The sequence below is a fragment of the Exiguobacterium sp. SH5S4 genome (assembly GCF_004337045.1).
GTDB classification, from domain to species: domain Bacteria; phylum Bacillota; class Bacilli; order Exiguobacteriales; family Exiguobacteriaceae; genus Exiguobacterium; species Exiguobacterium aurantiacum_A.
The window spans coordinates 115344-172733 of record NZ_SJUQ01000001.1 but is presented as its reverse complement, the minus strand read 5'-3'; the positions used below and the strand labels follow the sequence as shown (position 1 = coordinate 172733).

Sequence of the window (57390 nt, the reverse complement as noted above, 5' to 3'; positions counted from 1 at the left end):
GTATGATTCAAGAAGTGTCGACCGATGTGCAAAACGTCTATGAAAAAGTTGTCGGTGAAGTCGACACGGTCAAAGAAGACGTGAACAAAGTCGTCGAGACGGCCCAGGAAACAAAATCAGATTTGCAAGATATTGGTGAGAAAGTCGTCGAGGCGAAAGATACAGCACTCGGCAACGAGAACGCAACAAACGAAAATAAACCACAAGCATAATAAAAAAACGACCTTTCTCGCGAAAGGTCGTTTTTTTATGCTTATGCGAAACGTTTTGCGCCTTCTTCAAGCAATGCCGCTTTGTCCGTCTGCTCCCATGGGAGTTCAACGTCTGTGCGACCAAAGTGTCCGTAAGCTGCTGTCTGTCTGTAGATCGGGCGACGAAGGTCGAGCATCTTGATGATGCCGGCCGGACGAAGGTCGAAGTTCTCACGAATGAGTTCAACGAGTTCAGTCTCGCTCAATTTACCAGTGCCGAACGTGTCCACCGCGATTGAAACCGGGTGTGCGACACCGATCGCGTATGCAAGTTGAACTTCCGCTTTGTCAGCAAGTCCAGCTGCCACGAGGTTTTTCGCCACGTAGCGGGCCGCGTATGCTGCCGAACGGTCAACTTTGGTAGGATCTTTACCTGAGAACGCACCACCGCCGTGGCGAGCGTATCCACCGTATGTGTCGACGATGATTTTACGTCCTGTAAGACCTGCATCACCTTGTGGTCCACCGATGACAAAACGGCCAGTCGGGTTGATGAAGTACTTTGTCTCGGCATCGATGAGTTCAGCCGGGATGACTGCTGCGATCACGTGTTCTTTAAGGTCCGCTTGGATTTGCTCGAGCGTGATGTCTTCTGCGTGTTGCGTCGAGATGACGATCGTATCGATACGGACCGGGTTGTTGTCTTGGTCGTATTCAACAGTTACTTGCGTCTTACCGTCTGGACGAAGGTAAGTGAGCGTTCCGTTTTTGCGGACTTCTGCCAAGCGACGTGACAATTTGTGAGCGAGTGAGATTGGGAGCGGCATGAGTTCAGGTGTCTCGTTCGTTGCATAACCGAACATGAGGCCTTGGTCACCGGCACCAATCGCATCGATTTCTTCGTCAGTCATTTGACCTTCACGAGCTTCGAGCGCTTGGTCGACACCGAGTGCGATGTCTGCTGACTGCTCGTCGATTGCTGTGAGTACAGCACAAGTCTCAGCGTCAAAACCATATTTGGCGCGCGTGTAGCCGATCTCACGAACAGTTTCACGTACAACTTTCGGGATATCCACGTAAGTCGATGTCGTGATTTCACCAGCTACGAGCACGAGACCTGTCGTTACAGACGTCTCAGCCGCAACGCGGGCGTTTGGATCTTCAGCCAAAATTGCATCCAAAATCGCATCTGAGATTTGGTCACAAATTTTATCCGGATGTCCTTCAGTGACGGACTCCGAAGTGAAAAGTCGACGGTTCAAGTTTGACATTTCGAAAAACCTCCTATTAATAAGGGTGATGTGTGGACGGTACTCGTTCCCCTTACGCGTTGCTTTGGGACGGTAATGAAAAAAACCTTTCGCCACGTTCAATGGGAAAGGTTGAATCGTTCTTCCTTACCCTCTTATCGTTCGAAGCTGTCGCTTCGCTTCAGGATAGCACCTTTTCCGAAAAAGACTACAGGATCGGACGGTTGCTGGGCTTCGTAGGGCCTTGTTCCCTCCACCGCTCAGAATAAGAGTATCCGTTACGAACACCATCATATAAATGCCATACCGTTCTGTCAAGCGTATCTGCTTAATTTGTAAATTTCTTCGTAATCACGGAAATCATTTATGTTTGTGAAATATCAAACATTTTTTTGACGGTTTCCGTTTTTTCACTCCCCGCTTATACAGAATATGTTAGAATGTCTTTGTAAGAAAGCGCTTACTTTAAAGGGTAAAGAAATGCTTGTTTTCGATTAGTGTGTCACATATAATGAAAATGTCATACTAATTAAACGCGGAAGTATGCGGATTTCATCCACATCTATTTAGGGGAAAGGTGGGATTCAGGATGGCGACTACGCTCCTGAAAATCGAAGAATTAATTAAGGGTGCCGATGTATTACGGAACTTAACGGTTCCAGAACTGGTGGAAGAAGCCATTCGTAACGGTGAAGGCGTACTGACGAAAGACGGGGCTTTATCGGTCAGTACAGGGAAATTCACAGGACGGTCACCGAAAGACAAATTCGTCGTCCAAGATGAAGTCAGCAACTCGTTAGTGGACTGGGGGCCGATCAATCAGCCGATCGCAGAAGAAAAGTTCACCGCTCTTCTCGACAAAGTCCTCACCCATCTCGAGACGAAACAGAAGCTGTATTATCTCGAAGCTTCGGCTGGAGCTGACGAGCACTACACGCTACCTGTACGCGCCATCACCGAGTACGCGTGGCACAGCTTGTTCGCGAAGCAGTTGTTCTTGCGAGAGTGGCCGACGAGAGCTGCGTTTGACCCGTTCACGGTCATTTATGCACCGAGCTACAAGGCCGACCCAACAGTTGACGGGACGAACTCAGAAACATTTATCCTCGTCTCGTTCGCCAAACGTACCATTCTGATCGGGGGAACAGAATACGGCGGCGAAATTAAAAAATCGATTTTCTCGGTCATGAACTTCCTATTACCTGAACAGCACGTCTTGTCGATGCATTGCTCGGCCAACGTCTCGGACGCCGGGGAGACGGCGCTCTTCTTCGGACTATCGGGCACGGGAAAGACGACGCTATCGGCCGATATGGAACGGCATCTCATCGGTGACGATGAGCACGGTTGGTCACCAGACGGCATCTTCAACATCGAAGGCGGTTGCTACGCCAAGACGATCAACTTGTCGCGTGAGAACGAACCTCAAATTTATGACGCCATCCGTTTCGGATCGTTGATCGAAAACGTCATCTTGAACGAAGACCGCTCACCCGACTACAAAAACATCTCGCTCACCGAAAATACGCGAGCAGCTTATCCGATTCAATACATCGATAACGCGATGCTCCCTTCACGGGCCGGTCACCCGAACACGATCGTCTTCTTGACGGCCGATGCTTACGGGGTGCTCCCGCCGATCAGCAAGTTGACGAAAGAGCAGGCGATGTATCACTTCCTATCTGGCTACACATCAAAACTAGCCGGGACGGAGCGCGGCGTGACCGAGCCACAAGCAACGTTCTCGACTTGCTTCGGCTCACCGTTCTTGCCGCTCGCCCCGGAACGATACGCCGACATGCTCGGCAAGTTGATCGAACAGCATAACGTCGACGTCTACCTCGTCAACACGGGTTGGACCGGCGGGGCTTACGGTGAAGGGTCGCGTATGAAGCTCAGCTACACACGGACCATGGTGAACGCCGCGATCAACGGTCAATTGCGTGACGTCGACACTGTGAAGCACGACATCTTCAACGTCGACATCCCAGTCCATATCGACGGCGTCCCACAAGACGTGCTCAACCCACGTGACACTTGGAAAGATACGGCTCATTACGATGTCGAAGCGCGAGCGCTCGCCTTGAAGTTCCAACAAAACTTTAAACGATTCACGAAAGCGAGTGAGAAGGTCATCGCGGCCGGCCCAATCGTCTTCTAACTCAAAATGACTAGTACCCCGCTCGGGTACTAGTCATTTTTTCTTGCAATCGCCAACATCCAATCCATCGCTCGGTCCGTCGTCTTCCATTTTTCCCAGAACGGGAGCTGATGGGCGAACGGCAAGATCCAAAGCTCTGCTTGCGAACCAATCTTGTCGGCGAGGGCGGTCGCATGACGAAGCCGGACTTGCTCGTCGTCCGTCCCATGAATGAGTAGCGTCGGCGCCTGCCAGTCTTTGAAGAGCGGAGACCGTTCGACATACGCCTCATGGACCGCCGCCGGGTCTCCCCCGGTCATCCGGCGCAACATCTTCCGCATCGAACGCTGTTCTTCATACGTCCATTCCAAATTCGTCACACCCGCCCACGACGTGACCGACGTGACGGGACGTTTTGATGCGAGCGACAACGCCATCATGCCGCCCCGGGAAAAGCCGAGGGCGTGGATCGTCTCGTGCGTCCGGCTAACGCGGTCATACAGAGACACGACGTCCTCTAAGTCGGCGCCTCCGAAATCCTCTTTTCCGGTTCCCCCGTGGTTCCCGCGATAGACCGGCGCCACGACATGGAACCCTTTCGCCGCGAATTGCATTAGCCGAGGCAACCGGACGTCGCCGATCCTCCCGGTGCCGCCTCGTAAATAAAACAGCACCTGGCCGTTCGGGCGTTTTGGCGTGATCGTGTAGGCGACGATTTCTTCCCCGTCACTCGTCTCGTACCAACCTCGATGAACGGGGTATCCCGCATAAGGAGGCAGGACGTCGACTCGATCAAACCAACTTTTTGTCATGGAGTACTTTCATCGTTTCGGGCAACACTTTATCTTTCATCATGAAACTGTAGCGGCCGTTACGGAGCAGGTTCGTCGGTAACGTGTCCAACAAGACGGCCCCGTCGGTCTCATCGACGGCCGGATGATCCTCGAACCGTTCGATTTCCGCAAAATAAATATTTTTGATGACGGTGTCACCACGCCCGAGCACCCGGTACTGCCCTAAATAATGGAGCGTCTTGACGACACCTCCCGTCTCCTCGTACACTTCCCGAATCGCCGCGTCGTCCTCGTGTTCTCCGGGTTCGACTTTCCCTCCCGGAAATTCGAGTCCGCGCTGCTTATGCTTCGTGAGCACCCATTTGTCCGCATAGCGGGCGACGACCCAGACGTGAAGCGGCGTATCCGAAAATGGATAGTGCTCGAAGCTCAACTCGACTTTATTGTGATAGTAGTCCGTGAATGTCAACATAGTCCATCCCTTTCTTTCCCGTGTCTACTCTCACTTTACCTTGTCTCACCCTAGTTTCAAACAAAAAAATAGGCCCGCCGAGGCGGACCTACAATAAATCATTGGTTTAAGCGCTTTTCAAGCTCAGCTTTTTGTTCCTCGTAACCTGGTTTTCCAAGCAACGCGAACATGTTCGCTTTATATGCTTCAACACCTGGCTGGTTGAACGGGTTGACTCCGAGAATGTAGCCGCTCATCGCGCACGCCTTCTCGAAGAAGTAGAACAAGTAGCCGAGATGATATGGCGTCATCTCTGGCAATTCGACGACGAGGTTCGGCACGTTTCCGTCCGTGTGGGCGAGGAGCGTTCCTTCTGCCGCCTTGTCGTTGACGAATTGGATCGTCTCACCGGCAAGGAAGTTCAAGCCGTCGAGGTCTTGTGCGTCTTCAGGGACGTTCAACGCGTGACGGACGTTCGTGACACGGATGACCGTCTCGAACAAGTCGCGGCGACCTTCTTGGATGTATTGTCCCATCGAGTGGAGGTCAGTCGAGAAGTCAACTGCCGCCGGGAAGATCCCTTTGTTGTCTTTGCCTTCCGACTCGCCGTAAAGCTGTTTCCACCACTCTGATACATAGTGGAGTGCCGGTTCGTAGTTGACGAGAAGTTCGATTGATTTACCTTTCGCATACATGGCGTTACGGACGACCGCGTACTGGTACGCCTCGTTCTCTGAAAGTTCAGGTGAACTGTAGGCATTTTCCGCGTCACGCGCACCTTCCATGAGGGCATCGATATCGATGCCTGCCGCCGCGATTGGAAGCAAACCGACTGGTGTGAGGACAGAGAACCGTCCACCGACATCGTCCGGAATGACGAACGTCTCGTAACCTTCTGCATCAGCGAGCGTCTTCAAAGCGCCACGGGCACGGTCTGTCGTCGCATAAATGCGCTCGCGTGCGCCGTCTTGGCCGTACTTCTCTTCCATGAACTGCTTGAGGACACGGAAAGCAATTGCCGGCTCTGTCGTCGTTCCCGATTTTGAGATGACGTTGACTGAGACTTCTTTGCCTTCGAGTACTTGAAGCAACTCCGTCATGTACGTTGACGAGATGTTGTGGCCCGCGAAGAAGACTTGCGGGGCGTTACGCTCCTCTTTTGACAACACGTTGAAGAATGAATGTTGCAGCATCTCGATGGCTGCACGAGCGCCGAGATACGACCCACCGATTCCGACGACGACGAGGACGTCTGAGTTGTCGCGGATTCGTTCAGCGGCCGCTTTGATACGTGCGAACTCATCCGTATCAAAATTCGTTGGAAGGTCGACCCAGCCTAGAAAATCGCTGCCGGCACCGCTCCGGTCGTGGATGACCGAATGGAGTGCTTTCACCGTTTCTTGCATTTGATCGACTTCGTGTTCCCCGACGAAAGACAGGGCGTTAGAATAATCGAAACGTACTGTTGACATGGCATTTCCTCCTTTAAATCGCTCATCTAAGAGCCATACATGACCCATCATAAACGGAAACGACGGATTCGTTCAATCATTATTGCAAAATAGGCATCAAATCGCCTTATTTGCTCAGCTCGAGAATCGTAGCCACGTCTTCGCGTTCGAGTGTACGGAAACGTCCGAACGCTCCACGTTTCATCGCTGAATCAAGGATCGCCTCGAACGTCGATTCGTCGATCTCATAGTCGCGGAGCGAACTTGGCGCACCAAGTTGGTCGAAGAAGGCACGGACCGCTGTGATCGTGCGTTTCGCCGTCTCGACGTCGGTCGCACCCGGTTCGACGTCGAATACTTCTGTCCCGAGTCGTGCGAACCGTGCCGCGTTGTCTTCTTCAAGGACGTGCTCCATCCAGCGTGGGAAGAGGATGGCGAGGCCGCCGGCGTGCGGGATGTCATGGACAGCCGAAACGGCGTGCTCGATGTTGTGCGACGCCCAGTCGCCAGAAGCGCCCATCTGCAAGACCCCGTTCAAGGCGATCGTGCCTGCGAACAAGATGATGGCACGTAAGTCGACGTTCTCTAAGTCATCGACGAGCTTCGGTGCCGACTCGATGACCGCTTTCAAGACGCCTTCGGTCATCCGCTCTTGGACCGGAGCGTGGTTCGGGTGGAAGTACTGCTCGAAACAATGGCTCATCATGTCGACGATGCCATAGATCGTTTGGTCTTTCGGCACCGACACAGTATAGCGCGGGTCGAGGATCGAGAACGTCGGATAGACGAGCGGGTGGCCCCAACCATATTTCTCTTGCGTCTCCCAGTTCGTGATGACCGAACCGGAGTTCATCTCAGAACCTGTCGCCGCGAGCGTGAGCACCGTCCCGAACGGTACCGCTTCAGTCGGGATATGGTCACGGAGGACGATGTCCCATGCGTCGCCGTCATACGGGATCGCTGCCGAGATCAATTTCGTGCAATCGATGACTGAACCGCCGCCGACCGCGAGCAAGGCGTCGATGCCTTCTTCGCGCGCTTTCGTGACCGCGCGTCTCACCGTTTCAATCCGCGGGTTCGGTTCGACACCTGAGAAGTCGACGAACTCGATGTCCGCTTTGTTTAATTCAGCAACGACTTCCTCATACGTCCCGTTCTTCTTGATGCTCCCGCCTCCATAGACGAGCATCACTTTCTTCGCGTCAAGCGCTTTGAGCTCCCCTGTGAGCTTCTCGATCTGATGCGTCCCGAAGATCAATTTCGTTGGGTTTTTGTATTCAAAGTTGTGCATAAGTCATCCTCCTTCAAAAATATGTAACACCTACACTATATACCCTGTTTTTCTGGATTGAAAAGTGATTAGCCCTGACTGTATATGCGGTCGATGATTTGATGAAGCAGGACCGCCTGTTCGGCCTGCTCGTATGACGGCTCATGCCGACACGCCTCAAGGAAGGAGCGAATCTGTGTCGCGTACGGGTCTTGTAACGTCAAATGAGCCGGCGTCTTGTCAAACAGAGCGCCATGTTCTTCCGTGTGGATCGTGAGCGGGAACAACGATGCCCCGCCGATTGTCCCTCTCAGTTCCACGTTCATCGTATCCTTCGGCCCGATGTTCGCCATGAAGCTCGCATCTAAAAAGAGAGAGGCCCCGTTCTCGAACGTGATCATCGCCCGGGCCGTGTCTTCAACCGAGAAGTTGTCGGCGTCCCAGTCCCCCATCAGCCCGACACCCGGACGCGTCCCAAGATACTGTCCGACATGACCGATCACGTCGACCGGTTTCGGATAATCCATCAAATAGAGGGCGAGGTCGAGCATATGGACGCCGATATCAAGCAGCGCCCCGCCTCCTTGGAGCTCCTTGTCCGTGAACACGCCCCAACCTGGGATGCCACGGCGCCTTAGGGCGAGCGCGGTCGCCGCATAGATGTGACCGAGTTCATTTGAGTCAATCAAGCGTTTCAGCAGTTGCGTGTCCGTCCGATGCCGGAAATGGAAGCCGTAGTGGAGCGTCCGGCCGGCCCGTTTGGCCGCTTGTAACATCTCGTCCGCCTCACGCTCCGAAATGGCCGGCGGTTTCTCGCAAAGGACGTGACAACCGGCATCGAGCGCCTGGATGACATGGTCTTTATGCAGGGCGTTCGGTGTGCAGACGCTGACCGCATCAAGTTGCTCGCTATCGAGCATGTCTGCTACCGTGTCATAAACCCGTTCAACCCCGAACTGACGGGCAACCGCCTCCCCGCGCTCCCGTGTCCGGTTCATGACCGCGACGACGTCCGCCCCGGCCGCGATGTAATGCGGGATGTGTGCGTTTGTGGCGATGCCCCCTGTCCCGATGATTCCAATCTTCATGTAGACCACTCCTTTCTCTAATCTCTTTCGGGAACGTCTATTCAATTTCCTGTACAAAAAAAAGGCGACCTATTTGGAATAGGCCGCCTTTCATCACTTACTTTTTGAAGTTCGTGTTTTTGATCCAGTCTTCGAGCTTGTCCTTGAGGACTGTGAAGCCTGGCGCTTCTTCTTGCTTGAAGTTTGAAGCTTCGTTGCGGCGTGGTGCGCCACGACGAGCTGGCTTAGCCGACTTCTCGCGTTTTGGTGCTTCTTGTGTCGCTTTCATTGAAAGCTTGATTTTCTTAGATGCTTCATCAACATCAAGAATTTTCACTTCAACTTCTTGGCCGACTTGAACGTACTCGTTCACGTCTTTCACGTAGTCATGTGAGATTTCAGAGATGTGGACAAGACCTTGTGTCTCGTCGTCGAGTGCGACGAACGCACCGAAAGGTTGAATTCCTGTTACTTTACCTTTTAAAACTTGATCTTTTTCGTATTTTGCCATTACAAACACTCCTATGCTAAATTCATCAACTTACTATAACATACTTTTTTCGATAAAGTGTAGAAAATAGTAAAAAAGATTATTTAGGATTATTTTGACGTTTCAAAGTCGCACCTCAGGGTAAATACAAATCAAGCAAGACTTCAAGTATTCCCCCCTGATTCCGCTAGGCTAACGCCTAGCCCTTTTTTTGTTTTAAGATGTCGCAAACGTCCGCTGCTAGCCGATGTCATAGACATCCCCACTAGCCATCTCGTCCAAACTCATCGCGAATCGACCGACCGATATCCCCAAGTCCGTCGCGGTCGGTTCGTACGAATGTTCAAGGTTCGGGTGCCTCACTCATTTACCTTCTAATCCGCCCTCAATCTCGACCCCATAATCTATATTCACACGCCACTTTCGTTTATCTTCCCATTTTATGTTACATCGTTCAACCCATTTTAGAATAATCGGTCGATATTCGGTCGTGGCGAGGCGCGATCACCGTTAACCTTATCGTCAAAACGTCAACAGACCCTCATCGCTGAGAGTCTGTCGTTGATGTTGCCAGTTCAAACTGTTTCATGAACCGATCGATACGGCGGATCGCTTCTTGAAGCTGCTCGATCGACGTCGCATAACTCGCACGGACAAAGCCTTCCCCGCTCGCTCCGAACGCATTGCCCGGAACGACCGCCACTCGCTCTTCAAGCAGCAACCGTTCGGCGAACTCTTCGCTCGAAAGCCCGGTATGGCGGATGGACGGGAATGCATAGAACGCACCACCCGGGACGTGGGTCGGGAGACCTGCGTCGTTTAACGCCTGGATAAAATAGTTACGACGCTGGCGATAACTCTTCACCATCTTCGGGACGTGTTGGTCACGGCTGCGCAGCGCCTCTAGCCCTCCAAATTGGACGAGCGTCGGCGCACACATCATGCCGTACTGATGCACTTTAAGCATTTCCCGGGTCACGACTTCCGGTGCACACGTGAAGCCGAGGCGCCATCCGGTCATCGCGAACGCTTTTGAGAAACCGTTGATGACGATCGTCCGCTCGCGCATGTCGTGGAGCGTCGCAAAGCTCGTGAACGGGGCATCGTAAGACAGCTCTGCGTAGATCTCATCGCTCACAACCCACAAATCATGTTTCGTAGCGAGTTCCGCGATTTCGGCGAGTTCGTCGCCCGTCATCGTCGCACCGGTCGGGTTCGACGGGAAGCAGAGCAAAATCGCTTTTGTCCGTTCCGTGATCGCTGCTGCGACGTCGTCCCGATTCAAGCGGAACCCGGATTCCGGACGACAAGCGACCGGGACGACGGTCCCACCGGCTAATTCAATGAGCGGCCCGTAGGAGACGAAAGCTGGCTCGACGACGAGAACCTCGTCACCTGGGTTCAATAAAGCACGGAAGGCGATATCGAGCGCCTGAGACGCCCCTGTCGTGACGATCAGTTCGGTCGCCGGGTCATACGTGACGTCAAAACGGTCGGTCATGTAACGAGCAATCGCTTCACGCAGCTCGAGTAGGCCCGCGTTGGCACTATAAGCCGTATAGCCTTGCTCGAGTGCCGCGTAGCTCGCTTCGCGGACGTTCCATGGCGTGATGAAGTCCGGCTCTCCCACCCCAAGAGAGACGACATTTTCCATCGTCTGTGCCAAATCGAAGAAACGGCGAATGCCAGACGGCTTCATCGAGACGACTTGATTCGATAGCGACTTCATGGCGTGATGTTCAACCGTTTGTCTTCGACTTGCGGGGTGAACAAAATACCGTCATGCTTGTACGTCTTCAACTTGAAGTGGGTCGTCGTCGACACGACCGAGTCAAGCGGTGACAGTTTATCCGAGACGAACGACGCCACGTCTTGGAGCGAACTCGCCCGGATGACGACTTGCAGGTCGTACGCGCCCGACATCAAATAGAGAGCCGTCACTTCCGGGAAGCGGTAAATCCGCTCGGCTACCTCGTCAAACCCGCGACCTCGCTTCGGTGTGACTTTGACGTCGATGAACGCCGTGACATCGTGACGGTTGATCTTCTGCCAGTTGATCATCGCCCGGAAACCGAGCAAGATGCCGTCCGCTTTAAACTTCTCGAGCATCGTTTCGACGGTCGCCTCATCGGTCGCGAGCAAGTCCGCGAGCAACTTCGTCTCGAGGTATCCTTTTTCTTCAAGCAATTCCAAAAGTTCTAACTCTTTTGTTGTGTACATATTAGTTGTCTCCTTCCGTTCTACCGGGAAACGTCCCTGCGAACGACCTTTCTGTCTGTCTCACGTAGTCCCGCCGTTCGGACTGGACGATGTGAAAATTCTTCATCTCCATATTCACCAAGCCGTGTTTTTGACAAAACCGCTCAAAGTACCGTCGACGCGTCTCATCTTGTTTCGCCGATAAGTTGTCGGTTCCGTTAAAAGCGTAGAGCACCGTCGCCCGGGCTGGATGAACGACCGTCCCGTGCTCGATCACACGTAAAATAAAGTCCCAGTCCCAATAGTTATAAACCGTCTCATCGAACATGCCGATGACGTCGTGAAGCCGCTTGCGGTAGAGCGTGCCGGACGGGATGAACGTCGAGTCTTGCCGAATCCGGTCCAAGTCGAGCTCGTAGGCGAACGCCTCCCACTCCGTGACGACCCGCCGCCCGTCTTGCCATGTGAACCGAAACAGTTCCGCATCGGTGAAAACGAGGTCTGCCGTCGTCAAATCATCGAGTGCTCGTTCGATATGGGTCGGCATGAGTAAATCATCGTCATCTAATAAAAGAATGTATTCGCCTCTCGCCTCCATCACGCCTCGGTTTCGCGCTTTGACGTGATGATTTTCTTCAAGTTCGATCAACCGAACCGACAATCGATTCAAAAAAGGCGCCAAAAGATGTTGCTTTGGCGGCCCATCATTATTTACTACAAGCACTTCGAACTGTTGAAACGTCTGTACCGTCAAACTCTCGAGTAGTTCCGTCAGTTCCGCCTCGCGTGCGTAGGCCGGAATGACGATCGAAACGAGCGGGTTCATCCGCGGTAAGCAGTTTCGACGTGCGGTAAGATCGCTTCCCAGCTGACGCCGTTCTCTTTTGATACTGTGACAAAATCGCCGTAAGCGAAGACGCTCTCGACACCTTCGATCGTGACGAGTTTCGCGAGAAGCGGTTGCTCTGTTGATTCGCCGGCTTTCACGCTTTGGCTCTTAGCTCCGAAGACGTTTTCAGGAAGCGTGATTTTCATTGCATTTGGATTAGGTGTTGGATCGATTCGTAACATGTTGGTTCCCCCTTATAATTGACAAGCTTCTGAAGATGTAAGTAATTGTCTGGCCATGGCGCGCGTGTCGTCCTCAGACGGGCACTCTCCAAACGAATCCGTTAGAATGCGACGGATCGTTTCATTCAACTCCGCTTCCGAGTCGATCTGCACGAGCGCCACTGTGATGTCATCGAACTCTGGCCCGTAAGACCCAAGCCCGTAACCGAGCGGGTCCCATGCTAATAATAAATCTTCTGAACGCATTTTTAAAACCCTTCTTTTTAGCCTTGATAGTATATCGTACTTCCTCAATCTACCGCACTTTTGACGATGGCGCTAGCCTTACCTCGGATTTCCCGCTTTTTCAAATCGAGACAACACTATATCTAGTATTGGTTCCTGGTCATAACTTTTTTACTGATTCATGAAATCAAAGGCGTTCTCCTCTCTTTTCGTATTGACAAACCAGATTGAACGCTTACAAAAAAAGTGGACAGCTTTGACCTCGGGAGTTGGTAAATCTTTTTTTCGTCTCATATCACGTCTCAAAACGGTTGAGAGAGCCGTTTTAGAGTAAAAGTAATTCGCATCGTCACAGTTTTATAAATTTCAATGATTGCAAAACTAAATATGGGTGATTTATGATTAAAAAGAGAATAAAACGTCAATATATAGTTAACGGATATTTATCACGTTCTATCCCCATTGACGTTGAATCGGACAAGTTCCGCTATACCTTTATAATTTCTACACCCGAAGAAGGAGTGATCGTTTTGACATCCCCTATCCACCACGAGACGATGTTGCCGGCAACACCAACCCTTGCCGACGTAGCGACATTGATCCAATCCTTAACACAACGTTACCCGCAGCTCAGCGTCGCACGCTACGAGGAACGTTTGATTCGAGCACTCGATTCAAAATCACTGACACAAGATGTAGTATATGACTTGATGACGATGCACGCCCTCGATATGTTGAAGGCTGAAGAGCCGGACTGGACGTTCGTCGCGACCGAGATGTACTTAAACCGTCTCTACCTTGAAGCAGCACGCAACCGCGGGTATGACGCTTCGATGCGTTACGGCTCACTCTATTCGATGATCGAGACGCTGACGAACAAAGGCATCTTCACGTCGGCGTTAATTGACACATACTCTAAAGAAGATATCGCTTATTTAGAGACGTTGATCGACCCGTCACGCGATCGTCTCTTCACTTACATCGGCCTACGGACGTTGGCGGACCGTTACCTCGGACGCGATCACGTCAAAAACTTATATGAGCTCCCACAAGAGCGGTTTATGGTCATCGCCATGACGCTCATGCAAAACGAGGCCGCGTCTAAGCGGGTCCAACTTGCCGAAGAAGCCTACTGGGCGCTATCGAACCTGTACATGACCGTCGCCACGCCGACGCTCTCGAACGCTGGTAAATCGTACGGGCAGCTTAGCTCTTGCTTCATCGATACGGTCGACGATTCACTCCGCGGTATTTACGACTCGAACACGGACGTGGCCACACTTTCAAAAGGCGGCGGTGGCATCGGGGTGTACCTCGGCAAAATCCGTTCACGCGGAAGTGACATTAAAGGATTCAAAGGTGTCTCGAGCGGCGCGTTGCCTTGGATGAAGCAGTTGAACAACACGGCCGTCTCGGTCGACCAGCTCGGCATGCGTCAAGGCTCGATCGCCGTCTACTTGGACATCTGGCACAAGGATATCTTTGAATTCCTCGATGCCAAGTTGAACAACGGCGATGAGCGCCTCCGCACTCATGACTTGTTCACCGGCGTCTGTTTACCGGACTTGTTCATGCGTACCGTCGAAGCGCGTGGCGATTGGCATTTGTTCGACCCGCATGAGATTCGCACGGTCATGGGCTTCAGCCTTGAAGACTTCTACGACGAGACGGACAACGGCGGTTCGTTCACCGAGAAATATACAGCTTGTGTCAATAATCCGGAGCTCACGCGTGTAACTGTGCCGGCCATCGACCTCGTCAAACGCTACATGCGCTCACAGCTCGAGACGGGCACACCGTACATGTTCTTCCGGGATGCGGTCAACCGCGCCAACCCGAACAAACATGCAGGTATGATTTACAGCTCCAACCTCTGTTCAGAAATCGCTCAGAACATGTCGGCGACGACAATCGACGAAGAGTATACGCAAGACGGGAAAATCGTCATCACGAAGACGCCGGGCGACTTTGTCGTCTGTAACTTGAGCTCGATCGCACTCGCGCGCGCCGTCAAATCCGACGTGCTCGAGCGCCTCATCCCGATTCAAATGCGAATGCTCGATAACGTCATCGACCTGAACACGATCGAAGTGCCACAAGCGATGATCACGAACCAAAAATATCGTTCTGTCGGTCTCGGCACGTTCGGGTGGCACCATTTGCTCGCCCTCGAAGGCATCCGCTGGGAATCGGTCGACGCCGTCCAGTACGCTGAGAAACTTTACGAAAAAATCGCCTATCTCACGATTCACGCTTCGATGGAACTCGCGAAAGAAAAAGGCGCGTTCGGCGTGTTCGAAGGTTCGGAATGGCACACGGGCGAATACTTCAGTCGCCGCAACTACCGGTCGCACGACGAGCTCGACTGGGACGGCCTCGCGGCCGAGGTTCACCAAAACGGTGTCCGCAACGCCTACATGATGGCCGTCGCACCGAACTCGTCGACAGCGATCATCGCCGGTAGCACCGCTTCGATCGACCCGATTTATAAGAAAGTATATTCGGAAGAAAAGAAAAATTATAAGATCCCAGTGACCGTCCCTGACCTCAACTCGGAGACGAACTGGTTCTACAAATCAGCGTTTGAAGTCGACCAACTTTGGAGCATCCGTCAAAACGCGGCCCGCCAACGCCACATCGACCAAGCGATCAGTTTCAACTTATACGTCAAGAACGACGTGAAGGCGACTGAAATGCTGGGGATGCACCTCGAGGCATGGTCGCTCGGTATGAAATCGATCTATTACACGCGTTCAACGACCGTCGAAGTCGATGAATGCGAATCGTGTTCGTCGTAACATCTGTTTAACGAAAGGTGGGACCTAACCATGAACGTCGCAATCGTCTATAGTTCAATGAGCGGGAATACAGAAGAGGTCGCCGAGTTGATTCAGGCGACCCACGTCAATCGGGGTGACCGTGCCGTCTTGTACGAAGCGGACCGCATCGGCCATCGCGAGGCCGGGTCGCTCGCCACGTACGACCTCGTCTATTTCGGGTCGTACACGTGGGCCGATGGCGTCTTGCCAGACGAGATGAAAGATACGTTCCGGCTTCTCTTGAAAGAGCAGTCGGTACCGATTCGTCAAGCCGCCGTCTTCGGGACGGGTGACAAGATGTTCGTTCATTTCTGCCGCGCTGTCGACGAGATGGCGTACCACCTTTCGAAATTTGGAATCCCCCTTGCCGGTGAACTGTTGAAAATCGAACAGTCGCCGCGCAACCAACCGTACAACGTCCGTGCTTGGACCGAGCGGTTGGCACGAAACGCCGAAGAAGGAGTTCACGTCTATGACCATTCAAAAGATCAAACTACTGTCGCCCAAACATCCTAACCGGGCGACAGCCATTATCGGTGGCGAGACGAGTTCGATCGTCAACTGGAACGATATCGCCTATCCGCAATTTTATACGATTTATAAACAGTTACTGTCTAACTTTTGGATCCCAGATGAGATCTCGATGTCAAAAGACATGCAACAATGGCCGCAACTGACCGAGCGTGAACAAGACGCGTTCAAGCGCATCATCGGCTTGTTGTCGATTCTCGACTCGGTGCAGACGCGCTACATTCTCGAGTCGGCGATGTTCTCTTCCGACTCGTCGGTCCACTCGGTGCTCGCCATCATCGCCCAGCAAGAAGTCGTCCATAATCAATCGTACAGCTACGTGTTATCGAGTCTCGTTCCGCTCAGCGAGCAGAACCGCATCTTCGATATCGCCAAAGATGACGAGATGGTCATGAAACGCAATCAGTTCATCTTAGACTTGTATGAAGACTTCCGGGCCGTGCCGAACGCGGAGAACTTCGCGAAGTCTCTCGTCGCCTCGGTCATCCTTGAAGGCATCAACTTCTATTCCGGATTCGCCTACTTCTATAACCTCGCCCGTCATCAGAAGATGGTCGGGACGTCGACGATGATCAGCTATATCCAACGGGACGAGATGCAACATTCGCATTTCGTCAGCCAGCTGCTTCGCGCCGTCTTGACCGAGAACCCGGAAATCGACGCCGACGGAAGCTTCAGCCAGTTCGTCTACGACACGATGGGACAAGCGGTCGACCTCGAGATCGAGTGGTGCGAATACGTACTCCGTGACCTCGATGGCCTCGACGTCAGCGAGATGCGTGATTACATCAAATATCTTGCCAACAAACGCCTGCGCGTCATCGGATTGAACGATTTGTATGAAGGCTTCAACGAGGACGTCATGCCGTGGATCCGTGCCTATTCGGACGACTCGCTCAACGCGACGAAATCCGATTTCTTCGAACAAAAATCACGCTCATACGCGAAAGTGACCGACGCCAACGGTTTCGACGACTTATAAGCCAAGCCCTCGCCCATTCGGACGAGGGCTTGATTACTACATAAAAGGAAGGCCCCGGCTCAAAATGAGCCGGGGCCTTCTGTATACTCCTGCGCGAGCAGGTTGGAATTAATGGTATGCTCTCACGTATTGGGCAATACCTTCAGCAACACCGATTGCCATGCGCTGGCGTGATGCTTCACTACGAAGGTGGACAATATCTTGCGGAGACGAGATGAACCCGAGTTCAACGAGTGCTGACGGCATCGTGTTATACGTGATGACGTAGTAGTTCGCCGTCTTGACACCGCGGTTTCTCATCCCTGACATTTCACTCATCAAATTCGATTGGATGTTCGTTGCGAGCACCCGACTCTTGGCACTATGGGCCGATGAGGTCGAGTAGAACGTTTCGACTCCGTTTGCCGCGGATGACGTCGCCGCGTTCGTATGCAGGCTGACGAAGAGATCGCCACGTAAGTTTCTAGCCGCTTGGACACGTTGATTGAGCGTCAAGTAAACGTCTGTCGAACGTGTCAACCGGACTTCGTAACCATACTTCGAACGAAGATACGCTTCCGTACGTTTCGTCACGTCGAGTACGACCGTTTTCTCATAAAGCGAACTTCTTACTGCACCCGGATCGGTTCCACCGTGTCCGGCATCGAGAATGATGACAGCACCGCTCAATACATTCGGTTTCGTCGCCATCGTGAAGGCCGCTGAGATGAACCCATCGCGTCCGTTGTACTTGATCTTATAGAAGCCGTTCGCTGAACCGTAGTGATCGACTTGCGTGCCGTGCGTAAGTTTCCCGAGTACCGTCGAGCTGGTCGAAGCCGTCGCTCGGACGTTCAAGGCGTCACCCGGCGTGTTCGTGAACACTTTACCTTGTGGCGCTGCGGCAGGTGCTGATGGTGCCGCACCGGCAGTCAACCATGAAGTCGCTGTGTAATATGTCTTCGCCCCGACAAATACGGTCGACCAGCTTGAGTTATATGGGCTGTATGTCACTGCCGAATACTGCGGCAAGACGAGCAACACCGATGAACCCTGGTGCGTTTTACCGAACAAGTTAATGTTGCGGTTGGCATACCCTTGAATCTTCGTCTCTACTGGCTTTGTCGTCGTCGGTGGTTGGACCGGGGCAACGCCTGGCGTGATCCATGCCGTCGGCGTGTAGTACGTGTCGTTGCCGATATAGACGGTCGACCAGCTCGAGTTGTACTTGCTCGATGCGACTACCGTGTTCAACGGAAGTACTTTAACGACTTTCGATGCTTGGTTGCGCGTATCGAACAATTTTAATTCCCGGTTCGCGTAGCCAGTCTCTGTCGTCGTCGCCGGCTTCAGTGTCCCGGCTGTAATTCCTCGAGTCGGTGTGTAGTAGGTCTTTGTGCCTTCATAAATAACCGACCAGCTCGAGTTGTGGATGCTGAACGTGACAGCGCGCTTGGCCGAGATTGTTTTCGCGACCGGTGATGTTTGTAGCGTGCGATTGAACAGCTGAATGTCGCGATTCGTGTAGCCCGATTGCTTTTTAGGCGCTGAAACGACTAACTTTGGCGCAAGGTAAGCTTTCGCCGCGTAGTACGTCTTTCCATTCAAGAACACTTTGGCCCATGATGAGTTATGGACGGCATAGTTCACTTCAGTGCCTTTTTTAAGCGTCGTAACGATTTTTGCATCACGGTGTGACGTCACTCGAATGTTCAAGTTTTCTGTCGTGACGCCTGTCGATGATGCTGCTTGCGTCTTGATCGTCGTCGTTGACGAGACGATCCGTTTAATATACGGGGCCGAAGCATAGTAAGTGCGACTATTTAAATACACTTTATGCCATGATTGGTTATAAGTCCCATACTTTACTTTCGTGCCTTTCGGTAACGTCGTGATGACGGCTCCCGTCGTGCTTGGTTTCGATCGAACGTTTAAATTGACAGTCGTTTCGCCATCTAATGTCGATGCCTCAACCGCAGGGATTTGAGCACCGAACAACAACAGCGATAAGATGAGAGCAACTTTCAATAGCTTCATTTTCATCCAAAATATTCCTTTCTTCTCGCGCTAATTTCTACTAACAACACCTTCATAGTAGCATAACGCTTTTTAAAAAAAAGTAAGTATTTGAAAAAAAGATGAATATTTTTGATAAAAAGGGGAATACTTTTCTACCAGTTTTTACGAATAATAATAAATTTGTCTATTCCATGCCATTCTTCGTCGATTATGAACGATTCCGGCACCTTCCAGTCTTGCTCGAGAGAGGACGTCATGATGAACGGCTCGTCCGGTTGACGAACGACGAACCCATCCAGCCCTTCGACATGGGCAATCTTTAAAAATCGTTCCATGTTATATTCTCGTTCTCTATATCGGCTCGCTTCCTCCGAAGGTTTAGCCTCAATTCCTCCCCAATATCGACCAGGTTTAAAACGCGTGTACAATCGCACCGACGATTCGGTGATCGGATCAGGCGTATGATCGAACCGCCCGAAATCGCGCGCGGATTTCTCATCGATCAGCGAACCGATTTCCGCATACAAATCAAGCTCAATCTCGCGTGCGATATCGAACACCGCTGCTTGGACGCTCTCGATTCGATACTGTAACGAACCCGGTGTCGATGATGCTTTCAATTTTTTATCCCCTTCGTAGGCGTTCAAGGTCCGGGCAACCTCCCCCGCTTCCCGAACGAGCGAATAGTAAGCGCGATGAACGAGGCGCTCGCCTCGTCCGTTCGATTGATCGTCAAGTTCGATCGCATACTGATTGGCGAGACAAGTTGAAATGACGAATACGTCTAACAGCTCTTCCATGAGCGCTGCTTCGTCCTGGTCATGCAAGGCACCACCCACTTCCCCCACTTCTTCTAATAACCTTGCCAAGCCTGATAACGGCCGCCAATATCCTCCTAAGTGGATAATCATCCGATCGATTTTCTGTTGAATCTCCTTCATATTTACTCACCTATCCATCCTCTTCATTTACCAGTTGCGTGGTATACTATGCTCAATCCAATTGTTAGGAAAGGGGCAACGCCTCATGTCTCCTGTAAGACTTTGGCAATTACTTCGGTTTCTCCTTGTCGGCATCGGACTCGTGCTCGTTATTTGGGGACTGAGCGTCCTCTTTACGTACACGTATCCTTTCGTGTTCGCTTTCTTGTTATCCTTGTTGACAGTCCCCCTCGTCAACTTGTTCGAGCGTGAAACGAAGATGCCGCGTGCCCTTGGCACCCTCGTTTCACTGCTAATCGTCATGAGTCTTGTCAGCGGCGTCATCGCCATCGTCGTCACCCAATTGATCCGTTACTTGACGATTGCGGCCGAAAAACTTCCAGACCAGATCGAGACGTTCACTGCCTACGTGCAGCGTATGTTCAATCAAAAAATCGCCCCGTTCGTCAACGACGCCTACGACAGCATCCAGCGGTTAAACCCTGGTCAAACGACATCGCTCGAAGGTGGCATCACTGAAATCGGCGTCCAACTCGGTGCCGCGATCGGCGTCCTGTCACGAGGTGTCGCCGGGCTCCTGCAAGACATCCTGAGCGCACTCCCGCTCGTCCTGCTCTTGTTCGTCGTCATCGTCCTAGCCTGGTTCTTCATCACGAAAGACTGGCCGTCTTACATGCGTTCGATCGAACGGTTGAATAAACGAAAAGGCTTTAAAGAGTTCGAACTCGTCATGCTCAATTTACGTTCGGCTTTGTTCGGCTATGTCCGGGCCCAATTGACCCTCATTTCCATCACGTTCGGAATCGTCTTGGTCGGGATGTTCATTCTACGTGTCGACAACCCGTTCTCATTCGCCTTGTTAGCCGCCTTCTTTGATCTGTTGCCTTACCTCGGTGTCGGGACACTCTTAGTGCCATGGGCAGCCTACGCGGCCATCTCAGGCGACTGGTTCAGCGCGATCGGGCTTCTCGTGCTCTATATCCTCGTCATCGTCCAACGTAACTTGGCCGAGCCGAAGATCGTCGGCTCTCATATCGGCCTCGATCCGCTCGCGGCTTTGATCTCGATCTTTGTCGGTCTGCAACTGTTCGGTGTCCTCGGTTTCATTTTAGGACCAGTCCTCGCGGTATTGCTGAAAGCACTCTACAACGCCCAAGTATTTCATTACATATGGAAGTTCGTCCTCGGACCGATCCAGACACCAAAAGAGCGATGACGCGGTCATCGCTCTTTTGTCTTCGGTACCGCTACGAACGGTAATCCCTCTGTTTGATGCGGATGCGTCTCTAAGCCTGTCGTCCCGGCCTCATAGGCGGCGACGGCAAGGATACATGCGTCGATGATATCGTCGACTTTGACGTTCGACATCTTCCACTTCCACGGCGAACTTTTCGAATAGCGCCGCAACAGCTCGATCCGTTCGGCCTCGCCGGCCTCAGTCTTTTTGCTGAAATCGGCCTCGTGTCCGGTCATGACGGCGAAACAGACTTCCGGATGCGACTCATACACGTCTTCAGCCGTAATCGTTTGAAACTCACGAATACGCGGCACGAGGTTCCATGCTTGCTTGCTGATTCCTTTTCCAATCAGTTCGCGGCTTCTCACATTGGCGGCTTCATACGTCTGTTCCATCACGACGTCTTGAATCGGCGGCGTGAAGATCGACGACTTCCGTTGCTTCAACTGGGCCCGCATCCACGCATCGCACGTCCGGTCCGGGTTTGAGATCGTCCCGAGATCGTTCGGCATGTCGACGAAGTGGATTGCCCCGTCAATCAATAAATCTTCCAACTGTTCTGAGATGGTCAAGCACAGCGAGATGCTATCGTACGTGATACGTACCCAGCCTCCGCGTGCCCCATCAATTCCTACTCCGACCACGGCGTCCCTCCTGAATCAAAAACAAAACTCCGAGCACCGCACTAAAGACGGATACCCCCAACAACAACTGGCTCGGCCAAGCCGCATAGCCGAGACCTGCGACGATGGCCAAACCGATCAACATCAATCCGAATTTCAACGCTTCCATCCTTCGAGCATTGACGCAAGTGTACGTACCATGACACCGGTCGGGCCTTTTGGACCGAGATCACTCGCCGCAGAACGCTCGCTCGTTCCCGCGATATCGAGGTGGAGCCACGGCGTGTCACCGACGAACTCGCCGACGAACGCGCCACCGAAAATCATATGACCGTAACGGCCCGGTGAGTTGTTCAAGTCAGCGACTTCAGATTTCCGAACTTGCTTGATGAACACATCAAAGTAAGGCATTTGCCAAACGAGCTCATTCGTTGCTCGGCTCGCCGTCTCTAGTGCCTCATAGAGCGAGTCGTCGTTCGTCAGGCAACCCGTCACCTCAGTACCGAGCGCGACGAGTACACCGCCTGTCAGCGTCGCTACGTCGATGATGGCTTTCGGCTCATACGTCTTCGCGAACGTCACCGCATCGGCAAGAACGAGTCGTCCTTCCGCATCGGTATTGAGCACTTCGATCGTTTTCCCGTTCATCGCCGTAATGACGTCGTCCGGTTTGAACGCGTCTCCTGAAATCATGTTGTCCGTTGCCGGAATGACGCCGAGCACGTTGACAGCCGGTTTCGTCGTCGCGAGCGTCTCAAACAGACCGAGCACGGTGGCCGCACCACCCATATCGCCTTTCATCCCGACGATCCCGTCTTTCGGCTTGATCGAGTACCCGCCCGTGTCGAACGTGACACCTTTGCCGACGACGGCAATCGGCGCATCGTCCCCGGCACCGTTGTACTCGAGCACGATCAACTTCGGCGGGATTGTCGAACCTTGATTGACGGCGAGCAGCGCCCCCATACCGAGCGCCTCCATCTCTTCTTTCTCGATGATTCGATGGCTGAAACCGTGACGATCGGCTAAGTCGACGGCATAGTCGGCTAGCGCCACTGCGTCCAAAATGTTAGCCGGCATCATCGTCAACGTCCGAGCGACGTTGACCCCACGCCCGTATGCGGCACCCGCTTCGACGTCCGCTTCGTTCGCGTCTCCTAAAAGGGTGATCGTCACGTCCGGTGTCGCCGATTTTGGCGCCGACTTGTATGTAGGATGCTCATACGTCGCCATCTCATACGCTTCGGCGAACAAGCTCGCCGTGCCTGGTTCAAACGTGTCGAGCGCGACCGCGACGTCCGTGAAGGCGCGGGCTTTGATTTCTTTCGCGACTTTCCCGAACCAATTCCGCAAGTTTTCGACGGACGAATCGTTACGTTGTCCTAAACCCACGAACAGCACGCGTTTGATGTTCCCCTCAAACGTCGGCACGATCGAAACTTCCCCTGTCTTCGTCGAGATGTCAGCTGACTGGATGAGCGATTTGACGCGCCCGTTGAACAACGTGTCGAGCCCTGCTTCGACGGCGTCGGCTGCCCCGATTCCGACAACGACCGTGTCGTGTGAACTGGTCCAGTCTAATTCAGCGAATTGATACATATTTGCCACTTCCCTTCTTTATATAAGGTAAGCATAACGAACTTCATCGAAATAATGAAATAGTATGCGCAATCGTCGCTAATTCTTCAAATTCAAAGGCTATCTCCTCGTTGTGACGATGATTTATTTTATGATAGGATAGGAAAGTACGCAATCAGGCATCCCTCGTGCTCGAGGCGAGGCCACTTTGTTCGGTCGAGGCTTCCCCTAGTAGTAGACCGTTGCTACTTTAATCTTCCGGGTTTTCGTTAGTTCCTTTTTCATTTCGGGTAAGAACTAACGAGGTAACCGTCGGAAAAAACACTATTTCTTTGAAGAGAGGGATTACGCTTATGTCACACATTAAAGGTATTGGCGCATCTGCAGGAATCGCAGTTGCGAAAGCATTCGTCATGGAGACACCTTCATTTGACATCCCGACGAACAAAATCGAGGATGTAGCCGCTGAGAAGGCGCGCTTCCAAGCAGCCATCGCTCAGTCGAAAACAGAACTCGAAGAAATCCGCCAGATCACACTGCGTGAACTCGGAGAAGACAAGGCTGAGATCTTCTCGGCTCACTTGCTCATCGTGGAAGACCCAGAGATCGTCTCGCAAGTGAACGAAAAAATTGAAAGCGAACACATGAACGCTGCGAAAGCGCTCGATGAAGTCGCTCAAACGATGATCATGATCTTTGAATCGATGGACAACGAGTACATGCGCGAGCGCGCGGCTGATGTCCGCGACGTCACAAAACGCGTCATGGCCCACATCCTCGGCGTCACGTTCATGACACCTGCTTCAATTTCAGAGGAAGTCATCATCATCGCTGAAGATTTGACACCGTCTGACACGGCTCAGCTCAACCGCAAATACGTCAAAGGGTTCGCGACAAACATCGGCGGTCGTACGTCACACTCGGCCATCATGTCGCGCTCACTTGAAATCCCGGCAGTCGTCGGAACAAAAGTCGCACTCGAAGAAATCAAGAACGGCGACCTCGTCGTCATCGACGGGACAGAAGGAGACGTTTTCGTCAATCCGTCTGAAGAACTCGTCAATGAATACGTTGCAAAACGTGCGTCATTCGAAGCGTACAAAGAAGAGTTGAAGCAACTCGTCAACGAAGAGTCTGTCACGGCAGACGGTCATAAAGTGAAACTCGCGGCGAACATCGGGACACCGAACGACCTTGAAGGCGTTCTTAAAAACGGTTCTGATGCGATCGGTCTTTACCGGACAGAATTCCTTTACATGGATTCAGAAACGTTCCCGACTGAAGAAGAGCAGTACACAGCATACAAAACAGTAATCGAAGGCATGGAAGGCAAACAAGTCGTCATCCGTACGCTCGACATCGGTGGAGATAAAGAATTGTCTTACCTCGACCTCCCGAAAGAGATGAACCCGTTCCTCGGCTATCGCGCCATCCGCCTTTGCCTTGAAGAAACGGACTTGTTCCGCACACAACTTCGCGCCCTTCTCCGCGCCTCGGCTCACGGTGACCTCGCTATCATGTTCCCAATGATCGCGACACTTGAAGAGTTCCGCGCGGCGAAAGCCCTTCTTCTCGAAGAAGAAGCGAAGTTGAAAGCAGAAGGCGTCGCTGTCGGTAACTACGAGACAGGGATGATGGTCGAAATTCCTTCGACAGCCGTCATGGCGAAACAATTCGCGAAAGAAGTCGACTTCTTCTCTGTCGGCACGAACGACTTGATTCAATACACGATGGCAGCTGACCGCATGAACGAGAAAGTCTCGTACTTGTACCAGCCGTTCAACCCGGCCATCTTGAACCTTCTCCACAACGTCATCACAGAAGCACACAAAGCAGGCAAATGGGTCGGCATGTGTGGCGAGATGGCTGGAGAAGAGCTCGCGATTCCAATCCTGCTCGGACTTGGCCTCGACGAGTTCTCGATGTCGGCTTCAAGCGTCCTTCGCGCACGTAGCCTCGTCAAACGTCTTACGAAAGCTGAAACAGAAGCGATCGTCAACGACGTCCTCAACATGGATACAGCCGAAGAAGTCGTCAACTTCATCAGCCAAAAATTCGATATTAAAGCATAATCAAAAGTGGCTCTCGCAAAATTGCGAGAGCCACTTTTTTTTGCGCTTATTCCGCGCCTTTGTCATCCGTTCTAAAATCGAGCGCTTCCCCGGCGACGACCGTCTCTCCGAACGGTACGACGACGACTTTGCCGTCCCCGTTCGTCCAAATGATCGGCGTGATGAGCGACGGGACTTTGTCACGGATCAAGTTGAGGTCGACATCGAGCAGAATATCTCCCGCTTCGACGCGGTCGCCTTCTTTCACTTTGGCGACGAACCCTTCCCCTTTCAGATTGACCGTATCAAGACCGACGTGGATGAGAATCTCGCGTCCGTCGTCCGCGAGCAGCCCAATCGCGTGTTTCGTCGGGAAGAACGTCGTGATCTGACCAGTGACCGGTGCCACGACTTGGCCGGAACTCGGCTCGATCGCGAACCCTTCACCCATCATTCGGCCCGAGAAGACTTGGTCCGGTACATCGTCAAGCGACAAGATGACACCGGACATCGGTGCGAGGAAGCGATGGTCGGCATGCTCGGCCGCTTCCGGCGTGATGACCGCTTTTTCTTTCGGTTTGTACTCGCCACCTTCGATGATGGCGGCAATTTGCGACTTGAGTGTATCGGATTTTGGTCCGAAGATAGCTTGGATGTTATCACCGACTTCAAGCACACCGGCGGCACCCAGATCTTTCAGCAAGTCTTTATCGACTTGTTTGACATCGTTCACGGTGACACGGAGTCGTGTGATACAAGCATCAAGATGCTTGATATTCTCAGGACCGCCGAGACCGACGAGCACTTCGTACGGAAGGTCATCGCCGACGACCGTTCGGGCGCCACGCCCTTCAGCGACGACGTCACGACCTGGAATTTTCAAATCGAACTTCGTGATCGCGAAACGGAATCCAAAGTAATAGATGACCGCGAAGACGAGACCGACTGGAATGACGAGCCACCAAGCCGTCCGGTTCGGTAATACCCCGAACAACATGTAGTCGATGAGTCCGCCCGAGAACGTCATCCCGATTTTTACGTTTAGCAAATGCATCGTCATAAACGAGAGTCCAGCGAACACGGCATGAATACCGAAGAGAAGTGGTGCGACGAAGACGAACGAGAACTCGACCGGTTCTGTGATCCCCGTCAAAAATGAAGTGAGGGCTGCTGAGAAGTAAAGTCCTTCTACGTCTTTACGACGCTCTTTCGGAACGGTGTGGAACATGGCGAGACAGGCGGCAGGCAATCCGAACATCATGAACGGGAACTTCCCGGTCATGTACGTCCCGGCTGTGAAATCGACGCCGTCACGAAGTTGGGCGAAGAAGATCCGTTGGTCCCCTTGGACGAGATCCCCCGCTTGGTTCGTATATTCCCCGAACTGGAACCAAAACGGTGAGTACCAAATATGGTGCAGACCGAACGGGATCAACGAGCGTTCGACCAATCCGAAAACGAAGGCGGAAACCGCCACGTTCGCCTCAATGATCGTGCTCGAGAACGTATTGATGGCAGTACCGATCGGCGGCCAGACATAGGCCAGCGCAATCCCGATCACCAAACTGAACGCGGCGGTCGCAATCGGAACGAAACGTTTACCGGCAAAGAATCCTAAGAAGTCCGGCAACTTGATGTTAAAGTACTTGTTATACGCGAACGCGGCAATTAAACCGGCGATGATACCCCCGAATACCCCCATTTGGAGCGTCGGGATGCCAAGTACCGATGCATAGGCAGGATCCCCCTGGACAATTTCTGCAGTAATCCCGTTCCACGTACTAATAACTTTGTTCATGATCAAATAACCAACGATAGCTGCTAACCCGGCAACACCGTCTCCGTTGGCCAGCCCAATGGCGACCCCGACGGCGAACAACAGACCTAAATTGGCAAACACGATATCCCCGGCATCGGTCATGACTTGCCAAACGAGGACGAGTGCATCATTTGCCAAGAAAGGTAACAGCGAAACGAGATCAGGATTTTGGAACGCAGTACCAAAGGCGAGTAATAGACCGGCTGCCGGCAAAATCGCAACCGGAAGCATGAGCGCTTTCCCGATCCGCTGCAATACACCAAACACTTTCTTCCACATCATGGTTCCTCCTTTTGTCAGAATACTTACTTTTCCCCATCTGATACCAGGCTGAAACCGTTTCCCCACACAAAAAAAGCCAACCCTTAACGGATTGGCTTAATACTTAGTTTGCTTTCTTTTCGTTACCTGAAGCGATGACCGCTTGCATCTCTGATTTCAATGCATCCGAACGCGGTCCAAAGATGGCTTGAATGTTGTTACCGACTTCGAGGACACCAGCTGCCCCGAGACGTTTCAACTCTTCTTTGTTCACTTGGCTCTTATCTTTAACTTCGACGCGAAGACGTGTGATACATGCGTCAAGGTGTTTGATGTTTTGTGAACCACCGAAACCAACGAGGATATCTTGTGCAAGTTCCGAACCAGTAGCAGTTGATTGCTCAACAACTTCATCTTCACGGCCCGGTGTTTTAAGGTTGAACTTACGGATAACGAAACGGAATCCGAAGTAGTAGATGACTGCGAACGCAAGTCCGACTGGAATGACGAGCCACCAGTCTGTACGGTTAGGAAGAACACCGAAGAGAAGGTAGTCGATCAAACCGCCTGAGAACGTCATCCCGATTTTGACGTTCAAAATGTGCATGACCATGAATGAAAGACCAGCGAAGACTGCGTGTACTGCGAAGAGCAATGGAGCGACGAACAAGAATGAGAACTCGATCGGCTCTGTGATACCTGTCAAGAACGATGTGAGTGCTGCCGAAGCCAAGAGACCACCGACGACCGCTTTACGTTCAGGACGTGCTTCATGGTACATCGCAAGTGCTGCTGCAGGAAGACCGAACATCATGAACGGGTATTTACCAGTCATGAACGTACCGGCTGTAAGCTCGGCACCGTCACGGATTTGAGCGAAGAAGATCGCTTGGTCACCGCGGACAATCGTACCAGCTGCATCCGTGTATGATCCGAATTCGAACCAGAACGGTGAGTAGAAGATATGGTGCAAACCGAACGGAATCAATGAACGTTCGATTAAACCGAAGACGAACGCCGCTAACGTGCGGTTTTCAGTCAACATGAAGTTCGAGAACGTGTTCAATCCGTGCTGAACCGGTGGCCAGATGAGAAGCATGACGAAACCAGCGACGACAGCCAATACAGCTGTGACGATCGGGACGAAGCGCTTACCAGCGAAGAAGCCAAGGAATTGCGGCAATTCGATATTGAAGTACTTATTGTATGCCCAGGCCGCTATCAGACCGACGATGATACCACCGAAGACACCTGTTTGAAGTGTTGGGATACCAAGGACTGACGCGTAAGACGGGTCACCTTGTGCGATGATCTCAGGTGTGAGTTCGAGCCAAACACCCATGACTTTGTTCATGATGAGGAACCCGACGATGGCTGCGAGTCCGGCAACGCCGTCCCCTGCTAAACCGATCGCGACACCGACTGCGAATAAGAGTGCTAAGTTCGAGAAGATAATTCCGCCTGCTTGCTCCATGAGCTGAGCAAACTTGACAACGCCTGCGTTCGTCAACCAACCAGCGCGTGACGTAAGGGCTGGGTTTTGCATCGCGTTACCGAATGCGAGAAGAAGACCGGCTGCCGGCAAGATCGCAACAGGAAGCATAAGCGCTTTACCGACTTTTTGAAGAACACCAAAAATCTGCTTAAACATGATAAATCCTCCTTTTGTAATTGTTTGTGTTGAAACCGAACGTAGATGTCAGACAACCGACGTATCTAAACGTTTTCATAATGAACGTTTATAAAAACAGAAACAGGCATGAATAAGGTACAGAACGTAGACTTCTCCTAAATAGAGAAATCGTAGCCGTTCCACTCCTTACTCATGCCTGATCGAATCAGTAACACGTAAGATACGTGGTATCAGTTATCTACTTGTAGTCAGTCGCTGGAGATGCATCGTCAAATATGTCGCTTCACCTCGTGGGACAGGACGCTTTAATTCGCGTTCCATGATGCCCATCAGCTCCCAAGCAGTACTATAGCATAGCGGATATTCTTCACGCAACACCTTTTCTATTTTTTGTGGGGCCTCGACCGTCTCACCTGTCGCAACCCGCTCAACGGCGTACCTTAAGTGCCGAAGTAAGCGCTTATAATCGAGCGAAGTCCGGTCCATTTTGACGTTCAAACGACTCTCAATCGTCTGAACGATCTGTCCGATGATTTGATTATGACGATTGACTTCGAGGACGTTTTTAAACGTCGTCGCCGAATGGATATGAAGGGCGATAAATCCGACTTCGGCATCAGGAAGCAACACGTCGAGGCGCTCGTGGATCATGTCGACGATCCGTTCGGCGAGCGCGTACTCGTTCGGATAGAGCGATTCGGTCTCGAGCAAGAACGGATTCGTCACTTCCATCCCTTGCTCGATTCGTTTCATCGTAAAGAACAAGTGATCGGTCAGGCCGATGTGGATATGTTGGTCAACTTTTTTCCCCGTGCTGCTCTCGATAAAGCCGACGATGTCTTGCATGAAGGCGATGAAGTCTTCATCGACGTGCTTCACGAGCTCGCGGTATTGAGATTGCTCTTCTTTGTCCGTCAATTGATACACTTTCTCCGGGACGCTGGCCGGGTCGACGAGATCGCCCGCTTTCTTGCCGAAGCCAATCCCCTTCCCAAGCAGAATGACTTCCGGATCCGTATCATGTTGACAGATGACAACGCTATTATTCAACACTTTTTTGATCGTATACATCGGTAATGTCATTCGTATCGCATCCCTTACTAATTTAAATCGTTATCTTATCTAGTATATCGGTTCAGCTTCTAAAAAAGTAGGCAGAAACCAAAAAAAGACGAACATTTCTGTCGTCTTTAAAACATCGAGTAACCGCTCTTACGCAAGTACCGGATGGTGACCCCTGCCAAGATGGCACCGAGCAATCCGAATCCGAGCATAAAAATGTCGAGAAACTGCAGACCGAGCAGACGCTCATAGACGTTCGCGAGCGCGGTCGATGTTTCCGTGACGTAGCTTGACAGCTTGACGTTGTCGATCATCATGATGACGAAAATCGGATAGATGAACACGAGCGTCCACGTCTTTTTGAGCAGCATATTCAAGATGAACCCGATGCTGAAGAAGATGACTAAATATAAAATCGCGCCGATGACGGCTTGGATGATATGCATGTGATTGCCCCCTTTTCCCGTTGTCTATTATACCGAAAAGAAATCCGCTTGGTCAAAGAAGTTCACTGAATCGTTGACATGAAAAAACAGCCCGTTCAAATGAACAGGCTGCTCGTTGGCTCAACCGAATCAGAATTTACCTTTTTTAAGGACGAGACCGTATTTTTTGAGCTCGATAAAGTGTTTGTTGTCGATGACTTTCTTCATGAATGAAGCGTTGCGACCGAAGATCTTTTTGCCCATGACGATTCCGATTCCATCGTTATGGCCAAGTGACGCGACCGTCCCTTTGCTCTCATACGTGAACTTCGAAGTCGACTTGCCGTTGATGAGCGCAGCGATATTTTTCGCCACGTTGTGCGCTTGCTGTGTCGCAATTTGCGCCGTCGGCGGGTACGGACGGTTTGATACCGGATCCATGACCGCTGAGCAGTCACCGATGATGAAGACGTTATCGTGGCCAGGGGCACGGTTGTCTGCCTCGACCATGACGCGGTTACGGACCGCTTCGAAGCCAGACTTCTCTACGGTCGGACTGCCGCTGACGCCGCCTGTCCACAGGATCGTGTTCGCTGCGATCGTCTCTGTCGTCTCACCTTGGAGTGGACCGAACGTGACGACACCTGGCTCTACAGCTTTGATGCCGTTGCCGAGTTTCATCTCGACGCCGTTACGCTCGAGCCATTTTTGCGCATACGTCGTGAGTTCCGGGTCGAACCCTGGAAGAACCGTTGGCGCTGCCTCGATGTTGACGATGCGGACCGCTTCACGGGGAACATCGTACTGTTTGCAAAGTTCAGGGACACGGTTGACGAGCTCACCGAGGAACTCGATACCTGTGAATCCGGCACCACCGACGACGATCGTGACGAATGCACGGTCAGATGATCCGCTTGTCTTGTATTGTGCGAACGAGTACTCGATATGTTCTTTAATTTTACGAACGCTGTTGAGCGAGTTGATCGTCATCGCGTTCTCTTTAAGGCCCGGGATACCAAACGTTTCCGGTACGCCACCGAGGGCGAAGACGACGTAATCGTACTCGACAGTCGATCCGTCTTCGAGCATCACTTGTTTGGCTGTAGTATCGACGCGATCGACGATCCCTTTGACAAGTTTAACGCGTGATGCATTGACGACATCGTTAATGTAGACACGAGCTTGCTCAGGCTTCATCGTTCCGGCCGCCGGCTCATGAAGCCAAGTCGTTTGGTAATGGTAATCGTGTTTGTTGATCAACGTGATGTTTGCATCTCCAGCTGAGAGCGTCTTTTGCAGGTTTACTGCCGTGATGAGTCCACCGAAACCTGCGCCGAGGATAACAATGTTAGGTCGTTTCATGTTCATTTCCACCTTATTTTAAAAGTTTTGTTTTCCTGAACAACTATGTTGTGTGTTTTTTCACATAGATGTTCACAATAAAGCCTAATTCTTGTTCAACCAATGTTCACAATTGCTTCCCGTTCATTGTACGACGTTTAATCTGTTTTCTCAATGAAAAAGCTTATCTTCTTGAATTTTTTTCGAAAGTATTGCATCTTTGTACTGAATGGATTTAGTTCACGTTAGACCATATAATAGAAGTACACGCTTCATGAGGAGGAATTCGATGAAATCGACGAAAGATGTAGTCATTATCGGTGGCGGTCCGATCGGACTGTTCACCGCATTTTATGCAGGTATGCGCCAACTCGATGCGACGTTGATCGAAAGCTTGCCGCAACTAGGCGGGCAATTATCGACGCTCTATCCAGAGAAATATATTTATGACATCGCCGGCTTCCCGAAAGTGAAGGCCCAAGACTTGGTCGACCAACTGAAAGCGCAAGCCGATCAGTTCGAACAAGATTATCGCCTTGGCGAGACGGTCGAAACGGTCGAGCGACTCGAAGACGGTACGTTCCACATCTCGACGAACAAGGACGAGTACCATACGAAAGCGATCATCATCACAGCCGGCAACGGCGCGTTCGCCGCACGTCCGCTCGGACTGGACGGTTGTGAAGATTATGCGAACCTTCATTACTTCGTCGACAGCATGGAGAAATTCCGCGACCGTCGCGTCATGATCGCCGGCGGCGGCGACTCGGCCGTCGACTGGGCACTCATGCTCGAAGGTATCGCCAAAGAAGTCCATATCGTCCACCGTCGTGACCGCTTCCGGGCTCACGAGCATACGGTCGAACAAATGAAGGCCTCGACGATCAACGTCTGGACGCCTTATAATATCGAATCACTCTCAGGCGCGACGCATATCGAGTCGGTCGAACTGACGGACAAAGATGGCGAATCGAAGTTCGTCGACATCGACGACTTGATTTGTAACTACGGGTTCGTCTCATCGCTCGGCCCGATCAAAAACTGGGGCATGGAGTTTGAGAAAAACACGATCCGTGTCGACTCACGGATGGAGACGACAGTCGCCGGCATCTTCGCTTGCGGTGACATCGCCACGTACGAAGGCAAAGTGAAATTGATCGCGACCGGCTTCGGTGAAGCACCGATCGCCATCAACCAAGTGAAGCAGCTCGTCGACCCGACAGCGCGTCACCCACAACATTCAACCTCGGTATTTGCCGGGAAATAAAGACTGGCCTCTCATCTGCGAACGATGAGAGGCCGTTTTTTCATTTGCGGATCGTTTGAATGATGACACGGTCAATCCAATCATCGAGTTGCGTGAACACGAAGCCAGCTTTTTTCGCCTCGGCGTTCGACATGTAGTAGTCGACGTCCGTATCGTACGGGGACGACGCCCCATCCTTAATGATTTGGACCGGTTTACCGATATGCTGTCCAATTCGTTCCATGAGCGCACCTAGCGAGATGAAGCCGTCGCTCGCGGCGTTGAACGGCCCCCTCACGTCGGCACGGCCGATCCATTCCAAGAAAGCTGCCGCCTCGAAACTCGAGATGAATCCCATCAACGCCTCCGGGTGATGTAATACGATCGGTTCTTCGTTCCGAACCGCGTCGACATAAAATTTTAACCGGTCGGTGTAATCATCCGGCCCTAGGACGATCGGCAACCGCACCGTCGTGACCGGGAATGAGGCCCGATGGAAGAAGTACGATTCGGCCTCTCGTTTCCCTTGTCCGTAATCGTGTTCCGCGTCGAGGTGATATTCATGATGGAGCGGATTGAAGTCGCTCTCTTTTAAAGCTGCCTCTGGCGCATATACGGACATCGTCGACGTGAGCACATATTTCCCGACCCGGTCCATGAAGGCGTCTGTCGCGATCTTCGCCTGATACGGATTGAAACAAATATTGTCGTAGACGAGGTCATACTCGTTGCGTGCGAGGTCTTTCATCGTCGCGACCGACTGACGGTCGCCTTTAATGGAGCGGATGCCTTCCGCTTCCGGCACTTGCAGCTGACCGCGTGTGACGATCGTCACGTCGTCCCCCGCTTCAGCGAGACGGAGCGCGAGCCGTTTCCCAAAGTAACGTGAGCCACCGAAAATCAACACTTTCCTCATCGTACCTACCCCCTTCTCATCCTTCTCCATCCAATATTCCCGTTCATTTCCTCTCATTAACATGCTCACCAAAAAAGGTTGCCGAACATGTCGGCAACCCGTCTATCGTTTAGCAATCCCCGGGCGTGCCGGCGTTCGCCGCCGTCCGGAAACTCGAGCCGCAACCGCACGTCGCGATCGCGTTCGGATTTTTGATCGTGAAGCCCCCGCCAAGCATCGACTGCTTGTAGTCGATCTCGAGCCCGTCGACGACACCGTGGTCAGCTTCGGCGACGATGACGCGGACACCGTAATGGTCGAACTGGACATCCTTGTCCGTCTTGTCTTCATCGAACCCCATCCCATAGGATAGGCCGGTACACCCACCGCCTTGGACTTTGATCCGTAAGAACTGATTTTCAGGGCGTTCGGTCTGTTTCATCATATCGATGACTTGTAGTGCGGCTGGCTCTGTCAAATGAATCATCTGAACTCCTCCTCATTTATCTTCACTTCAAGTCAACTGACTTGTGATTTTGTGAAATATCTTGTATAACTAAACTGTAACAAAAAAAATTAAATCGTTCCATCTTCGGGGCAGGGTGAAATTCCCGACCGGCGGTATTGAAGACAAGTTCTTCTCAGCCCGTGAGCGAGCAAGGCGTTGCTTGCTGATTTCGTGAGATTCGAAAGCCGACAGTAAAGTCTGGATGGGAGAAGATGGCGGCATCCGACCGATATTTGGATGTTTTCTTTGGCGTGGCTTAAACGTTGACGAGAACATCTGTTTCGTATGCGCGTAAACTCTCCCGATTGTTCACACAATCGGGTTTTTCTATGCGACGGGTGCCATTCATCAAGGAGCGACAAAAGGAGAGATTTTGATGAAAACAACGCGCAACAAACGATTGACAACACTGGTGACGCTATCGATGCTCGGGGCGATTTCATTCGTCCTCATGCTCTTTAACTTCCCGCTACCCTTCCTGCCACCATTCCTAAAAGTGGACTTCAGTGACATCCCAGCGCTCGTCGCCGGTATCGTCTTCTCGCCACTCGCAGGTGTCGTGGTCGTCGCTCTCAAAAACGTCCTCTACTATGTCTTTAACGGTGGCGGCGTCCCGGTCGGTGAAGTCGCGAACTTCTTCGCAGGTGTCGCCTTCATATATCCGGTCGCTTGGTTCTACCATAAACGTAAAACGAATAAAGCGCTCGCTTCAGGCCTCGTGGCAGGTACGATCACGATGGCGCTCAGCTTGGCGATTTTGAACTACCTACTCATTTTACCAGCTTACGCGTTCTTCTTCGGAATGGCCGAGATGGCCGATCCGGCAGTCAAAACGAACCTCGTCTTGTACGGCATCTTACCGTTCAACTTGATTAAGGCATTATTGATCACCGCCTTGTTCGTCCCGCTCTTCCTGAAGTTGAAGCCGTGGATCGAACGTCAACACATGCAACTGCAAGCTTAACGCCCAATCACCCAAGGGAGACATCCCTTGGGTGATTTTTTGTAGTCACTATATGGCAACCATGAACAAGAGCGCCCACCGGAGTGAGCGCTCTTGTTTGTGAATAACGATTAGAGAAGAAGACCAGCGAGAGTCGCTGACATCAAGTTCGCAAGCGTACCTGCGAGAATCGCGAGGACACCCATACGTGCGATGTCGTTACGACGGTTCGGAGCCATACCACCAAGACCACCGAGAAGGATGGCAAGTGATGAGATGTTGGCGAATCCACAGAGTGCGAACGCGATCATCGCTTCTGTACGAGCTGACAAATCACCTGAACCGATGATCGGTGCGAACTCAGAGAAGGCAACGAATTCGTTCAAGACGAGTTTTTGTCCAAGGAAGCTACCGAATTGTACGGCATCTGCCCATGGTACACCGATGACGAACGCGAGCGGTGCAAACACGTAACCAAGGATCAATTGAAGTGAGAGGCCTTCTAGACCGAACCAACCACCGATTCCACCGAGAAGCAAGTTGACGAGTGCGATCAATGAAACGAAGGCAAGAAGCATCGCACCGACGTTCAATGCGAGGAACAAACCGTCTGACGCACCGCGAGCGGCCGCATCGACGAAGTTTGCTGCTTTGTTCTCTTCATCTTCAGCAATTTCGATATCATCATCCGGAGTTTCTGTTTCCGGAACGATGATTTTCGCAAACATCAAACCAGCAGGCGCTGCCATGAAGCTCGCTGCGAGCAAGTACTCGAGCGGAACACCGAGTGCGGCGTATCCAGCAAGTACCGAACCGGCAACCGATGCGAGACCACCGACCATGACGGCAAACAATTCTGATTGTGTCATTGATGGGAGGTAAGGCTTGATGACGAGCGGTGCTTCCGTCTGACCGACGAAGATGTTCGCCGTCGCTGAGAGCGATTCTTTACGTGACGTACCGAGTGCTTTTGCAAGTGCCGTACCGAGGATTCGGATGACCCACTGCATGACACCGATGTAGTAAAGAAAGGCAATTAACGAAGACATAAAGATGATGATCGGTAAGACCTGGAACGCGAAGACGAAGTTGTCTCCCCCGACAGCCGAACCGAAGACAAAGCCGATCCCGGCGTTCGCCGTGTTCAAGACGTTTTGGACGCCTCCTGAGATAAACTCTAACGCCGCGCGTCCTGCCGATGTGAAAAGGACGAGGAATGCGAATGTAAACTGGACCGCGAAGGCGGCAAGAACAGTACGCCATTTGATGGCTTTACGGTTGGTCGAGAAGATGTAAGCGATTCCAATTAATGCCAAAATACCAACCACGCTCATGATGTTCATTGGTGTTGTGCTCCTTTCATATTGAAAAACCGACGATTGTGTTATACCCGAATCGAGATGTGCCCTACCGTTTGAAACGCTTTCTTTTTCTGTTGTTAAACGTCAGACAACCTACATTCGAACCTCTTAGAATATAACAGACCGTTTTTAAAAAAGCAACGGGTCAAAAAGAAAAAAGTTTGAGATTTCTCAAACTTTTTTACCAGGCCATCTCTTCGATTTTTTCATACACGTTCGTGACAAGTTGCTCCGGCGTCTCCCCGATCACGACTTCTCCGTCGACGAGACAGAACAAGTCGAGCGAGCAGACCCCACAGTAGCCGGTACAGCCATATTCGACGACGTCTAGGTCAGGATCGGACTCTAGTTTTGCCCGGGCGATCTGTGAACCCATCGCTAAGTTCGAGGCACAAAACTCGATGATCGGATTCATCATTTTTTTCACCGTCTTTCTTCCCCTATTGCGGGAAAATGGTTCTTCTACGAGGTATTATATCATGGTACAGTTAGAGAGTAACAAAGGGGGATTTTTATGCGCAAATTAGTCGTCTTAGGAGGCGGTTACGGGGGTATGCGTGTAATCGAACGCGTCCTCGGCCATCAGCTGAAGGACGTATCGATCACATTAATCGACCGTCTACCTTATCACGGATTAAAAACAGAGTATTATGCACTAGCCGCCGGAACGGTATCCGATCGTGACATCCGTGTCGATTTCCCGGAAGAAGTCGACTACATATACGGGCAAGTCACGGACATCGATACGACCGACAAGATGGTGTTGCTCGCAAGCGGGGAAAAAGTGCCGTACGACGACCTCGTCATCGGCTTAGGCTGCGAGGACAAATACCATAACGTGCCCGGCGCCGCCGAGTTCACGTACAGTATCCAAACGTTAGAAGAGTCACGCAAGACGCAACAAGCGATCAACGGCTTGTCGCCCGGTTCGATCGTCTCGATCGTCGGGGCCGGCCTATCCGGTGTCGAGCTCGCGAGCGAACTCCGGGAGAGCCGTCCCGATCTGACCGTCCGACTGTTCGACCGTGGCCCTTCCGTCCTGTCCTTTTTATCGAGCCGTGTCTCGATGTACGTTCAATCGTGGTTTGAAGAGCACGGTGTCGAAGTCATCAACAATGCCAACATCGTCCGGGTCGACCCAGACGGTCTGTGGAACCATGAACAACACTTTGCCGCCGACTTGACGGTTTGGACGGCTGGGATCCAACCGGTCGCCGTCGTCCGGAACCAAGGCTGGGAGCTCGATGGGGGCGGCCGCGTGAAACTGACACCGCATCACTACGTTCCCGATTTGCCTGACGTCTTCGTCGTCGGTGACAACGCCAGCCTCCCGTACGCACCTTCAGGTCAACTCGCCGAGGCACAAGCCGAACAGATCGTCCAAGTGCTGCTCTGCAAGTGGAAAGGCGTCGCTTATCCTGAGTTGCCGGATATTAAACTCCGAGGCACGCTCGGATCGCTCGGGAAGAAGGCCGGCTTCGGCGTCTTCATGGGGAAACAGTCGCTGACCGGGAAAGTGGCCCGACTTCTCAAGTCCGGTATCCTGTGGAAACATAAAGTCATCAAATAATACGACCGAATCGCGAAATGGCTGCCTTGCCATCTCGCGATTTTTTTATGTGGTGACAGCCGCTTACCCGTTCATACTTCTTTGCCTTGCGCCAAAAGTCTTGTATCCCTGTCCCTGATATACCTGTCTAAATTTTCAGATTATTGATTCGATTGACATATTCTACCCGATGGAAAAACTTGTTACTCTATGAGCACGGCAGTTCGACATTATGTCATCTCGCCTACATAATCCAAAGGGGGAAATCCATTGAAGAAAATCTGTAGCACCGTCCTCGCCTCGCTTCTCGTCTTGTCAACCGTCCCACAAGCAGTAGATGCCAGTCCTGACAAGGAAAAAGAACGTGTCATCGTCGTGTTCAAACAGTCGGCGAAGAAAATCCCGCTCTCGATTGAAGGCATGGAAGTCAAACAGCAATACGCCAACATCCCGGCTGCTGCCATCGAAGTGCCGAAAGCAGCGCTGAACGGATTGAAAAACAATCCGAACGTCGCCCACATCGAAGTCGATCAGACGGTACAAATTGAGAATCAAACCCAAGACTGGGGAATTCCAAAACTGAAAGCACCATCGGCTTGGCAGAACGGCTTCACCGGAAAAGGTATTAAAGTCTCCGTCGTCGATACGGGAATCTCAGCGCATCCTGACTTGACGATTGCAGGTGGAGCGTCATTTAGCAGTGTGACGAGTTCATACGCCGATGACAACGGACACGGTACGCACGTCGCCGGGATCATCGCGGCACGTGACAACGGCATCGGAACGGTCGGGATCGCCCACGAGGCAAGTATTTACGCCGTCAAAGCGCTCGAGGCGAACGGCAGCGGTAGCCTGTCGAGCATCATCGCCGGTATCGACTGGTCGATTTCGAATCAAATGGATATCATCAACTTGAGCCTCGGAACGACGAGTCCTTCGACGACTCTCCAACAAGTCGTCGACCGGGCGAACAATTCAGGCATTCTCGTCGTCGCAGCGGCTGGTAACAACGGCCGAGCCGACGGCAGCGGCGACCTCGTCAACTACCCGGCGCGCTACAGCTCGGCCATCGCGGTCGCGGCGACGGACATCAACAACAATCGCGCTTCGTTCTCCGCTACGGGCAGTACAGTTGAAGTCGCGGCTCCAGGTGTGAACATCAATTCGACAATCGTCGGCAGCGGCTACGGTCAAATGAGCGGGACGTCGATGGCGACACCATACGTCGCCGGGAACTTGGCGCTCATGAAACAAGCGTACCCGACGCTCTCATCTTCACAGCTCCGGACGCGCCTGTCACAAGATGCAATCGACCTCGGCACGGCAGGTCGCGATACACTATTCGGCAACGGACTCGTTCAAGCGCCAACGTCAGGCAGCACGTCACAACCGGTTCAAGCGCTCGCGGCTACGGTCACGACATCAAAAGCGATATACTACGCCGGTGAAGTTGTATCGATCTCATCGACGGTACGTGACGCGAACGGTCAAGCGATCGCGAACGCGGACGTTCGTGTGACAGTAACACAACCTTACGGCACGACGCTCTCAGGAACGGGTAAAACCAACTCAAGCGGAGCAATCACGTTCACGCTCTCGACCGGTTCTTCTTCACAACGAGGGACGTACCAAGTGAAAGCGGATGCGACGCTCTCAGGATACACGGCAAGTTCAGCGACGACGTCGTTCCAACTTCGCTAAATCGACAAGAAGGTTGAACGAATGTGTATTCGCTCAACCTTCTTTTATGATGTCGTTCACTTCTGGTCAATCGCCGTATACACTTTACGTAACTGGACGACACCTTCGTCGACGACTTCCCCGTTCAAGAGGACGAGCGGGTAAAACCATTCGTCTTGCTTGATCGCCTCGGCGATGTCATCGTCCGCTTGCTCGAAGTCGATGTATTCGAACTCGAACTTGCGCTCCGGATATTTCCGGGCGAGCGCACTTTGTAACCATTCATATGTCTCGACCGAGCTCGGTGCCCCGACACAGCTCGCACACTGTACTTCTGCCCCGTATACCGTGATTTTCATCGTCATTCCCCCTATCCATTTCTATTATACAAAAATCACGCAGCGCCCCTGTCACAAAACGCTCAGCGTTAAAGATTGAGAAACAATCTCAAACTTGCTAGAATGGAATAGAACCAGAAAGGGGTTAGATACCATGGAAATGTTTGATCAAGTCCAAGAAGTACTCGATAAATTACGCCCGTTCTTGCTTCGCGACGGCGGTGACGTCGAACTCGTTGATGTAGAAGAAGGCATCGTCAAACTTCGTTTGATGGGTGCATGCGGCAGCTGCCCGTCTTCAACAATCACTTTGAAAGCCGGAATTGAGCGCGCGCTCATTGAAGAAGTACCTGGCATCGTCGAAGTCGAACAAGTATTCTAAACAAAAAGGGAGACAAACGTCATCCCTTTTTTTTCATGCATGTGTCCATTCGTCCAAGCTCTCGACCATATAGGTCGGGAGCTTTTCTTGTTCTTGAATGAACGCAGGCCCGTGAACGCCTGAATTGACATGCAGCGTCCGCAGCCCTCCGTTGATCCCGAACAAGATGTCCGTATGGTAGTTGTCCCCGACCATGACGACCTCGTCTTTCGTCAGACCGATCATCTCGAGGGCGATGTCGATCATGACCGGCTCCGGTTTGCCGATGAAGAACGGGTCTTTCTCCGTCGTCACTGTGAGCACGGACGTGAGCGCCCCGTTGCCCGGTAAAAAGCCGCGCTCGGTCGGGATGGCGATATCCCCGTTCGTCGAGATGAAACGGGCGCCGGACCGAATCGCGAGCGCACCTTTCGCCAATTTCTCATACGTGATGTGGCGATCGAGCCCGATGACGACGTAGTCGGCTTTCGGTTCGTCTGTCACATGGAAGCCACGCTCTTCAAGCGCGATCCGGAGACCGTCTTCCCCAATCATATAAACGGTCGCCCCTGGTGTCATCTTCTCGATATAACGGGCCGTTGCCATCGCACTCGTCAAGACGTGCTCGGGTGTCACGTGGACACCCATCGACACGAGTTTGTCCGCGACTTGTTTCGGCGTCATCGAAGCGTTGTTCGTGACGAACAAGTATGGGAAGCCCGTCGCCTCGAGCCGGTTCACGAAGTCGACCGCTGCTTTGATCGGCTCGGTGCCCGCATAGATCGTTCCGTCTAAATCAAATAAGTATCCTTTAATTAAATTCATCTAATCACTCGCTTTCCGGTAGAAATGCTGATACTGGTCCAAGTTCCACTTCTAAATAGCGGCGGACTTGCTCGGGAAATGCTGCGAACGTCTCCTTTTGACGCTCCGTCCAGGCATCAAAGCGAGCCGAATCCGACGTGACGAACTCCCGGACGTAATAGGCACGCATCATGACGAGCTCTTTCGCCGCTTGAGCCGTCTGGGCGTCGAGCACGCGCTCGTCCAATAAAATGTCGACGATATCTTCATAACTCCCCGGATCGCGCATAATGAAGCCGTCGATCATCGAGTTGCCGACATCGATGACGCCTTCCATCAAATGCACGGCCAAACGCTCTTTCGCAAGTTCAAGTGTGAACGCGTCCCCTTCAAGCTGATCGATCCGATGCAACATCGTTTCCATATGGGCCAGTGTCTCATTGATTTTTTCTCTATTTACAAAATACATCGTCATCCCCCCTGCCCCTTATCATAATCTTTTTTCCGACTCGAGAAAAGAACCTCCCCTATTTACATCATTTATCCGATTGTGATACACTAATCCACGGATTAACACTTTAATTAGTATGTCACATTAAATAGAAATCACGTGGAGGGTTCAACACTATGGAACGAGAATTAGCGTTAGAGATCGTACGAGCAACCGAGGCAGCGGCACTGGCATCATCAAAATGGATTGGTCGCGGCCAAAAGAACGAGGCCGATGACGCGGCGACGTCAGCGATGCGCGAAGTGCTCGGCACGGTCAATATGGATGCGACTGTCGTGATTGGCGAAGGCGAATTAGATGAGGCTCCGATGCTTTACATCGGCGAACGCCTCGGTACGACGTTTGGGCCGGAAGTCGATATCGCGGTCGATCCGCTCGAAGGGACATCGATTGTCGCCAAAGGACTCAGCGACGCCATGGTCGTCATCGCAGTCGCCGATAAAGGCGCTCTCCTCCACGCACCTGATATGTATATGGATAAACTTGTTGTCGGACCGAACCTGAAAGGGAAAGTCTCGCTCGACGAACCGCTCGAGTCGATCATCGAGAAAGCCGCGCTCTATAACGGCAAACGGATCGAAGAAGTGACCGTCATCATGCAAGACCGTGACCGCCACGAACATCTCCGTCAAGCGGCGATGCGTATGGGCGCACGCGTCAAACTGTTCGATGACGGCGATGTCTCGGCCGGAATCGCCGCAGCCATCAAATCGAACCCGATCGACATCTTCATCTCGACAGGCGGCGCACCAGAAGGCGTCATCACGGCAGCAGCCGTCAAGGCGCTCGGCGGCGATATGCAAGCCCGCCTTCATCCGATGAACGAAGAAGAGACGGCCCGCGTCATCTCGATGGGCATCGAGGACCCACTCCAACTCCTCACGATCGACGATCTCGTCAAGAGTGACGATTGCATCTTTGCCGCGACCGGTGTCACGACGGGTGAACTGCTCGACGGCGTCAAGTTCTTGACGGACGATATCGTCGAGACGACGTCGCTCGTCATGCGTTCGAAGACGAAGACGATCCGCAAAGTCGTCGCTGAACACACGTTGTCGTTGAAGCCGTACCTGAACAAACAACAAGTCGAAGCATGACAAAACCTCCGCTCAAAATTTGAGCGGAGGTTTTTTTTAGAATCCTTGTTCCATATCAGGCGTACCGACGTGGTTCGTGCGTGGCTGATCTGCTCCTCGAAGCGAGTCATAGAACGCAGCGTACGTCGTCGTGAAGTACGGATACACGTACAAGAAGCCGATTCCGAGCGTGAACACACCGACGAAGAACCAACCGATGAAGGAGAGAACGAGCTTGAACGCGTCCATCTTGTGACCGTCCATCATCCGGCGTGACTCGGTGATCGCCTCGAGAGCCGACAGTTCCGGCTGATCACGTAAAATATAGTTCGTTAGCGAGTACGAGAACGCTTTGACGATTCCTGGGATCACGAGTAACAATGCCCATAAGAAGATGAACAACCCTACGAAAAACGGAGCGAGCACGTGTTTCACATAGCCGGTTTGGAACGGTTCAAATAATTTCGAGACGGCCGGCTTGTCGCCGCGTGACACGGAGAGGACGAGCCATGACCATCCGATCGTGAGCGGTGCGATCAACAACGTCAGAAGGAACGATAAGAATGATAACGTCATCTCGGTCGACGTCAATGGCTCCATTGACTCTGCGTCAATCGTCGGTGCGAACGTTTGGGGAATCCCGTTCAATACAACGAACAAAATCAAAATCCCAGCGAGCAGCCAGCGATTACCTGTCAACATTTTTTGTGCGTGTTGTTTCCATTGTGCTGTCATAGTATCCATCCTTTGTTTGTGTTCTTTCCTTAGTGTACGTCATTGGCCGGCAGAAGGTTTCAAAAAACACGAAAACAGGGAAAGGTTTCTCCTTTTCCCTGTTAATATAAGATATTGCCCATAAAAAACTGTGACATCGATAGAATAAATAAGAGCACACCTGTAGCGACAACAGTCAGTGAGATCGCTTTAAATAACCGGCTTTTTAGAAATGCATTCCGATACTCGAACCGGCGAACGAGCAAGACATGGACCAACTCAAACAAAAGGACCGCGGCTGTGAAATAGAATGTCATGATACTACCTAACCCGAAGAACAGCATCGCCAGTAAGCCCAATCCTAAGTTATGGATTCGGTTATGGACGTCATCGCGATCGCTGACGGTCGTCGTTTGTACGTGTTGCATCCTTCCACCTCACTTCCAAAACCCGAACAGAAAAAGTTATCTTATATATAAATTATCACAATTTTCTTATCCCTAAACCTGTCACACCGTCTTTTCACCTAAACGAAACATTCAGGAAATATATGTAACAAAAAAAGCGCCGATGTCATCAGCGCGTCATGAACCGGTCGAAGTTTCAGCTTCTTCCGCTTTATTGAATTTTCGTTTTAGTTTGAGCGGTTGTTTCGTTCCGCCGAACACAGGACCGTCTTCACTTTCATCAATCTCTGTCTCTTTCTTCAGGACGAAGAACGGACAACCAAAGTTACAATACTCATACACATAGTCCATCACGTGATCGATTCGATTATCGTACGTGGCAAACTTCGACTTCACTTCATAAAATCCTTTGAGACGAAGTTGACCATGTCCCCAATCGCCGACGATGTAATCATATTTATCGAGCACATCACTATAACGAGCGATGAATGCCTCTTCGTCAAACCCGTCGCGTTTCTCTTCGATGACGGTATATCCATGGTGATTCACTCTAATCATTTTCACACCTCCACTTTCCTATCATATCACGCCAATCAATAGTTCCCCTATCGTTTTCGGATCACATCATGACGCGCCATGATCGTTTCACGCAGCACGTCACGCAGAAGTTCCGGCATGTAGTAACGCTTCGGCTGGTCCGCCAAATACGGCAGGAGCGGACCGAACGTGAACATGTCGACCGTGGCGACACGATACGTCTGTTCAAGACCGATCTCGTTGCCGCGAAGCAAGTAGCGGCCTTGTTTCACTTCAAGACCGTGGATGATCGGTTGTCCGAGCACCGTTCCGCGAAAGCCGAGCCCACGCACGTGCATCGTCGTGAACGGCTCTTCATGAACATCGCTCAAGAACCGAAGCAACGTTGCACCGTCGAGTGTCAACAGGCATGGATTGATCGGGTGCGGACAGATGCGATGGAGCATATTGAGCGTGACTTGTCCGGGTGCCAACCCTTCAAGCAGGATGCCCGATGGAAGGATGCTTACTTCGGCATCACACCAGTCCATTAATCCGTCCGCTAATAATTCCGCAATCGGAGATGGTCCGAACCAATCGCTCACATAGCCTGGCGTGGCGGCAATCGTCACGTCAAGCAAACTCTCAGCTTGTTCATACTCGAACCGCAACGCCCGTAGCGTGTCGTCGTCCTGAACGTGATCTGTCAAGTCATGGAGACACGCCTTCTTCTCTACGACTTGGCCGTCCCGAAGCGATAACTCGACTTCTCCGACGTATTGCCCGTACTTCCCGGCCTGGGCGATCAATACCCCGTTTTTCATGACGCCGTCGTCTAACACGTGGTGCGTATGCGCCCCAAGGATGACATCGATGGCTGGGAACGCTTCAGCGAGTCGCTCGTCGGCGTAGAAACCGAGGTGACTGAGCGCGATGATGACGTCACATCCTTTGAGTTCCTCGAGTGCCCGAGCAGTCGCCGTCAGCGGTGACTCAATTTGCCAACCGAGTTCAGGATACAGCTCTTCATACGGTGCGGTCACGCCGAACAGACCGACACGCACACCGGACCGCTCGAGGACGAGCGTCTCCGTCGCCCAGTCCGGTCGCGTCCCGTCCGCGTGATAGACGTTCGCGAGCAAGACAGGGAACGTCGCATCCTCATAGAGCGAATCGAGCCAGTCGTGCGGGAACGTGATGCCTTCGTTGTTGCCGATCGTCACGGCCGTCGGATTGAGCCGATTGAGCAAGCGGACGTTCACTTGCCCTTTCGTCACTTCCGTCGCCGGGTGTGTTCGATCGGCATGATCGCCGAGGTCGAAGACGAGCGTGTCCTCGTGTCGGCGTTCGTTCAAAAAGGAGACAAGTTGAGGCCAGTTATGAAATTTTGAATGCAAGTCATTGTAATGAAAGATTTTAATCGTACGCACGGCCATCCCCTCTTCCTAAAACAGGCTGATTTGGCTCGGGGCGAGCTCATACTCGGCACCGAGAATCTCAATCAAACGTTTCGCGTTCGGTGCCGCATCCCCGGCTGAGTTGTTGTTGAAATAGACGTAGACCGACTTGGCATCTCGTTCGAGCGCTCGGCACGCCGTTGCAAGTTCTTGCAGTTCATCCTCACTGTATCGATACAAGCAGCGGACGTGACGCCACTCTTGGCTCGTCATCCCGGGTTTGCGGAGCCACCCGGCCGTATTGCGGCCGTGCAGACGGACGACTGCGACTTCCGGGTTCGTGACGACCGGGACGAACGGGATGCTGCTCTCTTTCGTCTGCGGTTCGTCGCACACCGTGTTGATGAAGCGTTGCTCGGTCAAGAACGCGAGCGTCCGGTCGCGAAATGCTTCCGAGAACCACGTCGGGTTCCGAAACTCGACGGCGATGTCATAGTCGATCAGTTCCGCTCGAATCGTCCGCAAATAGTCGAGATGAGGCTTCGAGACGTCGAACCACGGCGGGAGTTGGACGAGAACGGCCCGCAGTTTCCCCGCCTGTTTGAGTGGCTCGACCGATGTCCGGTAGCGCTCGAACAGTTCGGCGAGCGGCAGCTTCGGTTCACGGTCGTGCCCGCTCATTTCCCTGGAAACTTTGACGACGAACTGAAAGCCGTCCGGCGTCTCACGATTCCATTTCTCATAGTTTTTCACAGGTTGGATCGCATAGAACGACGAGTCGACCTCCACCGTCGGAAAGTGGCCGGCGTATGTCGACAGTTTGTGCTTCCGCTCTTCCGGCGTCGTATAGAGCAGGTCGTGGTCTCCCCAACCGGTCACACCGACATAAATCATCGTGTTTCCTCCTCACATTATTGTTCGAACGATGTCTCCGCGTTTCGCTTTGACCAATTGAGTGTCCCGCTAAACGTCACGAGCAACAAGGCAAGTCCCATGATGAACGGATAGCGCATGTCGATATCGAAGGCGATCCCGGCAAGCGTCGGCCCGACGATATTGCCGATACTCATATAGGCGTTGTTCATCCCCATCGCGAAGCCTTGTTCTTTATCCGCCATTTTCGACACGAGCGTATTCAACACCGGACGAAGAATCGAGGTCGACAAGAAGATGATGAGCGTGATCGCGAAGAAGATCGCATACGATCCCGCGAACAGCGAGAACAAGAAGCCGAGTGCCGCGAGCATAATAAAGATGAGCACGACTTTGATCTCACCGAAGAGCGAGACGAGTCGGTCGACGGCAAACAGCTGAACGATGACACTGACGATTCCCGTACCTGTGATCATGACGGCAATTTCTTGCGGCGTCGCACTGAACGTCTCACTGACGAACAGTCCAAGCACCGACTCGTATGCCATGAGCCCAAACGCCATGACCAAGTTGATGACGAGCACGAAGAAGTACGGCTTTCGAGTCGACGACAAGAGTTGCCGTGGCAGCGATTCGGTCTCGTTCGTCCGGACGTAAGCTTCCCGATCCGGTTCTTTCAATAGAATGATCGATGAGATGACGGCGACCAATGAGACGATCGCCGACAAAAGCAGCGGTGCCTTCAGCCCGAACTCGGCCACGAAGCCCCCGATCCCTGGTCCGATGACGATCCCGAGCGACATTGCCGCGGAAATATAGCTATTTCCTTTCGCCCGTTGTTTGAGCGTCGTAATGTCGGCCACGTAAGCAAAGATGGCTGGAATGAGCAATGCGGCCCCGACTCCGCCGATGGCGCGCGAGATCAGTAAGACCGTCAAATTGTCGGATAAGTAAAAGACTGCCATCGAGATGGTGAACCCGATGAGCCCTGAAATGATCATCAGTCGGCGACCGTAGACGTCCGCCCATTTCCCCGCGATCGGTGACATGAGCAACTGCGCCCCGGCAAAGACCGAAATCATCAGTCCGGCGGCGGTACCGCCTTCGCCAATCATTTTTAAATAGTCGGGAATGATTGGAATGATAATCCCGAATCCTGCTACGGCGATGAACATGTTCAGCATGAGAATCGCCAATTGTTTCTTTTGTTTTGTCGTCAACGCACGTCACTTCCTTTTCATCTATTCATTTTACTTGTTGATGAATGGAATGAGCAAACGATAAGACAGCAAAACACCCATCCTGGACCAGAGGATGGGTGTCGTTGTGATTATGAGATGCGTGACTCAGCGAGTGACCCGCTCGACCGCTGTTTCGGTAAGAACAGTGTGACGACATAAACGATCAACGTAGGAACTGCCCAGGCGAGCCCGATCTCAGCCATCGGTAAGTTCGTGATCCATGCAGTCACGGCTGTTGGAGCCAAGCCTTGTGCCGTCTCGAACAACGAGAACACGAGCGCCGTGTAAACGGTCGCCTTCATCGCGACGTGCGGGTTACGTTGAATCCGTTCCGTGACCGAAACGAGCACGAGTGCGATCATGACCGGATACAAGAGCGTGAGCAACGGTATCGCGATTTCAATCAACGTACCGAGACCGACGAGTGAGATCAAGTAACCGAATAACGTTGTCCCGATGACGACTTGGTAGTACTTGAGCGACTCGAACGTGTTACTCATGAACCGTGAGAACTCGGTGATGAGTCCGACCGCTGTCGTCAAACAAGCAAGGAAGACCGCTGCCCCGAGTGCGAGCATGCCGACTTGACCGAACGATGTACCGGCAAACGTTTGAAGGAGGCTTGCTCCGTCAGTAGTTCCCGTGACACCCGTCATGTTCGCTCCGATCGATGCGAGCGAGATGTAGACGAGCATCAAACACGTGACGGCAAGCAATCCCGATGTCCGGAGAAGCGATGACGCTTCTTTTTGATCCGACATCCCGTTCGCTTTAAGCGTGACGAGAACGATTGCACCAAAGACGAGTGCCCCGAATACGTCCATCGTCAAGTAACCTTGTTTAAAGCCTTCACCGAGTGCCCCGAGCCACGTCTCATACCCTGCTGCTGGCGCGGCCGGTGAGCCGAGCGGAGCCACAAGGTTTGTGATCCCGATACCAGCGAGCAAGACGAGGAGGATCGGTGTGATGATCCGTCCGATGATCTCGATCAATTTTTGAGCGCGGAGCGTCAAAAGGAACGTCAAGCCGAAAAAGACAGTTGAACTGATGGCGAGTGTGAACGTTGACGGCGCACCGAGGAACGGCACGACTCCCATCTCATACGTGACCGCTGCCGTCCGAGGAATCCCGAAGAACGGTCCGATTGCCACGTACATTAATCCCGTCAAAAGAAGAGCAAGACGCTTCGGAATGTACCTTGCGATTTGATCAGACCCTCCACCGACCCGCGCGACTGCGAACAAGGCGAGTAAAGGAAGTCCGACGCCGGTAATGACGAATCCGACTAGGGCTGGGAACAGGTTCTCACCTGCCAACGCTCCTAGCATCGGTGGGAACAGCAAGTTCCCGGCTCCGAAGAATAATGCGAAAATCGTAAACGCTAACGGGAATAATGTTGATTTTTTCATACAACTACCTCCACATACATTGTAGTACCTTCCGTATTGAACAAATTCCGACTAAATGACTAAATTTTCTGACAATAAAGCGCTTGGTCTATTCCATTATACACACTATCCTTTTTTTGACCACCCTATCTTTAAAAAAGATGTTTATTTTTCTGAGAAGTAGATTTCCATATAAAAAAAGCTCCCTCTTTTTACAGCAGGAGCCTACTTGTCAACCGAATTCATGTCATCTTTTCAAAAAAATAGTCAATAGCGGATATCGAATTTACGGTATGATGCTTCCGCGATATCCGTTTCTTCGATCTGTTCGACGCCGACGAACCGATTGCCGTCATAGAGCGCTCGTTTGAACGATGCATAGTCGGCCTCGTCCCCTTCGACATGGAGCTCGACCGTACCATCGCTCAAATTTCGGACCCATCCCTTTAGATTCGATTCGATTGCGGTCGCTTGACAAAAATAGCGAAAGCCGACCCCTTGGACGCGTCCTGAGACGATCAATTGTTTAGCCAGTTTCATGCGTATTCTCCTCCTTCATATGAAATAACAGGTTTAGCGAGACGCTGCTTAGGTAACACTATATAAATAAAATAACTGGATTAGGAGTGGTGATGTGGAACAGATTGTGAATATCGTGACGTCGTTTTCGAATTGGCTATGGGGAGTCCCAATCATCTCCCTGCTCGTGTTATCAGGTCTTTACTTGACCATCAAATTAGGATTCTTCCAATTCCGATACCCGCTCTACATAGTTCAACAAACGTTAGGAAGCGTCTTTAAAAAACCGAAAGGCGAAGGCGACATCAGTCCTCGCCAGGCGTTGACGTCGGCGTTATCGTCGACGATCGGTGCCGCCAACATCATCGGTGTCCCGGCCGCGATCATGTTCGGGGGACCGGGCGCCATCTTCTGGATGTGGGTCATCGCCGTCGTCGGGATGGCCATCAAGTTCTCAGAAAGTGTCCTCGCCGTGCGTTACCGCGAGAAAAATGAAGCCGGGGAATTTGTCGGCGGTCCGGTCTACTACATGGCAAAAGGGCTGAAGTGGAAATGGCTCGCCTCATGGTTCGCGTTCGCCCTCATGATCGAGCTCATCCCGAGCATCATGGTCCAAGGCAACGCCGTCAGCTCGGCCGTCCGTGAGACGTTCAACGGCGATACGCTCGTCACCGGCTTTATCGTCGCCGGCCTCGTCGCGCTCGTCGTCTTCGGAGGCATGAAACGGATCGCTAAAGTGACGGAGATCATCGTCCCGGCGATGGCACTCGTGTACGTCGGGGCCGGGTTCATCATCGTCTTGATGAACTTCTCGCAAATCCCTGACGTTCTCGGTCTCATCTTCTCGTACGCGTTCCAACCGATGGCCGCGCTCGGCGGATTTGCCGGAGCCGCCATCGCCGAGACGATCCGTTGGGGCTTCGCCCGCGGACTCTACTCGAACGAGGCCGGTCTCGGGACGGCACCGATCGCGCACGCGGCCGCCCAGACCGACCACCCGGTCCGCCAAGGTTTCTGGGCCGTCATCGGGATCGTCATCGACACGCTCATCATCTGTAGCACGACCGCGTTCGTCGTCTTGTCGTCTGGCGTTTGGACGCGTGAAGGCGCGATGAGCGACCCAGCCGCCCTCACAACAATCGCTTTCCGTGAATACTTCGGGTATACGGGTAGCTTGCTCGTGACGATCTCACTCATCTTCTTCGTCTTGTCGACGATCATCGTCATCATCTTTTATGGCTCACGCCAAGCCGAGTACTTGTTCGGTTTGACGGCTGGCAAAGTGATGAAAGTCGTCTATATCGCCTCGATCGTCATCGGTTCGATCGGTGGCGCCCAGATGATTTGGAACTTCCTTGACTTCATGCTCGCGATGATCCTCATCCCGAACATGATTGCCGTGCTGATGCTAAGCGGTGAAGTAAAACGACTGACGACTGAATTCTTCTCGTCTGAAAAATATTACAAGAAAGACGTCGCCGAGAAAAAGGCGTCGTAATAACGAACCCGGCTGCATTGGCAGCCGGGTTTTTGTTATGAACTTGTCTCGATCTTATCAATCGCTTGGCGAATCCGTCCGACCGAGGCGTCGAACTGTTGTTGCTCTTCAGCCGTCAAGTCGATCTCGATGATTTGACTGATACCGCTCCGGTCGATCAAGGCAGGTACCCCGATATGGAGGTCGGAGGCGCCGTATTCCCCGTCGAGGTGGGCGCCGATCGTCACGACCGTGTTCTCGTTCCGGACGATGGCCCGGACGATGCGTAGCAAGCCGAGGCCGATCGCATAGTAGGCCGCACTCTTATAGCCGATGATCTGGTTCGCGGCATCGCGCACTTCTTGATAAATCGCGTCCAAGTCCTCTTGGTGGTACGATTCATTGTCTGCGAGCAGTTGTTTCATCGACTTCCCGTAAATCCGGGCGTTGTCCCAGGCGACGAAACCACCGGCACCATGTTCGCCCATATAATAGACGTGACAGTTGCGCGACGACAAGTTGAAGTACTCACCGAGCTTGTAACGCAGACGCGCCGTATCGAGCACCGTCCCTGAGCCGATGACGCGGTGTTTCGGCAAGCCGGACGCTTTCCAGGCGACGTGGGCCATTACGTTGACCGGGTTCGTCGCGACGATGATGATCCCGTCAAAGCCGCTCGCCATGATTTGTTCTGTGACGTCGCGGACGACGATAGCGTTTTGCCCCGCGAGGTCCATCTGGGTCTGCCCGAGCTTTTGGGCGGCGCCTGCCGTGATGATGACGATGTCGGCGTCACGGCAATCCGTGTAGTCTCCTGCCCAAATCCGGACCGGGCTCGGTGCGAACGAGATGCCGTGGTTCAAGTCCATCGCTTCCCCTTCCGCTTTCGCGTGGTTCGAATCGATCAAGACGAGTTCTTCACAAAGCGCTGCCATCGATAATTGGTAGGCAAAACTGATACCGACCCAGCCGGCACCGACGACGGCGATGCGGGTAATGTCTTTTGGATCAATGGTTTCCATATACATGACTCCCTCGTTTTTATAATCGTGGATCTACAGGCTCGGCCTCCATCGCAAGCGTCGCTAGAACACATTCATGATAACGCTCAAGCGGCTCGCGATGAACAAATCGCTTTATCCCTTCCATACCGAGCGCAAACTCACGTAAAGCCAACTTTTGCTTTTTCGAAACGTTCCGTTTTTTCAAACGCTTCAAATTTTCGGGTTCCAAATAATCCATTCCATAAATGATTGATAAGTATTTGCGACCCCGCACTTTTATCGCAGGTTGAATCAGTTTTCCGTCAACTTGCGTCAAGAATCGGTCCGGCTTGATGACAATCCCCTCATGACCTTCTTCAGTCATGGCTTTCCACCATTCAATCACATCGTTTGCGGTGTCTGGATCTTCAATTAATCGATATTCGGTCGCTAGAAATAACTCGTCCATGTCAGCAAACCTCTGATTCATACCCATATGCCATTCATGCGTCTTATCGAAAAATGTTTCTTCACTATGTGCTAAAACATGAAATGGTGCGATTTTGATTGCATTGATGTCTTCAACATCCCAACAATACGTTTGGAACGCCTGCTTAAACGTCTCTGCTTGTTCAAGCTTTTGATTCACTTCAGTGTACCAATCACGAACACCTTCCACACGGTCTACCGCTGACTCGAGTGCATGTTTCAATTGTTCTCGATCGAGCAACGCCTGTTCCGCTACATGCGCATACTGATTACGAATCAGATCTCTAGCTTTTAAATTCCAAGGCAATATTTCGGCGTCAAGCAAGACGAACTCTGTTTGATGCGTAGTAAAGTATTCATGTGATATCAACGACTGATGGAGTCGCGTGACGACTTCAAGCTCCTGCTCAGATTCAAAGAACCGTCTGCCCGAACGCGTATAGATGATTCCCTTCGTCCGACGACCAATCGTTCGCTCTGCGGCATCCTCATCTTTAAATACAAGAAGAATGGCACGACTACCCATATGTTTCTTCTCAGCGATGAGCCGCGTAATGCCATGTTCTCGGTAATAGGCAATCGCTTCATCTGGGTGCTCGAGATAACCGGCCTCAGCAGCCGGCTTCGGTGTCGGACTCATCGTTGGTGGAACATAAACGAGCTCTTCGAGTGGGACCGTATGATGAGATACGAGATCAATGGACGGCTCGATTGTTTCTTTCGAGACATGAATCGTGCCGAAAGCTTCCGTTTCAACAGTGTAACCATTCATAAACTTCCCGATATTAGGCGGGTCTAATCGTTTTGTTTCTAGCGTCACGAGCGGATTGTCATCCACTTGTGCATAGTCCTGATTTGCTTCCACTTGAACGAATGTTTGTTCTGGGTAACGAAACGCCGTCAAGTTTCCCCCGAAGACAACACCTTGATCGATATTTATCGTTTGATTAAGGCGAAGCGGACGTTGACGTGGATCGTGCCCCCAAATGATCAACATCTTCGAATGATGCTGCACCGTCCAATCTTTTCGAATCGGCTTACCCGAATCATCGAATCCATCGTTGTCACCGTAGCGACAAAAATCACTAATATCTCGGGATGATTTCCCAATGAACTCGTCTCGAATACCCGCATGCACACAGACCGCTGTCGGAATGTCGTGTTTGGTCAGGACATAGTGAGAGGGTGCATTTTTTAGCAACCGTTTGATCGAAGACCGGAGCGCTTCCGTTAATTCTGCACCATTCTCTTCTTCGAATACGTTGAGCTCTTCAACAAACAGTTCATCCCCGTGCTTCATCGTGACATTTCGTCCTTCGAGCCAACGCAACACTTTCCAACCATGATTACTATCAATCATGTTGGCGAGGCCCGCTTCGACATGACGGACAAAGAAACGAATGGTCTCAAGTGACTTCGGCCCCCGACTCATAATATCACCGAGCGACAAAAATGTTCGTCCTTCTGGGTGCACGTACAGTCCTTCCTCATTTTCACTGTACCCTAAGCGTCCAAGCAACTCGATGAACTCATCGAAACATCCGTGAATGTCCCCGATCACATCAATCCCATGATCCGCCGATATATGGAGCGGATTATTCATTGGGCGCACAAGTTCGACTTTCTCAACGTCTGCAACGATGTGAAGTTGATCGAAACCTTCCCGTTTCATCGAGCGTTTCTCACGATTGAACACTTGGACTTGTTGCTTCACGCGTCGGCCGCCACGTGGGAAATCACGCTGTTGATCACGCTCGAGCAATGTGACTTGATCGATGTCTAATACGAGCGCATAGACTGGTTGATGCAATCGGCGTGCCAGTTCGATATATTTTTTACGATCAGACGCATAAAGGTGTGTCGCGTCGATAATCGTCAATTTATTGAGCCTTGCTCTTGCTTCGATGAGCGAAGTCATCAGCGCAAACGCTTCTGTCGAGATATTTTGATACGCTTCATAAAGCGCGTCAGCTTCGTCGGACGGATGTCCTTTCCAATCGATATGCTCGACATCCCCGACGAGATTTCGGTAATCGTCAGAACTGACAACTTCGCTCGGACGAATCGTTTTATTTTCAATTAATCGTTTGAGCCATGTCGATTTCCCACTATTTGACGGCCCAACTAATAATACAATTCCTGCATAAGGGAGTTGAATTTGCATTACAACACCTGCTTTCTTGTAAATTCAGCGAGTTGCGTCGGCTCTCCGAACGTTGGATGGCTGTCTCCAATTCCACTGAACGCACACGCGTAACCAAACAGTTCTGCCTGCGCCTCACAAAAAGACATAAACTCTGACCTTGTCCATTCGAAACGGTGATCTGGATGGCGATATGACGAATCGAGCCCATACACCTCGTTATACTCTCGATTCGGTGTCGTCACGAAGAGCGACTTTGGTCGGTACGTATCGAGAAGTGTCGCCATCATCTTAGGAATGCGGTCCTCGTCAATATGTTCGATGACCTCACATAGAATCAACACGTCCGCTCCGCGTAATCGGTCATCCACATAAAAGAGTGAACCAAACATAGATATTGGTTGATTGAACGTCTTATCTTCGGTATTTTTTTCATAGCGTTTTAGCGCTTTAAGCCGCTCCCGCTCAGATGGTTCGACCGCATAAATCATTTCAATCCCTGGAACGAACCCAAGTCGGCTAGCAAGTTTCCCTTCTCCGGCTCCCATATCAATGACGACACGACGCTCTGGTAAGGCGCTCACTTTCTCGATGATTGCTTCATAGCGCAGATTGTTCAAACGCTGGCGATCGACTTTTGGCGCCTTCGTCGCCGCTTTTTCCTCAACGAGACTATATACTTCTTTAAAGCGCAATGCTTGTTTCAGAATAAACGTACGCTCTGGATGATCATCTAACCACCCTTCCCCGTAACGTTTGAGTTTTTCAATTTCTTTTTGATCGATAAAATAATGCTTATAGTTGTCCATGACAGGAATCAAGACATACAATTGTCGCAACGCCGATTGAAGTGTCGTCACGCCTGACAGTTGTAGCATGCGAGCAGATTGTTTTTTCGTTAAATCGAAATCGTAGCCTGCCTCGCTATAGGCGAACCCGACCTTGTAACCGAGCGGCTCAAACAAATCACGAATCGCGTCATCGCTTAACGCACTCGCAATCGGGCCGACAGATATAGTTAACGGAAAGGAATGATTGACCCATTCCGCATATTCTGGTTTTGGTTTACCGTTTAGTGCCGTACCGAGGGCTGTTCGTAATAATGAACAAAAAATACTGCTGACGGCAAATTCCCGGTCGTTTATGTATGAAGTGATATCGTATTGTCCGGCGTTGTTGCGTGAAAGTTCAATCGGGTCAGGCGTCACAAAAAATGTGACGTCCACATGTTCAGCTTCAAAGCGGTTGAAGAACATACGGACGAGATGACCGTTTTCATTGCGTTCGTATATATTATTTGGGTTTTTTGCAAGCAAGTAGGACAACACGTCTACGTGCTTGCCTGTGGCTTGGATGGAAAGTTGCATCGTTTCACCTAACTCTCTTCGAACTTATTCGTTTAATTTTATTCAAATATACCATATTTTTGAATTCTCTCGTACTCCCCATGTGCTTGAATGACTTAATTCCAATCGCAACCTTTACGATTTTCATATAGGGTTCTACTTTTCTTCTCGTTGAAAAATCCCTGTTTCCCGAACATATCCAAACACTTGAATGATGTCTCCTTTTTGGATGAATGGGATTCGCTCTTTCTTTAGGATGTCTATAAGTTCATCGGTCATATCACATACGTCTGGGTCAACGATGACTCCTTTATAGAGCAACATCTTCGACCGCAATCGAATCCATTCAATCGACCGTAAAGAAGACTCCACCCAAATGTCATCCCAATCTAAATTTATGAATTGGGACAATTCTTCACTCGGAAACAACGTATCTTCTCCTAAGTATTTGATTTGATATGGCGGCAAATACGGTAACGTCGCGCTCACTGTTTGACCGAGGCGCTTCCATCTCGTCTCATTCATCACCGATGTCAATTGCCGCTCTTCTATTTCTTGTAACTCTTTTTGTCGGTCCATCGCTGTTCATCCTTTCTCACATGCGAGTTCTAAGCGCTTGATTGCCCGCAACACACCTTCACGGTTGTGCTTTTGCTTCATCCACTTGGGCAAGCGACTCTCAATACTGCGGTTCGCGCCGTCGCTTGTCCGAACACTCGCTTCCA

Annotated in this window: 55 protein-coding genes, 2 pseudogenes and 2 riboswitches (2 of these 59 running past the window's edge); of the genes and pseudogenes, 14 read left to right on the top strand and 43 right to left on the bottom strand. The window is 51.8% G+C overall.

What is annotated here, in order from left to right; all coding sequences use genetic code 11:
• On the top strand, window positions 1-212 hold the end of the coding sequence (locus EVJ32_RS00825; protein ID WP_131455983.1) for a YtxH domain-containing protein. The gene continues 286 nt to the left of window position 1, outside the view; 212 of the gene's 498 nt are visible here — the last part of the coding sequence; the start codon falls outside the window, past its left edge; its stop codon occupies window positions 210-212.
• 41 nt (window positions 213-253) lie between these two features.
• Here EVJ32_RS00825 and metK read toward each other — a convergent pair whose 3' ends face one another.
• Window positions 254-1462, bottom strand: coding sequence for a methionine adenosyltransferase (metK, locus tag EVJ32_RS00820; RefSeq protein ID WP_131455981.1), 1209 nt, complete (start codon window positions 1460-1462; stop codon window positions 254-256).
• Between the two features lie 131 nt (window positions 1463-1593).
• Window positions 1594-1713: riboswitch (SAM riboswitch) on the bottom strand.
• A 317-nt stretch (window positions 1714-2030) separates the two neighbouring features.
• On the opposite strand from metK, the gene pckA reads away from it, so the two are divergent.
• The gene (pckA, locus tag EVJ32_RS00815; protein ID WP_131455979.1) at window positions 2031-3602 is read left to right on the top strand and encodes a phosphoenolpyruvate carboxykinase (ATP); all 1572 of its coding nucleotides are present in this window, start codon (window positions 2031-2033) and stop codon (window positions 3600-3602) included.
• A gap of 29 nt (window positions 3603-3631) precedes the next feature.
• Here the strand turns inward: pckA and EVJ32_RS00810 are convergent, their stop codons facing one another.
• From EVJ32_RS00810 to EVJ32_RS00760, 12 genes are all read right to left on the bottom strand, one after another.
• The gene (locus EVJ32_RS00810) at window positions 3632-4393 is read right to left on the bottom strand and encodes an alpha/beta hydrolase family protein (protein ID WP_131455977.1); all 762 of its coding nucleotides are present in this window, start codon (window positions 4391-4393) and stop codon (window positions 3632-3634) included.
• On the bottom strand, window positions 4374-4847 hold the full coding sequence (ytkD, locus tag EVJ32_RS00805; RefSeq protein WP_070328784.1) for an RNA deprotection pyrophosphohydrolase: 474 nt from the start codon (window positions 4845-4847) through the stop codon (window positions 4374-4376). The genes EVJ32_RS00810 and ytkD overlap by 20 nt, the downstream gene beginning before the upstream one ends.
• A 98-nt stretch (window positions 4848-4945) precedes the next feature.
• Window positions 4946-6298: a glucose-6-phosphate isomerase gene (locus EVJ32_RS00800; protein WP_071397875.1), complete on the bottom strand. Its 1353-nt coding sequence runs from the start codon at window positions 6296-6298 to the stop codon at window positions 4946-4948.
• Between the two features lie 106 nt (window positions 6299-6404).
• Entirely contained in the window at window positions 6405-7568 is a 1164-nt protein-coding gene (locus EVJ32_RS00795; RefSeq protein ID WP_131455975.1) for an iron-containing alcohol dehydrogenase, read from the bottom strand.
• A gap of 68 nt (window positions 7569-7636) precedes the next feature.
• On the bottom strand, window positions 7637-8635 hold the full coding sequence (locus tag EVJ32_RS00790) for a Gfo/Idh/MocA family protein (protein ID WP_201738326.1): 999 nt from the start codon (window positions 8633-8635) through the stop codon (window positions 7637-7639).
• Window positions 8636-8732: 97 nt separating this feature from the next.
• The gene (gene yugI, locus EVJ32_RS00785) at window positions 8733-9125 is read right to left on the bottom strand and encodes a S1 domain-containing post-transcriptional regulator GSP13 (RefSeq protein WP_016509788.1); all 393 of its coding nucleotides are present in this window, start codon (window positions 9123-9125) and stop codon (window positions 8733-8735) included.
• Between the two features lie 219 nt (window positions 9126-9344).
• Window positions 9345-9467 carry a hypothetical protein gene (locus EVJ32_RS16425; protein ID WP_255417545.1) on the bottom strand — a complete coding sequence of 41 codons (123 nt, stop codon included), beginning with the start codon at window positions 9465-9467 and terminating at the stop codon, window positions 9345-9347.
• A gap of 178 nt (window positions 9468-9645) precedes the next feature.
• Window positions 9646-10833: an aminotransferase gene (locus tag EVJ32_RS00780; protein WP_131455970.1), complete on the bottom strand. Its 1188-nt coding sequence runs from the start codon at window positions 10831-10833 to the stop codon at window positions 9646-9648.
• A complete protein-coding gene (locus EVJ32_RS00775) occupies window positions 10830-11324 on the bottom strand; it encodes an Lrp/AsnC family transcriptional regulator (RefSeq protein ID WP_131455968.1) in 495 nt (164 codons plus the stop codon). Before EVJ32_RS00775 ends, EVJ32_RS00780 begins: the two co-directional genes overlap by 4 nt.
• 1 nt (window position 11325) lies before the next feature.
• Window positions 11326-12129 carry a glycosyltransferase family 2 protein gene (locus tag EVJ32_RS00770; protein ID WP_131455966.1) on the bottom strand — a complete coding sequence of 268 codons (804 nt, stop codon included), beginning with the start codon at window positions 12127-12129 and terminating at the stop codon, window positions 11326-11328.
• A complete protein-coding gene (locus tag EVJ32_RS00765) occupies window positions 12126-12374 on the bottom strand; it encodes a NifU N-terminal domain-containing protein (protein WP_070328777.1) in 249 nt (82 codons plus the stop codon). Before EVJ32_RS00765 ends, EVJ32_RS00770 begins: the two co-directional genes overlap by 4 nt.
• 12 nt (window positions 12375-12386) lie before the next feature.
• On the bottom strand, window positions 12387-12620 hold the full coding sequence (locus EVJ32_RS00760) for a DUF1871 family protein (RefSeq protein ID WP_016509787.1): 234 nt from the start codon (window positions 12618-12620) through the stop codon (window positions 12387-12389).
• A gap of 509 nt (window positions 12621-13129) precedes the next feature.
• On the opposite strand from EVJ32_RS00760, the gene EVJ32_RS00755 reads away from it, so the two are divergent.
• The 3 genes from EVJ32_RS00755 to EVJ32_RS00745 are packed head-to-tail and all read left to right on the top strand — an operon-like array spanning window position 13130 to window position 16931.
• Window positions 13130-15397 (top strand): ribonucleoside-diphosphate reductase subunit alpha, encoded by a 2268-nt coding sequence (locus tag EVJ32_RS00755; RefSeq protein WP_255417720.1) that lies wholly within the window; start codon window positions 13130-13132, stop codon window positions 15395-15397.
• A gap of 30 nt (window positions 15398-15427) precedes the next feature.
• On the top strand, window positions 15428-15934 hold the full coding sequence (locus tag EVJ32_RS00750; protein ID WP_131455962.1) for a flavodoxin domain-containing protein: 507 nt from the start codon (window positions 15428-15430) through the stop codon (window positions 15932-15934).
• The gene (locus EVJ32_RS00745; protein WP_070328775.1) at window positions 15891-16931 is read left to right on the top strand and encodes a ribonucleotide-diphosphate reductase subunit beta; all 1041 of its coding nucleotides are present in this window, start codon (window positions 15891-15893) and stop codon (window positions 16929-16931) included. Before EVJ32_RS00750 ends, EVJ32_RS00745 begins: the two co-directional genes overlap by 44 nt.
• A gap of 108 nt (window positions 16932-17039) precedes the next feature.
• Here the strand turns inward: EVJ32_RS00745 and EVJ32_RS00740 are convergent, their stop codons facing one another.
• The gene (locus EVJ32_RS00740) at window positions 17040-18953 is read right to left on the bottom strand and encodes an N-acetylmuramoyl-L-alanine amidase (RefSeq protein ID WP_131455960.1); all 1914 of its coding nucleotides are present in this window, start codon (window positions 18951-18953) and stop codon (window positions 17040-17042) included.
• A 128-nt stretch (window positions 18954-19081) separates the two neighbouring features.
• Complete coding sequence (locus EVJ32_RS00735) at window positions 19082-19870, bottom strand: MazG nucleotide pyrophosphohydrolase domain-containing protein (protein ID WP_131455958.1); 789 nt, start codon at window positions 19868-19870, stop codon at window positions 19082-19084.
• 85 nt (window positions 19871-19955) lie between these two features.
• Between EVJ32_RS00735 and ytvI the strand changes: the two genes are divergently transcribed.
• Window positions 19956-21086: a sporulation integral membrane protein YtvI gene (ytvI, locus tag EVJ32_RS00730; protein WP_131455956.1), complete on the top strand. Its 1131-nt coding sequence runs from the start codon at window positions 19956-19958 to the stop codon at window positions 21084-21086.
• A 5-nt stretch (window positions 21087-21091) separates the two neighbouring features.
• Here ytvI and EVJ32_RS00725 read toward each other — a convergent pair whose 3' ends face one another.
• From EVJ32_RS00725 to EVJ32_RS00720, 3 genes are read right to left on the bottom strand one after another with little or no spacing between them, the layout of a single operon-like run.
• The gene (locus EVJ32_RS00725; protein WP_131455954.1) at window positions 21092-21751 is read right to left on the bottom strand and encodes a DUF429 domain-containing protein; all 660 of its coding nucleotides are present in this window, start codon (window positions 21749-21751) and stop codon (window positions 21092-21094) included.
• A complete protein-coding gene (locus EVJ32_RS16140; protein WP_161567373.1) occupies window positions 21732-21890 on the bottom strand; it encodes a hypothetical protein in 159 nt (52 codons plus the stop codon). The genes EVJ32_RS00725 and EVJ32_RS16140 overlap by 20 nt, the downstream gene beginning before the upstream one ends.
• Entirely contained in the window at window positions 21887-23329 is a 1443-nt protein-coding gene (locus tag EVJ32_RS00720; protein ID WP_131455952.1) for a leucyl aminopeptidase, read from the bottom strand. The genes EVJ32_RS16140 and EVJ32_RS00720 overlap by 4 nt, the downstream gene beginning before the upstream one ends.
• A gap of 332 nt (window positions 23330-23661) precedes the next feature.
• Between EVJ32_RS00720 and ptsP the strand changes: the two genes are divergently transcribed.
• The gene (gene ptsP, locus EVJ32_RS00715) at window positions 23662-25380 is read left to right on the top strand and encodes a phosphoenolpyruvate--protein phosphotransferase (RefSeq protein WP_070328769.1); all 1719 of its coding nucleotides are present in this window, start codon (window positions 23662-23664) and stop codon (window positions 25378-25380) included.
• A 139-nt stretch (window positions 25381-25519) separates the two neighbouring features.
• Here the strand turns inward: ptsP and ptsG (EVJ32_RS00710) are convergent.
• From ptsG (EVJ32_RS00710) to EVJ32_RS00690, 5 genes and pseudogenes are all read right to left on the bottom strand, one after another.
• A pseudogene (gene ptsG / locus EVJ32_RS00710) lies at window positions 25520-27457 on the bottom strand (glucose-specific PTS transporter subunit IIBC); the annotation flags it as partial.
• A 133-nt stretch (window positions 27458-27590) separates the two neighbouring features.
• Window positions 27591-29090 (bottom strand): annotated as a pseudogene (ptsG, locus tag EVJ32_RS00705) (glucose-specific PTS transporter subunit IIBC); the annotation flags it as partial.
• A 216-nt stretch (window positions 29091-29306) separates the two neighbouring features.
• Window positions 29307-30155, bottom strand: a complete 849-nt coding sequence (gene glcT / locus EVJ32_RS00700; protein ID WP_070328766.1) for a glucose PTS transporter transcription antiterminator GlcT — start codon at window positions 30153-30155, stop codon at window positions 29307-29309.
• A gap of 107 nt (window positions 30156-30262) precedes the next feature.
• Entirely contained in the window at window positions 30263-30580 is a 318-nt protein-coding gene (locus tag EVJ32_RS00695) for a YuiB family protein (RefSeq protein ID WP_070328765.1), read from the bottom strand.
• 129 nt (window positions 30581-30709) lie between these two features.
• A complete protein-coding gene (locus EVJ32_RS00690; RefSeq protein ID WP_131455946.1) occupies window positions 30710-31921 on the bottom strand; it encodes an NAD(P)/FAD-dependent oxidoreductase in 1212 nt (403 codons plus the stop codon).
• 268 nt (window positions 31922-32189) lie between these two features.
• On the opposite strand from EVJ32_RS00690, the gene EVJ32_RS00685 reads away from it, so the two are divergent.
• Window positions 32190-33167 (top strand): NAD(P)/FAD-dependent oxidoreductase, encoded by a 978-nt coding sequence (locus EVJ32_RS00685; protein ID WP_131455945.1) that lies wholly within the window; start codon window positions 32190-32192, stop codon window positions 33165-33167.
• A 40-nt stretch (window positions 33168-33207) separates the two neighbouring features.
• Here EVJ32_RS00685 and EVJ32_RS00680 read toward each other — a convergent pair whose 3' ends face one another.
• The gene (locus EVJ32_RS00680; protein ID WP_236639459.1) at window positions 33208-34062 is read right to left on the bottom strand and encodes a Rossmann-fold NAD(P)-binding domain-containing protein; all 855 of its coding nucleotides are present in this window, start codon (window positions 34060-34062) and stop codon (window positions 33208-33210) included.
• Between the two features lie 109 nt (window positions 34063-34171).
• On the bottom strand, window positions 34172-34528 hold the full coding sequence (locus EVJ32_RS00675) for a HesB/IscA family protein (protein ID WP_070328761.1): 357 nt from the start codon (window positions 34526-34528) through the stop codon (window positions 34172-34174).
• Between the two features lie 97 nt (window positions 34529-34625).
• A riboswitch (FMN riboswitch) is annotated at window positions 34626-34767 on the top strand.
• 158 nt (window positions 34768-34925) lie between these two features.
• Between EVJ32_RS00675 and EVJ32_RS00670 the strand changes: the two genes are divergently transcribed.
• Window positions 34926-35513 (top strand): ECF transporter S component, encoded by a 588-nt coding sequence (locus tag EVJ32_RS00670; protein WP_131455941.1) that lies wholly within the window; start codon window positions 34926-34928, stop codon window positions 35511-35513.
• Window positions 35514-35623: 110 nt separating this feature from the next.
• Here EVJ32_RS00670 and EVJ32_RS00665 read toward each other — a convergent pair whose 3' ends face one another.
• Entirely contained in the window at window positions 35624-36835 is a 1212-nt protein-coding gene (locus tag EVJ32_RS00665; protein ID WP_131455939.1) for a NupC/NupG family nucleoside CNT transporter, read from the bottom strand.
• Window positions 36836-37034: 199 nt separating this feature from the next.
• Window positions 37035-37271 carry a YuzB family protein gene (locus tag EVJ32_RS00660; RefSeq protein WP_035386187.1) on the bottom strand — a complete coding sequence of 79 codons (237 nt, stop codon included), beginning with the start codon at window positions 37269-37271 and terminating at the stop codon, window positions 37035-37037.
• Window positions 37272-37367: 96 nt separating this feature from the next.
• On the opposite strand from EVJ32_RS00660, the gene EVJ32_RS00655 reads away from it, so the two are divergent.
• Complete coding sequence (locus tag EVJ32_RS00655; protein ID WP_131455937.1) at window positions 37368-38423, top strand: NAD(P)/FAD-dependent oxidoreductase; 1056 nt, start codon at window positions 37368-37370, stop codon at window positions 38421-38423.
• A gap of 249 nt (window positions 38424-38672) precedes the next feature.
• Entirely contained in the window at window positions 38673-40103 is a 1431-nt protein-coding gene (locus EVJ32_RS00650; RefSeq protein WP_131455935.1) for a S8 family peptidase, read from the top strand.
• 56 nt (window positions 40104-40159) lie between these two features.
• Here EVJ32_RS00650 and EVJ32_RS00645 read toward each other — a convergent pair whose 3' ends face one another.
• Window positions 40160-40447: a DUF1462 family protein gene (locus EVJ32_RS00645; RefSeq protein WP_131455933.1), complete on the bottom strand. Its 288-nt coding sequence runs from the start codon at window positions 40445-40447 to the stop codon at window positions 40160-40162.
• Window positions 40448-40574: 127 nt separating this feature from the next.
• On the opposite strand from EVJ32_RS00645, the gene EVJ32_RS00640 reads away from it, so the two are divergent.
• Window positions 40575-40802, top strand: coding sequence for a NifU family protein (locus EVJ32_RS00640; protein WP_012726833.1), 228 nt, complete (start codon window positions 40575-40577; stop codon window positions 40800-40802).
• Between the two features lie 33 nt (window positions 40803-40835).
• Here EVJ32_RS00640 and EVJ32_RS00635 read toward each other — a convergent pair whose 3' ends face one another.
• Window positions 40836-41606 carry a TIGR01457 family HAD-type hydrolase gene (locus EVJ32_RS00635; RefSeq protein ID WP_070328756.1) on the bottom strand — a complete coding sequence of 257 codons (771 nt, stop codon included), beginning with the start codon at window positions 41604-41606 and terminating at the stop codon, window positions 40836-40838.
• A gap of 4 nt (window positions 41607-41610) precedes the next feature.
• Window positions 41611-42054 carry a DUF86 domain-containing protein gene (locus tag EVJ32_RS00630; RefSeq protein ID WP_070328796.1) on the bottom strand — a complete coding sequence of 148 codons (444 nt, stop codon included), beginning with the start codon at window positions 42052-42054 and terminating at the stop codon, window positions 41611-41613.
• Between the two features lie 158 nt (window positions 42055-42212).
• Here EVJ32_RS00630 and glpX point away from each other — a divergent pair, with 158 nt between their 5' ends.
• Window positions 42213-43193, top strand: coding sequence for a class II fructose-bisphosphatase (glpX, locus tag EVJ32_RS00625; RefSeq protein WP_131455931.1), 981 nt, complete (start codon window positions 42213-42215; stop codon window positions 43191-43193).
• A 36-nt stretch (window positions 43194-43229) separates the two neighbouring features.
• Here glpX and EVJ32_RS00620 read toward each other — a convergent pair whose 3' ends face one another.
• The 8 genes from EVJ32_RS00620 to EVJ32_RS00585 form a co-directional block, all read right to left on the bottom strand.
• Window positions 43230-43907, bottom strand: a complete 678-nt coding sequence (locus tag EVJ32_RS00620; RefSeq protein ID WP_131455929.1) for a DUF975 family protein — start codon at window positions 43905-43907, stop codon at window positions 43230-43232.
• A gap of 101 nt (window positions 43908-44008) precedes the next feature.
• A complete protein-coding gene (locus EVJ32_RS00615; RefSeq protein WP_131455927.1) occupies window positions 44009-44314 on the bottom strand; it encodes a hypothetical protein in 306 nt (101 codons plus the stop codon).
• Between the two features lie 156 nt (window positions 44315-44470).
• Window positions 44471-44851: a YutD family protein gene (locus EVJ32_RS00610; RefSeq protein ID WP_035386184.1), complete on the bottom strand. Its 381-nt coding sequence runs from the start codon at window positions 44849-44851 to the stop codon at window positions 44471-44473.
• Window positions 44852-44898: 47 nt separating this feature from the next.
• The gene (locus tag EVJ32_RS00605; protein ID WP_131455925.1) at window positions 44899-46245 is read right to left on the bottom strand and encodes a bifunctional metallophosphatase/5'-nucleotidase; all 1347 of its coding nucleotides are present in this window, start codon (window positions 46243-46245) and stop codon (window positions 44899-44901) included.
• 9 nt (window positions 46246-46254) lie between these two features.
• On the bottom strand, window positions 46255-47100 hold the full coding sequence (locus tag EVJ32_RS00600) for a DUF72 domain-containing protein (RefSeq protein WP_131455923.1): 846 nt from the start codon (window positions 47098-47100) through the stop codon (window positions 46255-46257).
• A 17-nt stretch (window positions 47101-47117) separates the two neighbouring features.
• Entirely contained in the window at window positions 47118-48299 is a 1182-nt protein-coding gene (locus EVJ32_RS00595; RefSeq protein ID WP_131455921.1) for an MFS transporter, read from the bottom strand.
• 110 nt (window positions 48300-48409) lie between these two features.
• Window positions 48410-49729 carry a branched-chain amino acid transport system II carrier protein gene (brnQ, locus tag EVJ32_RS00590; RefSeq protein ID WP_131455919.1) on the bottom strand — a complete coding sequence of 440 codons (1320 nt, stop codon included), beginning with the start codon at window positions 49727-49729 and terminating at the stop codon, window positions 48410-48412.
• 246 nt (window positions 49730-49975) lie between these two features.
• The gene (locus EVJ32_RS00585) at window positions 49976-50248 is read right to left on the bottom strand and encodes an acylphosphatase (protein WP_070328749.1); all 273 of its coding nucleotides are present in this window, start codon (window positions 50246-50248) and stop codon (window positions 49976-49978) included.
• A gap of 94 nt (window positions 50249-50342) precedes the next feature.
• On the opposite strand from EVJ32_RS00585, the gene EVJ32_RS00580 reads away from it, so the two are divergent.
• The gene (locus EVJ32_RS00580) at window positions 50343-51725 is read left to right on the top strand and encodes an alanine/glycine:cation symporter family protein (protein WP_070328748.1); all 1383 of its coding nucleotides are present in this window, start codon (window positions 50343-50345) and stop codon (window positions 51723-51725) included.
• A gap of 35 nt (window positions 51726-51760) precedes the next feature.
• Here the strand turns inward: EVJ32_RS00580 and EVJ32_RS00575 are convergent, their stop codons facing one another.
• From EVJ32_RS00575 to EVJ32_RS16130, 5 genes are all read right to left on the bottom strand, one after another.
• On the bottom strand, window positions 51761-52732 hold the full coding sequence (locus tag EVJ32_RS00575; RefSeq protein ID WP_131455917.1) for an L-lactate dehydrogenase: 972 nt from the start codon (window positions 52730-52732) through the stop codon (window positions 51761-51763).
• A gap of 13 nt (window positions 52733-52745) precedes the next feature.
• Complete coding sequence (locus tag EVJ32_RS00570) at window positions 52746-55340, bottom strand: polynucleotide kinase-phosphatase (protein ID WP_131455915.1); 2595 nt, start codon at window positions 55338-55340, stop codon at window positions 52746-52748.
• Entirely contained in the window at window positions 55340-56686 is a 1347-nt protein-coding gene (locus EVJ32_RS00565) for a 3' terminal RNA ribose 2'-O-methyltransferase Hen1 (RefSeq protein WP_131455913.1), read from the bottom strand. The genes EVJ32_RS00570 and EVJ32_RS00565 overlap by 1 nt, the downstream gene beginning before the upstream one ends.
• A gap of 135 nt (window positions 56687-56821) precedes the next feature.
• Window positions 56822-57244: a DUF6678 family protein gene (locus EVJ32_RS00560; protein ID WP_131455911.1), complete on the bottom strand. Its 423-nt coding sequence runs from the start codon at window positions 57242-57244 to the stop codon at window positions 56822-56824.
• Between the two features lie 6 nt (window positions 57245-57250).
• A protein-coding gene (locus EVJ32_RS16130) for a hypothetical protein (RefSeq protein WP_145983585.1) crosses the window boundary here: on the bottom strand, window positions 57251-57390 show its 3' end. Its footprint extends 289 nt past the window's final position; 140 of the gene's 429 nt are visible here — the last part of the coding sequence; the start codon falls outside the window, past its right edge; the stop codon is at window positions 57251-57253.

What these genes read in the sequence shown, in the direction of transcription:
- metK (WP_131455981.1), bottom strand. Translation starts at nt 1,462, where the DNA reads ATGTCAAACTTGAACCGTCGACTTTTCACTTCGGAGTCCGTCACTGAA.
- pckA (WP_131455979.1), top strand. Translation starts at nt 2,031, where the DNA reads ATGGCGACTACGCTCCTGAAAATCGAAGAATTAATTAAGGGTGCCGAT.
- EVJ32_RS00810 (WP_131455977.1), bottom strand. Translation starts at nt 4,393, where the DNA reads ATGACAAAAAGTTGGTTTGATCGAGTCGACGTCCTGCCTCCTTATGCG.
- ytkD (WP_070328784.1), bottom strand. Translation starts at nt 4,847, where the DNA reads ATGTTGACATTCACGGACTACTATCACAATAAAGTCGAGTTGAGCTTC.
- EVJ32_RS00800 (WP_071397875.1), bottom strand. Translation starts at nt 6,298, where the DNA reads ATGTCAACAGTACGTTTCGATTATTCTAACGCCCTGTCTTTCGTCGGG.
- EVJ32_RS00795 (WP_131455975.1), bottom strand. Translation starts at nt 7,568, where the DNA reads ATGCACAACTTTGAATACAAAAACCCAACGAAATTGATCTTCGGGACG.
- EVJ32_RS00790 (WP_201738326.1), bottom strand. Translation starts at nt 8,635, where the DNA reads ATGAAGATTGGAATCATCGGGACAGGGGGCATCGCCACAAACGCACAC.
- yugI (WP_016509788.1), bottom strand. Translation starts at nt 9,125, where the DNA reads ATGGCAAAATACGAAAAAGATCAAGTTTTAAAAGGTAAAGTAACAGGA.
- EVJ32_RS00780 (WP_131455970.1), bottom strand. Translation starts at nt 10,833, where the DNA reads ATGAAGTCGCTATCGAATCAAGTCGTCTCGATGAAGCCGTCTGGCATT.
- EVJ32_RS00775 (WP_131455968.1), bottom strand. Translation starts at nt 11,324, where the DNA reads ATGTACACAACAAAAGAGTTAGAACTTTTGGAATTGCTTGAAGAAAAA.
- EVJ32_RS00770 (WP_131455966.1), bottom strand. Translation starts at nt 12,129, where the DNA reads ATGAACCCGCTCGTTTCGATCGTCATTCCGGCCTACGCACGCGAGGCG.
- EVJ32_RS00765 (WP_070328777.1), bottom strand. Translation starts at nt 12,374, where the DNA reads ATGTTACGAATCGATCCAACACCTAATCCAAATGCAATGAAAATCACG.
- EVJ32_RS00760 (WP_016509787.1), bottom strand. Translation starts at nt 12,620, where the DNA reads ATGCGTTCAGAAGATTTATTATTAGCATGGGACCCGCTCGGTTACGGG.
- EVJ32_RS00750 (WP_131455962.1), top strand. Translation starts at nt 15,428, where the DNA reads ATGAACGTCGCAATCGTCTATAGTTCAATGAGCGGGAATACAGAAGAG.
- EVJ32_RS00745 (WP_070328775.1), top strand. Translation starts at nt 15,891, where the DNA reads ATGACCATTCAAAAGATCAAACTACTGTCGCCCAAACATCCTAACCGG.
- EVJ32_RS00740 (WP_131455960.1), bottom strand. Translation starts at nt 18,953, where the DNA reads ATGAAAATGAAGCTATTGAAAGTTGCTCTCATCTTATCGCTGTTGTTG.
- EVJ32_RS00735 (WP_131455958.1), bottom strand. Translation starts at nt 19,870, where the DNA reads ATGAAGGAGATTCAACAGAAAATCGATCGGATGATTATCCACTTAGGA.
- ytvI (WP_131455956.1), top strand. Translation starts at nt 19,956, where the DNA reads ATGTCTCCTGTAAGACTTTGGCAATTACTTCGGTTTCTCCTTGTCGGC.
- EVJ32_RS00720 (WP_131455952.1), bottom strand. Translation starts at nt 23,329, where the DNA reads ATGTATCAATTCGCTGAATTAGACTGGACCAGTTCACACGACACGGTC.
- ptsP (WP_070328769.1), top strand. Translation starts at nt 23,662, where the DNA reads ATGTCACACATTAAAGGTATTGGCGCATCTGCAGGAATCGCAGTTGCG.
- glcT (WP_070328766.1), bottom strand. Translation starts at nt 30,155, where the DNA reads ATGACATTACCGATGTATACGATCAAAAAAGTGTTGAATAATAGCGTT.
- EVJ32_RS00695 (WP_070328765.1), bottom strand. Translation starts at nt 30,580, where the DNA reads ATGCATATCATCCAAGCCGTCATCGGCGCGATTTTATATTTAGTCATC.
- EVJ32_RS00690 (WP_131455946.1), bottom strand. Translation starts at nt 31,921, where the DNA reads ATGAAACGACCTAACATTGTTATCCTCGGCGCAGGTTTCGGTGGACTC.
- EVJ32_RS00685 (WP_131455945.1), top strand. Translation starts at nt 32,190, where the DNA reads ATGAAATCGACGAAAGATGTAGTCATTATCGGTGGCGGTCCGATCGGA.
- EVJ32_RS00680 (WP_236639459.1), bottom strand. Translation starts at nt 34,062, where the DNA reads ATGAGGAAAGTGTTGATTTTCGGTGGCTCACGTTACTTTGGGAAACGG.
- EVJ32_RS00675 (WP_070328761.1), bottom strand. Translation starts at nt 34,528, where the DNA reads ATGATTCATTTGACAGAGCCAGCCGCACTACAAGTCATCGATATGATG.
- EVJ32_RS00670 (WP_131455941.1), top strand. Translation starts at nt 34,926, where the DNA reads ATGAAAACAACGCGCAACAAACGATTGACAACACTGGTGACGCTATCG.
- EVJ32_RS00665 (WP_131455939.1), bottom strand. Translation starts at nt 36,835, where the DNA reads ATGAACATCATGAGCGTGGTTGGTATTTTGGCATTAATTGGAATCGCT.
- EVJ32_RS00660 (WP_035386187.1), bottom strand. Translation starts at nt 37,271, where the DNA reads ATGATGAATCCGATCATCGAGTTTTGTGCCTCGAACTTAGCGATGGGT.
- EVJ32_RS00655 (WP_131455937.1), top strand. Translation starts at nt 37,368, where the DNA reads ATGCGCAAATTAGTCGTCTTAGGAGGCGGTTACGGGGGTATGCGTGTA.
- EVJ32_RS00645 (WP_131455933.1), bottom strand. Translation starts at nt 40,447, where the DNA reads ATGACGATGAAAATCACGGTATACGGGGCAGAAGTACAGTGTGCGAGC.
- EVJ32_RS00640 (WP_012726833.1), top strand. Translation starts at nt 40,575, where the DNA reads ATGGAAATGTTTGATCAAGTCCAAGAAGTACTCGATAAATTACGCCCG.
- EVJ32_RS00635 (WP_070328756.1), bottom strand. Translation starts at nt 41,606, where the DNA reads ATGAATTTAATTAAAGGATACTTATTTGATTTAGACGGAACGATCTAT.
- EVJ32_RS00630 (WP_070328796.1), bottom strand. Translation starts at nt 42,054, where the DNA reads ATGTATTTTGTAAATAGAGAAAAAATCAATGAGACACTGGCCCATATG.
- glpX (WP_131455931.1), top strand. Translation starts at nt 42,213, where the DNA reads ATGGAACGAGAATTAGCGTTAGAGATCGTACGAGCAACCGAGGCAGCG.
- EVJ32_RS00620 (WP_131455929.1), bottom strand. Translation starts at nt 43,907, where the DNA reads ATGACAGCACAATGGAAACAACACGCACAAAAAATGTTGACAGGTAAT.
- EVJ32_RS00615 (WP_131455927.1), bottom strand. Translation starts at nt 44,314, where the DNA reads ATGCAACACGTACAAACGACGACCGTCAGCGATCGCGATGACGTCCAT.
- EVJ32_RS00610 (WP_035386184.1), bottom strand. Translation starts at nt 44,851, where the DNA reads ATGATTAGAGTGAATCACCATGGATATACCGTCATCGAAGAGAAACGC.
- EVJ32_RS00605 (WP_131455925.1), bottom strand. Translation starts at nt 46,245, where the DNA reads ATGGCCGTGCGTACGATTAAAATCTTTCATTACAATGACTTGCATTCA.
- EVJ32_RS00600 (WP_131455923.1), bottom strand. Translation starts at nt 47,100, where the DNA reads ATGATTTATGTCGGTGTGACCGGTTGGGGAGACCACGACCTGCTCTAT.
- brnQ (WP_131455919.1), bottom strand. Translation starts at nt 49,729, where the DNA reads ATGAAAAAATCAACATTATTCCCGTTAGCGTTTACGATTTTCGCATTA.
- EVJ32_RS00585 (WP_070328749.1), bottom strand. Translation starts at nt 50,248, where the DNA reads ATGAAACTGGCTAAACAATTGATCGTCTCAGGACGCGTCCAAGGGGTC.
- EVJ32_RS00575 (WP_131455917.1), bottom strand. Translation starts at nt 52,732, where the DNA reads ATGTATATGGAAACCATTGATCCAAAAGACATTACCCGCATCGCCGTC.
- EVJ32_RS00570 (WP_131455915.1), bottom strand. Translation starts at nt 55,340, where the DNA reads ATGCAAATTCAACTCCCTTATGCAGGAATTGTATTATTAGTTGGGCCG.
- EVJ32_RS00565 (WP_131455913.1), bottom strand. Translation starts at nt 56,686, where the DNA reads ATGCAACTTTCCATCCAAGCCACAGGCAAGCACGTAGACGTGTTGTCC.
- EVJ32_RS00560 (WP_131455911.1), bottom strand. Translation starts at nt 57,244, where the DNA reads ATGGACCGACAAAAAGAGTTACAAGAAATAGAAGAGCGGCAATTGACA.